The sequence below is a fragment of the Brevundimonas sp. CEF1 genome, from assembly GCF_051353055.1.
GTDB lineage: Bacteria > Pseudomonadota > Alphaproteobacteria > Caulobacterales > Caulobacteraceae > Brevundimonas.
In genome coordinates, this window is the sequence record NZ_CP195593.1 from 1166425 (window position 1) to 1222402 (window position 55978).

At 66.1% G+C, this 55978-nt stretch carries 51 protein-coding genes and 1 pseudogene (2 of these 52 running past the window's edge); 21 read left to right on the top strand and 31 right to left on the bottom strand.

The window, feature by feature from the left end:
* From ACR9FL_RS06090 to ACR9FL_RS06110, 5 genes are all read left to right on the top strand, one after another.
* Positions 1-10, top strand: partial view of an MAPEG family protein gene (locus ACR9FL_RS06090; protein WP_436357708.1) — the final stretch only. It extends 383 nt beyond the left edge of the window; only the last 10 of its 393 coding nucleotides appear in the window; the start codon falls outside the window, past its left edge; its stop codon occupies positions 8-10.
* Positions 11-22: 12 nt separating this feature from the next.
* Positions 23-1453 carry an RsmB/NOP family class I SAM-dependent RNA methyltransferase gene (locus ACR9FL_RS06095; protein WP_436357709.1) on the top strand — a complete coding sequence of 477 codons (1431 nt, stop codon included), beginning with the start codon at positions 23-25 and terminating at the stop codon, positions 1451-1453.
* The gene (locus ACR9FL_RS06100; RefSeq protein ID WP_436357710.1) at positions 1450-2184 is read left to right on the top strand and encodes a 5'-methylthioadenosine/S-adenosylhomocysteine nucleosidase; all 735 of its coding nucleotides are present in this window, start codon (positions 1450-1452) and stop codon (positions 2182-2184) included. The genes ACR9FL_RS06095 and ACR9FL_RS06100 overlap by 4 nt, the downstream gene beginning before the upstream one ends.
* Complete coding sequence (gene guaA, locus ACR9FL_RS06105; RefSeq protein WP_436357711.1) at positions 2181-3743, top strand: glutamine-hydrolyzing GMP synthase; 1563 nt, start codon at positions 2181-2183, stop codon at positions 3741-3743. Before ACR9FL_RS06100 ends, guaA begins: the two co-directional genes overlap by 4 nt.
* 111 nt (positions 3744-3854) lie before the next feature.
* A complete protein-coding gene (locus tag ACR9FL_RS06110; protein WP_001120888.1) occupies positions 3855-5348 on the top strand; it encodes an IS91-like element ISCR2 family transposase in 1494 nt (497 codons plus the stop codon).
* Between the two features lie 235 nt (positions 5349-5583).
* Here ACR9FL_RS06110 and ACR9FL_RS06115 read toward each other — a convergent pair.
* Positions 5584-5826: pseudogene (locus ACR9FL_RS06115) on the bottom strand (phosphoglucosamine mutase); the annotation flags it as partial.
* A gap of 86 nt (positions 5827-5912) precedes the next feature.
* Positions 5913-6728 carry a sulfonamide-resistant dihydropteroate synthase Sul2 gene (sul2, locus tag ACR9FL_RS06120; protein ID WP_001043260.1) on the bottom strand — a complete coding sequence of 272 codons (816 nt, stop codon included), beginning with the start codon at positions 6726-6728 and terminating at the stop codon, positions 5913-5915.
* A gap of 637 nt (positions 6729-7365) precedes the next feature.
* Between sul2 and ACR9FL_RS06125 the strand changes: the two genes are divergently transcribed.
* Complete coding sequence (locus ACR9FL_RS06125; RefSeq protein WP_436357712.1) at positions 7366-9555, top strand: TonB-dependent receptor; 2190 nt, start codon at positions 7366-7368, stop codon at positions 9553-9555.
* 199 nt (positions 9556-9754) lie between these two features.
* Here the strand turns inward: ACR9FL_RS06125 and ACR9FL_RS06130 are convergent, their stop codons facing one another.
* The 3 genes from ACR9FL_RS06130 to ACR9FL_RS06140 are packed head-to-tail and all read right to left on the bottom strand — an operon-like array spanning position 9755 to position 12929.
* Positions 9755-10732 (bottom strand): aldo/keto reductase, encoded by a 978-nt coding sequence (locus ACR9FL_RS06130; protein ID WP_436357713.1) that lies wholly within the window; start codon positions 10730-10732, stop codon positions 9755-9757.
* Positions 10733-10743: 11 nt separating this feature from the next.
* Positions 10744-11904 (bottom strand): aldo/keto reductase, encoded by a 1161-nt coding sequence (locus ACR9FL_RS06135; RefSeq protein WP_436357714.1) that lies wholly within the window; start codon positions 11902-11904, stop codon positions 10744-10746.
* 26 nt (positions 11905-11930) lie between these two features.
* The gene (locus ACR9FL_RS06140) at positions 11931-12929 is read right to left on the bottom strand and encodes an aldo/keto reductase (RefSeq protein WP_436358125.1); all 999 of its coding nucleotides are present in this window, start codon (positions 12927-12929) and stop codon (positions 11931-11933) included.
* Positions 12930-13042: 113 nt separating this feature from the next.
* Here ACR9FL_RS06140 and ACR9FL_RS06145 point away from each other — a divergent pair, with 113 nt between their 5' ends.
* On the top strand, positions 13043-13939 hold the full coding sequence (locus tag ACR9FL_RS06145) for a LysR family transcriptional regulator (protein WP_436357715.1): 897 nt from the start codon (positions 13043-13045) through the stop codon (positions 13937-13939).
* Between the two features lie 8 nt (positions 13940-13947).
* Here ACR9FL_RS06145 and ACR9FL_RS06150 read toward each other — a convergent pair whose 3' ends face one another.
* The 7 genes from ACR9FL_RS06150 to ACR9FL_RS06180 form a co-directional block, all read right to left on the bottom strand.
* Positions 13948-14088 (bottom strand): hypothetical protein, encoded by a 141-nt coding sequence (locus ACR9FL_RS06150; RefSeq protein WP_296171947.1) that lies wholly within the window; start codon positions 14086-14088, stop codon positions 13948-13950.
* A gap of 36 nt (positions 14089-14124) precedes the next feature.
* Positions 14125-14748 (bottom strand): carboxymuconolactone decarboxylase family protein, encoded by a 624-nt coding sequence (locus ACR9FL_RS06155; protein ID WP_436357716.1) that lies wholly within the window; start codon positions 14746-14748, stop codon positions 14125-14127.
* An 8-nt stretch (positions 14749-14756) separates the two neighbouring features.
* Positions 14757-15842, bottom strand: coding sequence for an alpha/beta hydrolase (locus ACR9FL_RS06160; protein WP_436357717.1), 1086 nt, complete (start codon positions 15840-15842; stop codon positions 14757-14759).
* A 199-nt stretch (positions 15843-16041) separates the two neighbouring features.
* Positions 16042-16818, bottom strand: coding sequence for an SDR family NAD(P)-dependent oxidoreductase (locus ACR9FL_RS06165; protein ID WP_436357718.1), 777 nt, complete (start codon positions 16816-16818; stop codon positions 16042-16044).
* A 60-nt stretch (positions 16819-16878) separates the two neighbouring features.
* Positions 16879-17919, bottom strand: a complete 1041-nt coding sequence (locus ACR9FL_RS06170; protein ID WP_436357719.1) for an NADP-dependent oxidoreductase — start codon at positions 17917-17919, stop codon at positions 16879-16881.
* Between the two features lie 74 nt (positions 17920-17993).
* Positions 17994-18389 (bottom strand): hypothetical protein, encoded by a 396-nt coding sequence (locus ACR9FL_RS06175; protein WP_436357720.1) that lies wholly within the window; start codon positions 18387-18389, stop codon positions 17994-17996.
* Between the two features lie 59 nt (positions 18390-18448).
* Positions 18449-18937 carry a DUF1269 domain-containing protein gene (locus ACR9FL_RS06180; protein WP_436357721.1) on the bottom strand — a complete coding sequence of 163 codons (489 nt, stop codon included), beginning with the start codon at positions 18935-18937 and terminating at the stop codon, positions 18449-18451.
* 120 nt (positions 18938-19057) lie between these two features.
* On the opposite strand from ACR9FL_RS06180, the gene ACR9FL_RS06185 reads away from it, so the two are divergent.
* Entirely contained in the window at positions 19058-19960 is a 903-nt protein-coding gene (locus ACR9FL_RS06185; protein ID WP_436357722.1) for a LysR family transcriptional regulator, read from the top strand.
* 86 nt (positions 19961-20046) lie between these two features.
* Here the strand turns inward: ACR9FL_RS06185 and ACR9FL_RS06190 are convergent, their stop codons facing one another.
* The 4 genes from ACR9FL_RS06190 to ACR9FL_RS06205 are packed head-to-tail and all read right to left on the bottom strand — an operon-like array spanning position 20047 to position 24587.
* Positions 20047-21207: an ABC transporter permease gene (locus ACR9FL_RS06190; protein ID WP_436357723.1), complete on the bottom strand. Its 1161-nt coding sequence runs from the start codon at positions 21205-21207 to the stop codon at positions 20047-20049.
* Complete coding sequence (locus ACR9FL_RS06195; protein WP_436357724.1) at positions 21204-22139, bottom strand: ABC transporter ATP-binding protein; 936 nt, start codon at positions 22137-22139, stop codon at positions 21204-21206. The genes ACR9FL_RS06190 and ACR9FL_RS06195 overlap by 4 nt, the downstream gene beginning before the upstream one ends.
* An 11-nt stretch (positions 22140-22150) precedes the next feature.
* Positions 22151-23164, bottom strand: a complete 1014-nt coding sequence (locus ACR9FL_RS06200; protein ID WP_436357725.1) for an HlyD family secretion protein — start codon at positions 23162-23164, stop codon at positions 22151-22153.
* Positions 23148-24587, bottom strand: coding sequence for an efflux transporter outer membrane subunit (locus ACR9FL_RS06205; RefSeq protein ID WP_436357726.1), 1440 nt, complete (start codon positions 24585-24587; stop codon positions 23148-23150). Before ACR9FL_RS06205 ends, ACR9FL_RS06200 begins: the two co-directional genes overlap by 17 nt.
* 138 nt (positions 24588-24725) lie before the next feature.
* Here ACR9FL_RS06205 and ACR9FL_RS06210 point away from each other — a divergent pair, with 138 nt between their 5' ends.
* Entirely contained in the window at positions 24726-25412 is a 687-nt protein-coding gene (locus ACR9FL_RS06210; protein ID WP_436357727.1) for a TetR/AcrR family transcriptional regulator, read from the top strand.
* A 137-nt stretch (positions 25413-25549) separates the two neighbouring features.
* On the opposite strand, the gene ACR9FL_RS06215 is transcribed toward ACR9FL_RS06210, so the two are convergent.
* The 6 genes from ACR9FL_RS06215 to ACR9FL_RS06240 all read right to left on the bottom strand — a co-directional run bounded on the left by ACR9FL_RS06215 (position 25550) and on the right by ACR9FL_RS06240 (position 31643).
* Positions 25550-26539, bottom strand: a complete 990-nt coding sequence (locus ACR9FL_RS06215) for an AraC family transcriptional regulator ligand-binding domain-containing protein (RefSeq protein WP_436357728.1) — start codon at positions 26537-26539, stop codon at positions 25550-25552.
* Between the two features lie 2 nt (positions 26540-26541).
* Positions 26542-27306, bottom strand: coding sequence for an SDR family NAD(P)-dependent oxidoreductase (locus tag ACR9FL_RS06220; protein WP_436357729.1), 765 nt, complete (start codon positions 27304-27306; stop codon positions 26542-26544).
* 459 nt (positions 27307-27765) lie between these two features.
* Entirely contained in the window at positions 27766-28824 is a 1059-nt protein-coding gene (locus ACR9FL_RS06225) for an NAD(P)-dependent alcohol dehydrogenase (RefSeq protein ID WP_436357730.1), read from the bottom strand.
* Between the two features lie 31 nt (positions 28825-28855).
* Positions 28856-29350 carry a (R)-mandelonitrile lyase gene (locus ACR9FL_RS06230; RefSeq protein ID WP_436357731.1) on the bottom strand — a complete coding sequence of 165 codons (495 nt, stop codon included), beginning with the start codon at positions 29348-29350 and terminating at the stop codon, positions 28856-28858.
* Complete coding sequence (locus ACR9FL_RS06235) at positions 29347-30429, bottom strand: alpha/beta hydrolase (RefSeq protein ID WP_436357732.1); 1083 nt, start codon at positions 30427-30429, stop codon at positions 29347-29349. The genes ACR9FL_RS06230 and ACR9FL_RS06235 overlap by 4 nt, the downstream gene beginning before the upstream one ends.
* Before the next feature lie 23 nt (positions 30430-30452).
* Complete coding sequence (locus ACR9FL_RS06240; RefSeq protein WP_436357733.1) at positions 30453-31643, bottom strand: MFS transporter; 1191 nt, start codon at positions 31641-31643, stop codon at positions 30453-30455.
* A gap of 104 nt (positions 31644-31747) precedes the next feature.
* Between ACR9FL_RS06240 and ACR9FL_RS06245 the strand changes: the two genes are divergently transcribed.
* On the top strand, positions 31748-32644 hold the full coding sequence (locus ACR9FL_RS06245) for a LysR family transcriptional regulator (protein WP_436357734.1): 897 nt from the start codon (positions 31748-31750) through the stop codon (positions 32642-32644).
* Positions 32645-32678: 34 nt separating this feature from the next.
* Here ACR9FL_RS06245 and ACR9FL_RS06250 read toward each other — a convergent pair whose 3' ends face one another.
* Complete coding sequence (locus ACR9FL_RS06250; protein ID WP_436357735.1) at positions 32679-33359, bottom strand: SDR family NAD(P)-dependent oxidoreductase; 681 nt, start codon at positions 33357-33359, stop codon at positions 32679-32681.
* 159 nt (positions 33360-33518) lie between these two features.
* On the opposite strand from ACR9FL_RS06250, the gene ACR9FL_RS06255 reads away from it, so the two are divergent.
* Positions 33519-34283 carry an IclR family transcriptional regulator gene (locus ACR9FL_RS06255; protein ID WP_436357736.1) on the top strand — a complete coding sequence of 255 codons (765 nt, stop codon included), beginning with the start codon at positions 33519-33521 and terminating at the stop codon, positions 34281-34283.
* Between the two features lie 4 nt (positions 34284-34287).
* Here ACR9FL_RS06255 and ACR9FL_RS06260 read toward each other — a convergent pair whose 3' ends face one another.
* Positions 34288-35475, bottom strand: coding sequence for an NAD(P)/FAD-dependent oxidoreductase (locus ACR9FL_RS06260; protein ID WP_436357737.1), 1188 nt, complete (start codon positions 35473-35475; stop codon positions 34288-34290).
* A gap of 124 nt (positions 35476-35599) precedes the next feature.
* On the opposite strand from ACR9FL_RS06260, the gene ACR9FL_RS06265 reads away from it, so the two are divergent.
* From ACR9FL_RS06265 to ACR9FL_RS06300, 8 genes are all read left to right on the top strand, one after another.
* The gene (locus tag ACR9FL_RS06265; RefSeq protein ID WP_296171931.1) at positions 35600-36850 is read left to right on the top strand and encodes an aromatic ring-hydroxylating dioxygenase subunit alpha; all 1251 of its coding nucleotides are present in this window, start codon (positions 35600-35602) and stop codon (positions 36848-36850) included.
* Positions 36851-36852: 2 nt separating this feature from the next.
* Positions 36853-37326, top strand: coding sequence for an aromatic-ring-hydroxylating dioxygenase subunit beta (locus ACR9FL_RS06270; protein ID WP_436357738.1), 474 nt, complete (start codon positions 36853-36855; stop codon positions 37324-37326).
* Positions 37323-37652: a non-heme iron oxygenase ferredoxin subunit gene (locus ACR9FL_RS06275; RefSeq protein ID WP_178826366.1), complete on the top strand. Its 330-nt coding sequence runs from the start codon at positions 37323-37325 to the stop codon at positions 37650-37652. Before ACR9FL_RS06270 ends, ACR9FL_RS06275 begins: the two co-directional genes overlap by 4 nt.
* Before the next feature lies 1 nt (position 37653).
* The gene (gtdA, locus tag ACR9FL_RS06280) at positions 37654-38709 is read left to right on the top strand and encodes a gentisate 1,2-dioxygenase (protein WP_436357739.1); all 1056 of its coding nucleotides are present in this window, start codon (positions 37654-37656) and stop codon (positions 38707-38709) included.
* A complete protein-coding gene (locus tag ACR9FL_RS06285; RefSeq protein WP_436357740.1) occupies positions 38706-39401 on the top strand; it encodes a fumarylacetoacetate hydrolase family protein in 696 nt (231 codons plus the stop codon). Before gtdA ends, ACR9FL_RS06285 begins: the two co-directional genes overlap by 4 nt.
* A gap of 73 nt (positions 39402-39474) precedes the next feature.
* Positions 39475-40809, top strand: coding sequence for an MFS transporter (locus ACR9FL_RS06290; protein WP_436357741.1), 1335 nt, complete (start codon positions 39475-39477; stop codon positions 40807-40809).
* Between the two features lie 4 nt (positions 40810-40813).
* Complete coding sequence (maiA, locus tag ACR9FL_RS06295) at positions 40814-41443, top strand: maleylacetoacetate isomerase (protein WP_436357742.1); 630 nt, start codon at positions 40814-40816, stop codon at positions 41441-41443.
* Between the two features lie 55 nt (positions 41444-41498).
* Positions 41499-42950, top strand: a complete 1452-nt coding sequence (locus tag ACR9FL_RS06300; RefSeq protein ID WP_436357743.1) for an alginate export family protein — start codon at positions 41499-41501, stop codon at positions 42948-42950.
* A gap of 55 nt (positions 42951-43005) precedes the next feature.
* Here ACR9FL_RS06300 and ACR9FL_RS06305 read toward each other — a convergent pair whose 3' ends face one another.
* The gene (locus ACR9FL_RS06305) at positions 43006-45438 is read right to left on the bottom strand and encodes a TonB-dependent receptor (protein ID WP_436357744.1); all 2433 of its coding nucleotides are present in this window, start codon (positions 45436-45438) and stop codon (positions 43006-43008) included.
* 142 nt (positions 45439-45580) lie between these two features.
* On the opposite strand from ACR9FL_RS06305, the gene ACR9FL_RS06310 reads away from it, so the two are divergent.
* Positions 45581-46237: a TetR/AcrR family transcriptional regulator gene (locus ACR9FL_RS06310; RefSeq protein ID WP_436357745.1), complete on the top strand. Its 657-nt coding sequence runs from the start codon at positions 45581-45583 to the stop codon at positions 46235-46237.
* 157 nt (positions 46238-46394) lie between these two features.
* Here ACR9FL_RS06310 and ACR9FL_RS06315 read toward each other — a convergent pair whose 3' ends face one another.
* The 6 genes from ACR9FL_RS06315 to ACR9FL_RS06340 form a co-directional block, all read right to left on the bottom strand.
* Positions 46395-47798 (bottom strand): aldehyde dehydrogenase family protein, encoded by a 1404-nt coding sequence (locus tag ACR9FL_RS06315; RefSeq protein ID WP_436357746.1) that lies wholly within the window; start codon positions 47796-47798, stop codon positions 46395-46397.
* Positions 47789-48937, bottom strand: coding sequence for an SO2930 family diheme c-type cytochrome (locus ACR9FL_RS06320; protein ID WP_436357747.1), 1149 nt, complete (start codon positions 48935-48937; stop codon positions 47789-47791). The genes ACR9FL_RS06315 and ACR9FL_RS06320 overlap by 10 nt, the downstream gene beginning before the upstream one ends.
* A gap of 9 nt (positions 48938-48946) precedes the next feature.
* On the bottom strand, positions 48947-50185 hold the full coding sequence (locus ACR9FL_RS06325) for a parallel beta-helix domain-containing protein (RefSeq protein ID WP_296171915.1): 1239 nt from the start codon (positions 50183-50185) through the stop codon (positions 48947-48949).
* 119 nt (positions 50186-50304) lie between these two features.
* Positions 50305-51474: an N-acetylglucosamine-6-phosphate deacetylase gene (gene nagA / locus ACR9FL_RS06330; protein ID WP_436357748.1), complete on the bottom strand. Its 1170-nt coding sequence runs from the start codon at positions 51472-51474 to the stop codon at positions 50305-50307.
* Positions 51474-52505 carry an SIS domain-containing protein gene (locus tag ACR9FL_RS06335; protein ID WP_436357749.1) on the bottom strand — a complete coding sequence of 344 codons (1032 nt, stop codon included), beginning with the start codon at positions 52503-52505 and terminating at the stop codon, positions 51474-51476. The genes nagA and ACR9FL_RS06335 overlap by 1 nt, the downstream gene beginning before the upstream one ends.
* On the bottom strand, positions 52505-53296 hold the full coding sequence (locus ACR9FL_RS06340; protein ID WP_436357750.1) for a GntR family transcriptional regulator: 792 nt from the start codon (positions 53294-53296) through the stop codon (positions 52505-52507). The genes ACR9FL_RS06335 and ACR9FL_RS06340 overlap by 1 nt, the downstream gene beginning before the upstream one ends.
* A 200-nt stretch (positions 53297-53496) precedes the next feature.
* On the opposite strand from ACR9FL_RS06340, the gene ACR9FL_RS06345 reads away from it, so the two are divergent.
* Positions 53497-55978, top strand: the 5' portion of a protein-coding gene (locus tag ACR9FL_RS06345; protein ID WP_436357751.1) for a TonB-dependent receptor. It continues 257 nt past the right edge of the window; only the first 2482 of its 2739 coding nucleotides appear in the window; its start codon is at positions 53497-53499; its stop codon lies beyond the right edge, outside the window.

Below are 55978 nucleotides of genomic sequence, written 5' to 3' on the forward strand. Positions count from 1 at the left end.
TTTCATCTGATCCGAGACCCGATTGACCCCAGCAGCCCGCCTCGCCGCCGCCGCCTCCGTCCTCGACAGCATCGCCCACAGCCGCCAGCCGGCCGAGGTGGTGCTGAAGGCCTGGGGCGCCGCCAACCGCTATGCGGGGTCCAAGGATCGTCGCGCCATCGCCGACCGCGTCTACAAGGTCATCCGGGCGCGCGGCCGTCTGGTCTGGGCCATGGGCGGGCGTGAGGACGGTCGCGCCCTGGTCATCGGCTCGCTGTCGCTGATCGACGGCCTGTCGCTGGATGAGATCGACCTGCTGCACTCGGGCGACGGCTATGGCCCGCGTCCGCTGTCCAAGCAGGAGCGCGGCCGCATCACCTCGGCGCCGGGCGAGCTGCCGGGCTGGGTCGCCGCCGGCCTGCCTGAGTTCGTGGTCGAGGACTTCAAGACCACCTTCGGTGACCGCTGGACCGAGGAGGCCCACGAACTGATGGCGCCGCGCGCGCCCATCGACCTGCGCGTCAACCTCGCGAAAACGACCGTCGCCGGCGTCGAGGCCGAACTGGTGGAGGCCGGTCTGTCGCCCGAGCGCACGCCCTGGTCGGCTGCGGGCCTGCGCCTGTCGGCCGAGCCGCCGCCGAACGTCCAGGCGCTGGAGGCCTTCAAACAGGGCCATATCGAAATCCAGGACGAAGGCAGTCAGGTCGCCTGCTGGCTGACGGGCGTTCAGCCCGGCATGACGGTCGTTGATTACTGCGCCGGCGGCGGCGGCAAGACCCTGGGGCTGGCTATGCTGGGCCAGCCGGTCGCTAGCAAGGCCGCCGTGGCCGAGGCGCCCGCCGCCCCGGTCGCCGTCTGGTCGCCGGTCGGCGGGGACGGGCAGGGGGCCGTGGTTCAGCCCAAGCCCAAGGCCAAGCCGGTCGCTGAGATGGGCATCCGCCTGTTCGCCTATGACGTGGTGCAGAAGCGTCTGGACAACATCCGTCCGCGCCTGAGCCGCGCCGGGGTGTCGGCTGACCTGCGTCTGCTGGGTCAGAACGGCGGCGGGGTCGAGGATCTGGTGCGTCAGGCCGACGTGGTTCTGGTCGACGCGCCGTGCAGCGGCTCGGGCACCTGGCGTCGTCGCCCCGAGGACGCCTGGCGTCTGAAGCCCGCCGAGGTCGAGCGCCTGCACGCCCTGCAGGTTCAGATCCTGGGCCGGGCCGCCGAACTGGTGAAGCCGGGCGGGCGCCTGGTCTTCGTCACCTGCTCCATGCTGCGCGGCGAGAACGAGGCCACAGCCGACGCCTTTGAGGAAAACCACCCCGCCTTCGACCCGGTCCCGGTGGCCGAGGCCCTGAAGGCCGCCAACCTGACCGACGCGGCGCGCGAGCGTCTGGGCCAACAGACCGAGGGCGGTCATCGCCTGCGCCTGTCGCCCGCCTCGACCGGCACCGACGGCTTCTTCGCCGCCGTCTATGAGCGGACGGCATGAGCGACGGGCGATCCGAAGACATCTACGGTCTGACGGTCCTGCCCGTCATGGCGGCGCCGGCTGAGTATGGCGCCGCCCTCCAGGCGCGGATCACGCCGCTGATGACCGGCATCGGCCCGGTCGAGGCGGCCATCGCCCTGACGGCGGCCCTGACGCGGCTGGAGGCTGATGACGCCCTGCCGGACCTGATCGTGTCCCTGGGCTCGTGCGGGTCGCGCGACCTGGACCACGCGGCGGTCTATCAGGCGTCGTCCGTTTCCTATCGCGACATGGACGCCAGCCCGCTGGGGTTCGAGAAGGGCAAGACGCCTCTGCTCGACCTGCCCGCCATCCTGCCTCTGCCTTGCCCCATCCCCGGCGTGCCGACCGCGACCCTGTCGACCGGCGCTAATGTGGTTTCAGGCGCCGCCTATGACGCCATCGACGCCGAGATGGTGGACATGGAGACCTTCGCCCTGCTGCGCGTCGCCCAGACCTTCGGCGTGCCGCTGGTCGCGCTTCGCGGCGTCAGCGACGGCAAGAGCGAGCTGTCGAAACTGGAAGACTGGACCGCCTATCTGCATCAGGTCGACGCCAATCTGGCCGAGGCCTGGGATCGTCTGGCCGAGGTGCTGACGACGCGGGGCCTGGCCGCCTTGGCCGACGTGCCCGCCTCGCGACTTGATCCCGACGTCTTCACCCGTCAAGAACCCGCCCCATCAACGCCCGCTTCGGATTCTGAGCCCTCATGACCGCGCCCCACACGCATGAAGCCGTGCTGATCGTCGATTTCGGCAGTCAGGTGACCCAACTGATCGCGCGCCGCCTGCGCGAAGCCGGCGTCTATTGCGAGATCCATCCGTTCAACAAGGCGGGCGAGGCGCTGAAGGCGGTCGCGCCCAAGGCCATCATCCTGTCGGGCGGCCCCAACTCCACGACCGACGCCGACAGCCCCAAGGCTGACCACGCCCTGTTCGAGGCCGGCGTGCCGGTGCTGGGCATCTGCTATGGCGAACAGACCATCTGCGCCGAGCTGGGCGGCAAGGTCGAGAGCGGCCACCATCGCGAGTTCGGCCGCGCCGAGATCGTCATCACCCGCGAGAGCCCGCTGTTCGCCGGCATCGGCGCCGTCGATCACCGCGAGACGGTGTGGATGAGCCACGGCGACCGCGTCACCGCCATCCCCGAAGGCTTCCACGTCATCGCCACCTCGGAAGGCGCGCCCTATGCCGCCATCGCCAATGAGGAGCGCAAGATCTACGGCGTGCAGTTCCACCCGGAGGTGATGCACACCCCGCGCGGCGCCGTGATCCTGAAGAACTTCACCCACGGCATCGCCGGCCTGACCGGCGACTGGACCATGGCCGCCTATCGCGACGAGCAGATCGCCAAGATCCGCGAGCAGGTCGGCTCGGCCAAGGTGGTCTGCGGCCTGTCGGGCGGGGTGGACAGCTCCGTCGCCGCCGTCCTGATCCACGAAGCCATCGGCGATCAGCTGACCTGCGTCTTCGTGGACACCGGCCTGCTGCGTAAGGACGAGGCGACCCAGGTCACGACCCTCTTCCGTGAGCACTACAACATTCCGCTGGTGCACGTTGATGCGTCGAAGGAATTTCTCGGCGAGCTGGCCGGGATTTCGGACCCGGAGACCAAGCGCAAGACCATCGGCCGCGTCTTTATCGAGATCTTCGACCGCGAGGCCGCCAAGATCGAAGGCGCCGAGTTCCTGGCGCAAGGCACCCTCTATCCTGACGTGATCGAGAGCGTCTCGGCCACGGGTGGACCCTCGGCGGTGATCAAGAGCCACCACAATGTCGGCGGCCTGCCGGACTTCATGAAGCTGAAGCTGGTCGAGCCGCTGCGCGAACTATTCAAGGACGAGGTCCGCGCCCTGGGCCGCGAACTGGGTCTGACCGACGCCTTCGTCGGACGCCACCCCTTCCCGGGGCCGGGCCTGGCCATCCGCATCCCCGGCGAGATCACGCCGGAAGCGGTCGCCACGCTTCAGGACGCCGACGCCATCTACCTTGAGGAAATCCGCAAGGCGGGTCTGTACGACGACATCTGGCAAGCCTTCGCCGTCCTGCTGCCGGTCAAGACGGTCGGCGTCATGGGCGACGCCCGGACCTATGAAAAGGTCCTGGCTCTGCGCGCCGTCAGCTCTACCGACGGCATGACCGCCGACTTCTACCAGTTCCCCTGGGACGTCCTGGCCAAGACGGCCACGCGCATCATCAACGAGGTCCGCGGCGTCAACCGCGTCGTCTACGACGTCACCTCCAAGCCCCCCGGCACCATCGAGTGGGAGTGACGGGCACTGGCTGGCAATGTCTAGCAACGGCAGGCATTTCGGCTGAGGGTAAAAGAACTTTCCGCTAAGCGATAGACTGTATGTAAACACAGTATTGCAAGGACGCGGAACATGCCTCATGTGGCGGCCAGGACGGCCAGCCGGGATCGGGATACTGGTCGTTACCAGAGCCACCGACCCGAGCAAACCCTTCTCTATCAGATCGTTGACGAGTATTACCCGGCATTCGCTGCGCTTATGGCAGAGCAGGGAAAGGAATTGCCGGGCTATGTGCAACGGGAATTTGAAGAATTTCTCCAATGCGGGCGGCTGGAGCATGGCTTTCTACGGGTTCGCTGCGAGTCTTGCCACGCCGAGCACCTGGTCGCTTTCAGCTGTAAGCGTCGCGGTTTCTGCCCGAGCTGTGGGGCGCGGCGGATGGCCGAAAGTGCCGCCTTGCTGGTTGATGAAGTACTGCCTGAACAACCCATGCGTCAGTGGGTGTTGAGCTTCCCGTTTCAGCTGCGTTTCCTGTTTGCCAGCCGGCCCGAGATCATGGGGTGGGTGCTGGGCATCGTTTACCGCGTCATTGCCACGCACCTGGTCAAGAAAGCGGGCCATACCCACCAAGTGGCCAAGACGGGCGCGGTCACCCTGATCCAGCGTTTTGGATCGGCGCTCAATCTGAATGTTCACTTCCACATGCTGTTTCTCGACGGTGTGTATGTCGAGCAATCCCACGGCTCAGCGCGTTTCCGCTGGGTCAAGGCGCCGACCAGCCCAGAGCTCACCCAGCTGACGCACACCATCGCCCACCGGGTGGGTCGCTATCTGGAACGGCAAGGCCTGCTGGAACGGGATGTCGAAAACAGCTATCTGGCCTCGGATGCGGTGGATGACGACCCGATGACACCCCTGCTGGGGCACTCGATCACTTACCGTATCGCTGTCGGTTCACAGGCGGGGCGAAAGGTGTTCACTTTGCAAACTCTGCCGACCAGTGGTGATCCGTTCGGTGACGGGATTGGCAAGGTAGCCGGGTCCAGCCTGCACGCCGGCGTGGCGGCCAGGGCCGATGAACGCAAGAAGCTCGAACGGCTGTGCCGGTACATCAGCCGCCCGGCGGTATCCGAGAAGCGGCTGTCGTTAACACGAGGCGGCAACGTGCGCTACCAGCTCAAGACGCCGTACCGGGACGGCACCACGCACGTCATTTTCGAACCATTGGATTTCATTGCAAGGCTGGCCGCCCTGGTACCGAAGCCCAGAGTCAACCTAACCCGCTTCCACGGGGTGTTCGCACCCAACAGTCGGCACCGGGCGTTGGTCACGCCGGCAAAACGGGGCAGGGGCAACAAGGTCAGGGTGGCTGATGAACCGGCAACACCAGCACAACGGCGAGCGTCGATGACATGGGCGCAACGGCTCAAGCGTGTTTTCAATATCGACATCGAGACCTGCAGCGGCTGCGGCGGCGCCATGAAAGTCATCGCCTGCATTGAAGACCCTATAGTGATCAAGCAGATCCTTGATCACCTGAAGCACAAAGCCGAAACCAGCGGGACCAGGGCGTTACCCGAAAGCCGGGCGCCACCGGCTGAGCTGCTCCTGGGTCTGTTTGACTGACGAGCCTGAAGGCCAACGATACCAATCAAAATGCTGCGTTCACAGCGCCGCGGCAGGGATCCGCCGTGCTGGTTGTCGGAAAAGGAGCCGCTAGTGGGAAAGAGGAGGGTAAATTTTCAGCGTTGCTGGCTCCCCGTCAGCCGGATTGGGTTGCATCGCAGGGGTGTCGAAAGAGTCAACTGCGGTCCAAAGCTGTTGGACTTGGGTGAAAAGGGCGTTTATTCTTCCTATACGTTGTCGGCAGCGGGCCAAAAAGGAATACGTCCATGCCCATCGAGGTGAAACCGGCTGTGAGCGCGGGTTCAAGCATATAGCCCGACAGGCGCGTATCCTTGCCGATCACGACACGATGGCGGTGGTCACCGCGACGAAAGACACGGCCAGCCGCCATGCCGACGCGCAAGGCGGTTTCCGCCGTCATCGCGCCTTCGTTGGCTTTGCCACGAATACCGTCTGTGCCGAAATATTTGCGCACCATAAGGTCGATTATCCTGTCGTCGGGTCGCCCTCAAAGGGGACATGCCTGCTGAACCGCGAATATAGAGAAATATCCCGAATGTGCAGTTAACGAATTCTTGCGGTTTCTTTCAGCGCCGCCAATACCGCCAGCCCGTCGCGCAAGGGGCGCGGCTCGTGTGTGCGGATGAAGTCAGCTCCACCTGCGGCGGCGGCAAGCTCTGCAGCGAGTGTCGCGGCCCCGACATCCCCCGGACCACGGCCTGTGAGCGCGCGCAGAAAGGATTTGCGCGAAACAGACAGAAGCACCGGCAAATCGAAGCGCAGCCGCAATTCATCGAACCGCGCCAGCACCGAGAGCGAGGTTTCGGGAGCAGCCCCCAGAAAAAACCCCATGCCGGGATCAAGGACAAGGCGGTTGCGTTTGATACCGGCACCCGTCAGCGCCGCGATGCGCGCGTCAAAGAACGCCGCAATGTGATCCATGATGTCGCCAGCGGGTGCCTCGCGCCGATCTGCCTGCCCGTCTTGCACCGAATGCATAACGACGAGTTTGGCAGATGATTTCGCCAATTGCGGATAGAACGCAGCGTCTGGAAAACCGCGAATATCATTGAGATAGGCCACACCACGCGACAAGGCATAGGCTTGCGTCGCGGGTTGATAACTGTCGAGCGAGACGGGAATGCCATCTGCCTTGAGCGCGTCCAGCACCGGCGCGATACGCGCGATTTCTGTGTCGGACGAAACAGGCGCGGCGTCGGGATTGCTGGATGCCGGACCGAGGTCGATCACATCTGCCCCCTCGGCCATCAGCTTACGCGCCTGCGCAATGGCTGCGTCTGGCGCCAGATACCGGCCTCCATCGGAGAAACTGTCCGAGGTTATGTTGACGATGCCGAAAATGATGAGCGATTTATTCATGGGGGCTTCTATAATAATAATAATCGAGCATGAGTCTCATACGGATGCTCGGGTCGAAAGGGAATCCCCAGGCGAGTAACCTGTTTGCGGTGATCCATTAGCTGCAGGAGCAGAAGAGCATACATCTGGAAGCAAAGCCAGGAAAGCGGCCTATGGAGCTGTGCGGCAGCGCTCAGTAGGCAATTTTTCAAAATATTGTTAAGCCTTTTCTGAGCATGGTATTTTTCATGGTATTACCAATTAGCAGGAAAATAAGCCATTGAATATAAAAGATAAAAATGTCTTGTTTACAATAGAGTGGGAGTGAGGGCAAGCATATCGTTTCGGCCTCTGGCGAGGGGCTTTCATTGATGACGGAGAGACTTTAGCGGTCGGGTTTGGCGAGTGTGATCCCGCAGATCTGCGGTAGTAGATCTATGGAGGCGGCAGGGGGGCGGTTGCCTCGATGCGGGTCATTCTGAAGGTCTGTTCCTGACTCGAAGCGGATATTCGAAAGAACCGCTCGCCATTATCAGCCTGGCCCTTGCGCCCGAGCCTTCGCGTGGTCCCGGCCGCCATCTCTGTGAGCGTTGCTAGTTGCAAGCGCCTCGCAATCTCTTCAAGGTGCGGCGGTTGTTTGCTGTCACCTCTGAGCGCCATGTCCCGTCTGCTGTCGTCATCCGCCCTGTTCACCCTCGGCGCTGTTCTTCTTGCGCCCTGTGCCGCCAACGCCCAGACGACGTCTGCGGGAACAGAGCCGCCGACGACGGCGGTGGGGGAAATCGTCGTCACGGCGCGTCGATCCGTGGACGGCCTGGTGGCCCCCAGTCACCAGATCACGCGGCTGGACCGAGAGACGATCGAGGCGGGGCGGGCGGTCTCCGACACCCTGTCGGGCGTTCTGGCCAAGGTCGTGCCGGGGCTGGCCGATTCCAGTCGGACGATCACGGACTATGGCCAGACATTGCGGGGGCGGGGCGCGCTCATCCTGGTGGACGGGGTGCCCTACAACACCAATCGCGACAGTTCACGAAACCTGATCAGCGTGGATCCGGCCAACGTCCAGCAGGTCGAGGTTCTTCGCGGCGGCAGCGCCCTTTATGGCAGCGGCGCCACCGGGGGGATCATCTCGATCAACACCCGCCCTGCCGGCGGCCCGCTGCGCGCTGAAACCATCATCACCGGCGTCAGTTCTTTGTCGCATCCGTCATCGGACGGTCTGGGCGGCCGCATCCAGCAGTTTGTCTCGGGCAGCAGCCAGGGCTTCGACTTCGCCGTGAACGGCGGCTGGCAGCATATCGGGGCGGGCTTTGACGGCAACGGCGATCGGCGGGCGCCGGAACCCAGCCAGGGCGATCTGTTCGACAGCGAGGTCTGGAGCCTTGGCGGAAAGCTGGGACGGCGCATCGGCGATGACGGCTACCTTCAGGCGGCGCTGAACTGGTATCGGGCTGAGCAGGACAGCGACTACGCCGCTGACCCCGCCGTGGGCCAACTGCCGGCCGGCGCCGCCATCGCGCGACCGCTGAAAGGACTGGTCCTGGCCGAACAGAACCAGGTCCGCAGCACCGTCGCCACCCTGGCCTATCGGGATCGCGACCTGTGGGGCAGCGATGTCAGCGTCCTAGGCTATTACCGCGACCTGTTCACCCGCTTCACGCCGTTCGACGCGCGCGGCGTGGCGACGCGCGGACGCAATGTCGACCAGGTCTTCCAGAACAGCGAGGTCGCCGGCGCGCGCCTGACCATCAACACGCCCCTGGCAGAGCGCACCGCCCTGACCTGGGGCGGGGATGTGAACCGCGAGGTCAGCGACATGCCGCTCGATGTGTTCGATCCGGCCGCCTATGACGCCAGCGGCGGGCTGGTGTTCAACCGCCAGCGTACCCTGATCTACATGCCGGAGTTGACCACCCGGACCGAAGGCGTCTTCGCCCAACTGCAGCACCGCCTGACCAATCGCATCGGCGTGGAGGCAGGCGTCCGCTATGACCGGGCCAAGGCCTCGTTCGACAGCTTCACCCCTCTGTCCCAGTCTCAGGCGACTACGCCTTACGTCGTTCAGGGCGGCACGATCGATTTTGACGCCTGGACCTTCAACGCCGGGGCGACATGGGAGGTCATCGACGGCCACGAGTTCTACGCCAGCTTCTCTCAGGGCTTCCAACTGCCGGACATCGGCCTGCAATTGCGCAACGCGGGCGTCGGGTTCAGCATCGACAATTCCGACCTCGAGCCGGTCAAGATCGATAGCTATGAGGCGGGCTGGCGCGGACGGTTCGATCGCCTGACGACGTCGATCGCGGCCTTCCGTACGACGTCCGATCTGGGCGACGTCCAGAGCTTCAACAACGGCCTGATCTTGTTGCGGACCGCCGAGCGCATCAACGGCGTCGAGGCGACGATCGACTTCGGTCTGCCGCAGGACGTCTGGCGCTTCGGCGGCGCGGCCACCTATCTCAGCGGGCACGAGAAGGCGGCGACCGCCGTTCAGTCGCGGGACATGACGGGCTATCGCATCCCGCCCCTAAAGGTGACGGCCTATGCCGAATACGCGCCGGGCGGCGCCTGGGACCTGCGCGTGCAGGCCCTGCATTCGGCTGAACACGACTATCGCCTCAACGGCGTGGCCAGCTTCGGCCGTCGCGAGGTCAAGGCCTATACGGTGGTCGATCTGATCGGCCGCTATCGCCTGTCGGATCGCGACCAGGTGACCGTCGGCGTCGAGAACCTGCTGAATGCCCAGTATCTGCCGGTCTACAGCCAGCTTCTGCGCAGCAACACCAACACCAGCCGGGTTCCCGCCAACGGCGCCACCCTCAGCCTGTCCCTGAAACGCGTCTGGTGACCCGCGGCGGTAGGTCCGCCAAGTGGCAGGGCCTGCACTGCTGGCGCAGTGCCGTCCCTTGCCGTGCGGCGAGAAAAGCGGCCATTTACGCCTCGAGCGATAACTGGGATCACCTGCGACACACTGGTGTCGACGAATACGCGTTGGCCAGACTTGAGCAGGCCCGGCCAACGCTGTTCGATTTTAGCCTGGGACTCGCTCAGCGGCCGACGCGGGCCTGGAGGTGGGAGGGGTAGCGGGCGCCCTGGACCTCGATGGCGGCGAGGGCGGTTTCGATCCGTTCCAGGTCGATGGGCGTCAGTTCGATCTGGGCGGCGCCCAGGTTCTCGTCCAGGCGCGACAGCTTGGTCGTGCCGGGGATCGGCGCGATCCAGGGCTTGCGGGCCAGAAGCCAGGCGATGGCGATCTGGGCGCGGGTGGTGTCCTTTTCGGCGGCGATGCCGCCCAGGCGGTCGACCAGGGCCTGGTTGGCCTTGCGCGCCTCGCTGCTGAAGCGAGGGACCACGTTGCGGAAGTCCTTGGGATCGAAGGTCGTCGTCTCGTCGATGGCGCCGGTCAGGAAACCCTTGCCGAGCGGGCTGAACGGCACGAAGCCGATGTCGAGTTCCTCCAAGGTCGGCAGGACTTCCTTTTCCGGCTCGCGCCACCACAGCGAGTATTCGCTCTGCAGGGCGGCGACCGGCTGGACCGCGTGGGCGCGGCGGATGGTGTCGGCGCCGGCTTCGGACAGGCCGAAATGCTTCACCTTGCCAGCGGCGATCAGGTCCTTGACGGCGCCCGCCACCTCCTCGATCGGCACGTTCGGATCGACGCGGTGCTGGTAGAAGAGGTCGATACGATCCGTCCGCAGCCGCTTCAGGGCGGCGTCGGCGACGGCGCGGATACGCTCAGGGCGGCTGTCGGGCGCGCGGGTGGAATCACCCTCCTCGAACCCGAACTTGGTGGCGAGAACCACCTGGTCGCGGAAGGGCTGGACCGCTTCGCCAAGCAGGGCCTCGTTGGTGAAGGGGCCGTAGCATTCGGCCGTGTCGAAGAAGGTGACGCCCTTGTCGAAGGCGGCCCGGATGAGTTCGATGCCGTCCGCCGTCGAGACGCCGGACCCGTAGCCAAAGCTCAGGCCCATGCAGCCCAGGCCGATGGCGGAGACTTCCAGTCCGCCGAGATTGCGTTTCTGCATTGTGGTTCCTCTCAGGAAAGGGGGCGGGGCGGGGCTTCCACGCCGGAGTAGGCGAGGACGGCGTCGGGCAGGCGCGCGCCCTGGACCTGGATCGCGGCGACGGCGGCGTTCAGTTCGCCCCGTTCAGCTGGTGTGAAGCGGATCGCCGCCGCCCCGGCGTTCTCGACCATGTGCGCCATCTGGGTCGTGCCGGGGATGGGCACGATCCAGGGCTTCTGGGCCATCAGCCAGGCCAGGGAAATCTGACCGGGCGTGGCGTCCTTGCGAACGGCCCAGGTCTTCAGCAGTTCGACGATGGCGAGGTTGTGCATCAGGGCCTCGCCGGCGAAGCGGCTTTCGGCGCCGCGAATGTCGCCGGGGGCGAAGCGCGTCGCCGCGTCGATGGCGCCTGTCGTGAAGCCGACGCCGAGCGGGCTCCAGGGCACGAAGCCGACGCCCAGTTCCTCGCACAGGCCCAGCACCCATTCCTCAGGCCCGCGCCACAGCATGGAATACTCGTTCTGGACCGCCGTGACGGGCAGTTCGGCGTGGGCGCGGCGCAGGGTGTTCGGCCCCATTTCGCTGAGGCCCCAGTGCAGGACCTTGCCCTGGGCCATCAGGTCCTTCACCGCTCCGGCGACGTCCTCGATCGGCACCTGCGGATCGACGCGGTGCTGATAGAGCAGGTCGATGCGGTCGGTGCGAAGGCGTTTCAACATGCCCTCGACCGCCAGCCTGATATGCTCTGGTCGGCTGTTGAGGCCGGGGCCGCGCCGGCCGGTCTCCAGGTCGATGTTCCAGCCGAACTTGGAGGTGATGACGACCTGATCGCGGATCGGGGCGACGCCTTCGCCCAGAATGCGTTCGACCTCATGCGGGCCATAGGCCTCGGCCGCGTCGAAGAAGGTGACGCCGTGATCATGCGCCGCGCGGATGATGTTGATCATCTCGGGGCGGTAGGGGACTGTGGTTTGGTAGGTTCGGCTCATGTTCTGCACGCCGAGACCGACGGCTGAGACCTCAAGGTTTCCGAGCCGACGACGGCCGGGTGCGACGCTGCTGTTCGCGTGAGAGGCCTGCGCAGAGGCGCCGGCTTGCGCGGTCCTAGGCAGGGCGGCGATGGCGGGGGCGGACAGGCCCATGCCCAGAATGGCGCGGCGGCCGATGTCGGGATGGGCGGGGGAGTGCGGCATGACGGTTCTCCGGTCGGGGGCGAGCATCAGCGGTGGGTCTGGGCGAGCACGGCGGCCGGCAGGCGATCGCCCTGGACGACGATCCTGGAGGCGGCGTCCTCGATGAGGGCCAGATCGTCGGGGGTCAGTTCGACGGCGGCCGCGCCGAGATTTTCTTCGAGGCGATGCAGCTTGGTTGTGCCGGGGATGGGGACGATCCAGGGCTTCTGGGACAGCAGCCAGGCCAGGGCGATCTGCGCCGGCGTGGCGTCCTTGGCGGCGGCGATCTGCTTCAGCAGGTCCACCAGGGCCATGTTGGCGGCGCGCGCTTCGGCGGCGAAGCGAGGCGACACGGAGCGGAAATCGGTCGGCGCCAGTTCGGTCGTCGTGTCGATCTTGCCGGTCAGGAAGCCCGCGCCCAGAGGGCTGAAGGGCACGAAGCCGATGCCGAGTTCCTCGCAGGCCGCCAGGATGCCGTTGGTCTCCACGTCGCGGGTCCACAGCGAGTATTCGCTTTGCAACGCGGCGACGGGTTGAACCGCATGGGCGCGACGCAGGGACGCCACGCTGGGTTCGGACAGGCCGAAATGCTTCACCTTGCCCGCCTCGATCAGGTCCTTCACCGCGCCGGCGACGTCCTCCATCGGCACGGCGGGATCGACGCGGTGTTGATAGAGCAGGTCGATATGATCGGTGCGCAGGCGCTTGAGCATGGCGTCGACGACGGCGCGGATATGGTCGGGACGGCTGTTCAATCCGCCCGTGCGCGCGCCGGTTTCGAGGCTCATGTCAAAGCCGAACTTGGTGGCGATGACGACCTGGTCGCGGAAGGGCTCGACCGCTTCGCCGAGAAGTTCCTCGTTGGAGAAGGGGCCATAGGCTTCGGCCGTGTCGAACAGGGTCACGCCCCGCTCGAAGGCGTCGCGGATGACCTGGAGGGCCTCAGGCTTGGGCAGTGGCGCGCCATAGGCGCTGGTCAGGCCCATGCAGCCATAGCCCAGGGCTGAGACTTCGAGGCCGGACCGGCCCAGCATTCGCATCTGCATCATCGTTTCCTTTCGACTGCCCAGCGGGCCTTGGCTCGACGATGAAGTTAGGGCGGAAGACGGACTGCGATTAGACGCTATAATCGACATTACCTGAGAAGGTGGGCTAATGAATGTCGAACGAGAACTTCAACACCCTCGCGGCCTTCGCGGTTGTCGCGCGCGAGCGCAGCTTCACGCGGGCGGCGGCGCAGTTGGGGGTTTCCCAGTCGGCGCTGAGCCAGACCGTCAAGGCGCTTGAGGCCCGGCTGGGGCTGCGGCTTCTGAGCCGCACCACACGGAGCGTGGCGCCGACTGAGGCGGGCGAACGTCTGTTGCGCACGCTGGCCCCCCGGTTCGAGGAGATCGAACACGAACTGGCGGCCTTGAGCGCCCTGCGTGAAAAGCCCGCCGGCACGATCCGCATCACGGCGGGCGAACACGCGGCGATGACGGTGCTGCAGGCCGGTCTGTCGCGCTTCCTGCCTGACTATCCCGACATCAAGGTTGAGATCATCGTCGACTACGGCCTGACCGACATCGTCGCCGAAGGCTATGACGCAGGCGTCCGTCTGGGCGAACAGGTCGCCAAGGACATGATCGCGGTGCGGATCGGCCCCGCTATGCGCATGGCCGTCGTGGGGTCGCCCGCCTATTTCGCGACCCGCCCTGCGCCCAAGAGCCCCCAGGACCTGACCCAGCACAACTGCATCAATTTCCGCTTGCCGACCTATGGCGGGCTTTTTCCCTGGGAGTTCGAGAAGGACGGTCGCGAGATCAAGGTGAGGGTCGAGGGCCAACTGGTGTTCAACAACATGGGTCTGCGGCTGGATTCGGCTCTCGCCGGACTGGGTCTCGCCTACATGCCGGAAGATCACGCCCGTGATCATGTGGCCGCAGGTCGACTGGTCCGGGTGCTTGAGGACTGGTGTGCGCCATTCCCCGGCTATCATCTCTACTACCCCAGCCGCCGCCACGCTTCGCCGGCCTTCGCGGTGATGGCGGAGGCCTTGCGGTATCGAGGGGCGTAGAACCGGCGTCAGTCTGGATACTGGTCCAGCGACAGCTTCTCCATCCATTCCACCGACTGTCCGTCCTGGGCTTCGGCGATGGCGATATGCGTCATGCCCTCGTTCGGGCTTGCGCCATGCCAGTGTTTGACGCCGGGAGGAATCCACACGACGTCGCCGGGGCGGATCGCCTGGATTGGCCCGTCTCATTGCTGGACCAGGCCTGACCCGGCAGTCACGAGCAGGGTCTGGTCCAGTGGGTGAGCGTGCCAGGCCGTGTGGGCGCCAGCGTCGAAGACGACGGTCGCGCGGCCGATCCGGGCCGGCGCCGCACGCTGAAACCGGCCCTCGACCCTCACGCGGCCGGTGAAGCTGTCGCTGGAGCCTATCGAGGCCGGCTCTGCCCCCGCCTGTAGGATGGTGATGTCCTGGGCTGAAGTCGCGCCGGCTTCGCCGAAGACGTCGCGAGCGACCGAAACCGCCGTGATCGCGTTGGGCCAGCCCGCATAGAAGGCGAGTTGCGTGATCGTCTCCGCCAACTCCTCCTCGGTGACGCCGTTCTGACGCGCCAGCCGGATATGGGATCGAAGCTGGTCGGGACGGTTCAAGGCGATGAGGGCGGCGACCGTGATCAGGCTGCGGTCGCGCTTGGCCAAGCCAGGGCGCTCCCAGACATCGCCAAGAAGGACGTCGTCGGTAAGTTCAGCCAGCTTGGGCGCGATGTCGCCCATCAACTGCCGGGCGCGCGACGGCGGAGCACCGGTCGCGGACGCCTGCTGGGCCTGGGCGGGGGCCGCCATGGCGCACAGCGTCAACATCAGCGCAGTCATGGGCGCCTTCATCGGGCGCCTTCCGAGGCTGCAGGCGACGGCAGGGTGCGGCCGAAGAACGGGGTCAATTCGGCCATGGCGGCGTCCACATACGCGGCAACCCAGTAGGTCTCGATGTGGGTGGCCCCGTCGATCGTGACCAGTGCCTTGTCGCTGGTTCCGGCAGCCTGAGCGAAGGTGTCCTGGGTCATATAGAGGCTGTCGGCCTTGCTGCCCGCGATCATCAGCAGCGGCTGGTCGATCAACTCGATCTGATCCGTGGCGTCGAAGCGCATCAGGTCGAGCAGGCTGCTCATGGTGTATCGGAAGGTCGATCCCGGGTGGGCATGGGTCTTCCAGTAGTAGTCGTAGCCCTGCCGATAGAGGTCGAAGGGAAGGGCGGCGATCTGTTCGTCGGTCAGACCGGCGTCGCCAGCGTAGAGGACATCTCCGCCCGCCGCTTCCTGGGCGCGGGCGGCCGAGGCTTGGCGCAGACGCGTCTGAATGCTGCTGAGTTGTGAGTCCGCATAACCGTTGCGGCGAACCCGGCCCGAGTTGAACATGCTCAGGGTTGCGACGGACCTGAAGCGCTTGTCGGTTTGCGCCGCCGCCAAGGCGTAGCCGCCGCCGCCGCAGATGCCGAACAGCCCGAGACGCTCGGCATCGACGCCCGGAAAGCCGGCGATGAAGTCCGCCATGCCGTGGATGTCCTCGATGCGGTTTGCAGGTTTGTCGACATTGCGCGGCTCGCCGCCGCTACCGCCCTGATAGGCGGCGTCGGCGGTGATGGTGATGTAGCCCTGCTCGGCCAGACGCTGGGCGTACAGGCCGGCGACCTGCTCCTTCACCCCGCCATTGGGGTGCGCGACGACGATAGCGGGGTATCGTCGGGTCGGATCGTAGTTCGCCGGGGTGTAGACATTGGCGACGATCTCCAGGCCGTTCAGCGGATAGGTCACGCGGTGGATATTGACCTCGCCAGGCAGGTTGGCGGTGATCGCGCCCTCATAGGCCAGGGTGAAGGGATTCAGCCGATAGTCCGCTGCCCCGGCTTCGCCCACGGCGAAACCTGAAATCGTCACGGCCAGAACGGCCGCCAAGGTCATCTGCTTCATCTGGTGGGCCTCTCATTGGAACCAGCGACGCCGGTTGGAAGCCTGCCGCCCGGCAAGAAGCCGAAGGCGTTCAGCGACCGGCGTGCCGGTGGATGCGTCCCAGACTAGGTAATCCCTCGCCGATTTTTCGATTAGATGTCGGTATCGGCAAACGCCTATTACTGTGGCTAATGAGTGTGCCCTTCTGAGGCGTCAGGCGTCAGCCGGCCGCCAGTGCGACGAAGCTGGGTTGTCCATTGGAGGCGCTGAGGCCGCCGTCGATCGGCAGGATCACGCCGTTGATGAAGCCCGCCCGCGTGTTGTCCGCGAGGAAGGCCACGGCGTGCGCGACTTCTTCGGGTTCCACCAGGCGGCCCATAGGAATGCGCGCAGCGAAGGCTTCGGCGGCCTTTGCATTGCCCGCCATTGGGGCGGCCAGGCGAGTGTTGGCAGCGGCTGGAGCGACGGCGTTGACGCGAACGCCTTCGATGCCGAGGTCAAGCGCCATGCCCTGCGTCATCAAGGACACCGCGCCCTTCGAGGCGTTGTAGCCATACATGCCCCAATCGCCGCGCATGCCGGATACCGAGGACATGTTGACGATATTGCCTCTGGACTTGCGAAGTTCGGGCAAGGCGGCGAGCGAGACATTGCGCACGCCGCCGACATTGACCGCCATCATTCGATTGAAGTCATCTTCGCGCAGCGTGTCGGCTGTGCCTGGGTTGACCACGCCAGCGTTGTTCACGACCACATCGATCTGGCCGAATTTTGCAACGGCTTCGGTGATGATGCGGTCGGCGTCTGCGCGAACCGAGACGTCGGCGACCACGACCAGGCTGCGCTCCGGGCCGATCAGGGCGGCGACTTCGTCCAGGTTCGACTGGATCCGGCCGTTCAGGACGACATTGTAGCCGTCTTCGGCGAGGCGGAGGGCGATGGCGCGGCCTAGGCCGGTGCCGCCGCCCGTGACGATGGCCGTTCGGTTGAGGGTCATTTCGGGGTGCTCTCTTGAATTCTGATCAAGACAAATAGGTCGAGGCCGTCTCGGGGCGGGTCAAGCGGTCAGGCGAATGACCTTCTTGCCCATGCTGGCGCCACTAAGAACGTCACGAAGCCCTTGAGGCGCGGCGTCCAGACCTTCGCTGATGTCTTCGAGGTAGGTCACTTCGCCGGCCTCAAGCCAGGGCATGACCTCCGCGAAGAACTCAGGCCACAGGTGCAGGTAGTCGCCCACCAGGAAGCCTTGGACCAGAACGCGATACTGCTGGAAGCGCGCCATGGTGACGTCGGTGCGGTCGGCGACTCCCTCGGTCGGTTGGTCGGGGTGGTTGTAGGTGACGATGTTGCCGCAAAGAGGAATCCGCGCCTTCTGGTTCAGCAGCGGAACCACGGCGTGGAAGACCCGACCTCCGACATTCTCGAAATAGATGTCGATGCCGTCCGGCACGGCGGCCTTGAGCTGGTTTTCAAAGTCCGGCGCACGGTGGTCCAGACAGACGTCGAAGCCCAGTTGCTCGACGGCGATACGGCATTTCTCAGGGCCGCCCGCCACGCCGACCACGCGCAAGCCCATGCGTTTGGCGAACTGGCCCACCGCTGAACCCACCGGGCCGAGGGCCGCCGCGACGACCAGGGTTTCGCCCGGCTGGGGCTTGCCGATTTCGCGCAAGCCCGCCCAGGCCGTCAGTCCCGGCATGCCCAGAATCCCGAGCGCCCAGGACTTGTGGCGCATCTCGGGATCAAGCTTGAACGTGTTGCTCCCATCGGAAAGGGCGAAGTCCTGCCATCCGCTATAGGTCAGAACCCAGTCGCCGGCGGCATAACCGTCGAGCCGAGATTCCAGGACTTCGGCCACACAAGCGCCGACCATGACGCCGCCGAGGGGGATGGGGTCGATGTAGGAATCCCGATCGCTCATCATGCCGCGCATATAGGGGTCGAGCGACAGGTAGTGGTTGCGGACGAGCATCTGGCCGTCGCCTGGCGTGGGAATCTGCGTTTCCTCCAGGCGCATGGTGCTGTCATCGGGGATGCCGACCGGGCGGGCGTTCAGCACGATCCGACGGTTGTTCTTCCGGGGGTCAGAAAGGGGCATGGGGCAATCCTTTTGTCTCGATGGTCGAGGTGATGCGGAGGGCGGCGACGTTGGCGTCGGCGTGGGGCGGGGCGTCAGCGCCAGAAGGCCCGCTGCGCCGAGAGCGAGAGCCGACGCGCACCGGCCAGGAAGACGACCCCCATGGCGAGATCGACGAGGCTCATCAGGAAGCCGGTAAGCAGGATTTCTTCCTGTCGCCAGGACAGGAACATCAGGGCGCTGAAGGTGATCTTGCTGATGCCGAAGATCGTCAGCACGCCGAGGTTGAGGCTGCTGGCCCGCGCCTGCCAAAGCCCGACGAAGCCGAACAGCAGAATATTGGCGGCGATGAAGCCGGTGTAGAGCATAGGAACATCTGTCGGCAGTCCGGCTAGGGCGCCGAAGCGGGCGGGCATCAGAAAGGTGAAGAAACCCATCAGATTGTAGGCTGCCGTGAAGTACAACGTATTGCGGACAGTGTTCTCGGTCATGGTCGATCTCGAAGGGAGCAGAAAAATGGGCGGAAGACGGCGATCGCGGTCTTGCTGGTTCATGCCGCGCGCAAGGCGTGCCTGAGGCCTTCCTCGTCTTGCCGAGAAAGCGCTGTGGTGAGGACTTCACATCGCATCCGGCAATGCTTCAGGATATTCAGGACCATGTCGAAGGCGATGTCGGGCGCCAAGATGAAGAGCATTGCTGCGGCGGAACGGAAACGCGTTGCGACACGGCGGACAAAGCGGCTGTCGATGCCGTGGCCGGCAAGGCGGCCGGATGTCCGGCTATCGGCGTCGGACCCTGGGGCGCCCATCGGGTCGGCAAGAAGCAGGCGCACGACGGCGCCCCACCAGCAGGTTCCGGCGGCGACTTCGCTTTCCGCCTGCATCGAAAGGTGCAGTTCCGGCTCGCCCGTCGTCTGCTTGGTCACGACGACAATGTCGGCCTCGGGCCACAGGCATGGCTCCTGTGCAGCCAGGATATCGGCGCGCAACGAAAAGGCGGCTTGAGCTTCCTTCAGACTGATGGCGACGAGCTTCGACATGGGATTCTTGCTTTTTCGGAACAGCGCAATGGCCGCTGTGAAGCAAGCAATGCCCGACACTCGGGCCCAAGGTCGAATGATTGTAGTTGGGATCTCTCATAAAATAATTTATGATTTGTCATGTCGATCCTCCATCTCCGCAGTTTCGTCGAAGTCTATCGGCAGGGTTCCGTAAGCAAGGCTGCGGAGGAGTTGGGCCTGACTCAGCCTGCCGTTTCGGGCCATATCGCCAGCCTTGAAGCCCAGATCGAGCGCAAGCTGTTCATCAGACACGCGCGCGGTGTGAAGCCCACGGTCATCGCCGATGAACTGGCGGCCCGATCGTCAGGGGCCATCGACACGGCAGAGAATGTGCTGGCCGAGTTCCGGGCGCGTTCGATGAAGATGTCGGGCACCATCCATCTGAGCGGCCCCTCTGACATCCTGTCTGATCTCGTGGTCGATCGGCTGAAGGCGCTGACCGCCAGGAACCTGTCGATTCAGCTGCATCCGGCGCTCGGCCCCGAGATCATCACCACGCTTGTCGAGGGGCGATCGGACTTCGCCTTCGCCCTTCAGCCGCCGGTCGATGCGCGGCTGGAAGCTGCCTCCTATGGCCTCGAGGAACTGCTTCTTGTGGCGGAGCCGGGACTGGCGCAGGACCTGAGCAACAGCGCCGATCTGGGGGCAGCCATGACGACGAATGGCTTTCTGTCCTATGACCTGGAGCGCTACCTTTTGCGTATGTGGGTCGCTCACAACGGCCTTGCCATCGGCAACGCCGAAGAGGTGGTGACCACGCCGGACCTGCGAGCCCTGCGCAACTTCGTCGTTCGGGGTTTTGGCTGGAGCGTCCTGCCGCGCTATCTCGTCGCGGCGGAACTCAGCGCAGGGTCGCTGGTGGCGGTTCCAGGACCCGTCGGCAACCCGTCCATCGAGTACTTCATCCTCTGGCTCAAGAGCGCCATGCGCAATCCGCGAACGGCGAGGGCGAAGGCCCTGCTCCTGCAATCGCGCGTAGAGGGCGCGCCGGCGAGCGAATAGTCGGACGCATAGCCTGCGACGTCACCTCGCGGCGGACTGACCGGCGGGTTCCGTCTAGCGCTTCGGCTTTTGCAAGCTTGAAACAGCTAGTCGAGCGTGCTGCGCGATCGCATCATGGTCAGGGTGGCCACGACGATCAGGAAGGCGCAGAGCGCCAGCAGGTCCGGTGACATGTCAGCGAGTTCCTGGCCCTTGAGCAGCGACCCGCGAATGACTCGGAGGAAATGGGTGATCGGCAGGGCTTCGCCGATGAAGCGCGCCCAGACGGGCAGGCCCTGAAAGGGGAACATGAAGCCTGAGAAAAAGAGCGACGGCATCATGTAGAACATTGAAATCTGCATGGCTTGCAACTGGCTTCTAACGACCGTCGAGATCAGATAGCCGAGCGCCAGGTTGCTGGTGATGAACAGGACGATTCCGACGACAAGGGCGAACCAGCCCGCCAGGGTCTGCGCCATGGGCACCGAGAACAGAAGGCGCGCGAGGAGCAGAACGATCGCGGTCTGGGCGATGCCGACGGCCACATAGGGCAGCAACTTTCCGATCATCACCTCGAAGGCCGTGGCGGGGGTGGAGAGCAGGCTTTCCATCGTGCCGCGTTCGACTTCGCGGGTGACGGCCATGGCGGTCATCATCACCAGGGTCATCGACAGGATGATCGCCAGCAGCCCTGGCACGATGTTGTAGGAGGTGATGCCTTCGGGATTGTAGAGCCGGTGGATCACGACCTCGAACGGCGCTGACGCCGGCGGTCGCGCGGCGGCGCCGCGCAGGTCCTGACGCAGAGCCTCCGTCGGGAGGGCGGCCACGGCGGCCGAGACCCCTCCGGCGGCGGTGGGATCGGTAGCGTCGACCTCGGCCAAGACCTGGGCCCGATCGCCCTTGAGCACGCGTTCGCTGAAATCTGCGGGGATAGTCAGGGCCAGAGAAATCTCGCCGCGTCGCATCAGTCGGTCCATCTCCGCCTCGGAGGTCGGCAGATGTTTGACGTCCACATAGGTCGAGCGTTCCAGGGTGGCGACTACGGCGTCGGCGAGTCGTCCGTGATCGTAGGAGATCACCGCCGCCGGCAAATGCCTTGGATCGGTGTTGATGGCGTAGCCGAACAGCAGCAACTGCATCAGCGGCATCACCAGGATCATGGCGTAGGTGATCCGGTCGCGTCGGAGTTGGGTGAACTCCTTGATCATCACAGCCGCGACGCGGGCCGGAGATATCCTGAGCAGAGACAGAAGCGCCCGTTTCATGCCGCGTACCGATCGTCGGCCTCGCGGCCCATCAACTGGATGAAGACGTCTTCCAGCGAGGGGCTGACCTCGTTCCACTCATAGGGCGAGTGACGATAGGGTTCTATCGCGGTGTCGAGCGCCGCCCGATCCACACCGCTGACATGGACCGCAGCGCCGAAGGCCGAGGCGCTGAGCACGCCCGGCTGATGCTCCAGCTTCGCCGCGACCCTCCCGATGTCAGGGCCCTGGCCGTTGAAGGTCACCAGACCGGAATTCGCTATGATCTCGGCGGCTGTGCCTCGCGCAATCAGTCGGCCGTTGAGGATATAGCCGATGTCATGGCAACGCTCAGCCTCGTCCATGTAGTGGGTCGAGACCAGGACGGTCAGACCGGCGGCGGCCAAGGCGTGGATCTCGTCCCAGAATTCGCGTCGGGCCTTGGGATCGACCCCGGCTGTGGGCTCGTCGAGCAGGAGCAGCTTCGGTCCGTGCAGCGTCGCCGCGGCGAGCGCCAGCCGCTGTTTCCATCCGCCCGACAGCGCAGAGGCCAACTGTTTGCGGCGGTCGTACAGGCCCAGTCGCTTCAGCGCTTGTTCGACACGTTGCCTTCGGTCACCGAGCCCATAGACCCGCGCGATGAAGGCCAGGTTCTCCTCGATCGTCATGTCCTCGTAGAGCGAGAACCGCTGGGTCATATAGCCGGTCTGCCGCTTGATCGCGTCGGTTTCGGTGCGGAAATCGAGGCCGAGCACCTCGCCTTCGCCGCTGTCCGGGGTCAGCAGACCGCACAGCAGCCGCAACGTCGTTGTCTTACCCGCCCCATTGGGGCCCAGGAAGCCGGTGATCCGGCCTTCATCGACGCGGATCGACACGTCGCGCACCACATGCTTGTCGCCGAAGCTCTTGTTCAGGCCCTGAACGTCGATGGCGGCAGGCGGCTGATCGGTCATCGGGCCCTCGCTCATCGCCGGGACAGGTCGGTCGCCTCGCCGGCGACATCCATCGGCTGGCCAGGGATCAGGGCGCGCGGGTTGGCGGGGACGGCTTCTACGAGAAAGACCAGCTTCTGGCGCGCATCGAGGCTGTAAATGATCGGGGGGGTGAACTCAGGTCGGGTGGCGACGAAATCGACCACGGCGCTCATGCCGTCCGGGCAGCCGTCACAGGCGATGGCGACGCGGCGGCCCGGTTGGAAGGCGTGCACCGCTCCTTGCGGCACATAGAAGCGCACCTTGACCTCGCCGTCAGGGATGATGGAGACGATAGGGGCATTGGCGGCGACGCTTTCGCCAGCCCGATACATCACGTCCTCGACGCGGCCGGTCTGGGGCGCGACGGGCGAGAGGTCGTTCAGTTGACGCTCCGAAGACGTGAGGCCGGATCGCGACTGCTGGACCTGAGCCCGAGCCGCCGAGATGGCGGCCGTGGCCGAAGCGACCTGGGTCGCGGCCGCGTCGCGCTTGCGCTGGGCGGCGCGCAGGGCGGCCTGGGCCTGATCGATGTCCAACTGGGCGACTGAGCCCGGTTTGTCGGCATGGGAGGAGGTCAGTCGGACGACCTGGGCGCGGGCGCGGTCGACTTCAGCCTCAGCGGTGGCCACATCGGCGCGGGCGCGGGCCAGATCGGCCTCATGCTGCTGAACCCGGGCCAGGTCGGCGCTGATTTGGGCTCTCGCCTGATCGGCCTCGGCGGCGCGGACTGTGGGGTCGATACGGAAGAGCGGCGTACCCGCCTCGACCCGCTGCCCACGCTGCACGCTGATCGCAGCCAGAGTCCCGCTGACCGGCGAGGCCATGTAAACGTCCTGGCTGACGACATAGCCGGTGAACAGCTCCGCGTCGCGCCGCTCCTGGCGGCCGAAGAACCACCAGATCATGACGGCGATCAGGACGACGGCCAAGCCCGCGATGATCAGGCGGGGCAGGCGCGATGGCGTGGCCGGCGGTGTGGAGGGGGCTTTAGCGGTTTGCGGCATCAATGCCTTCTCCGAAAAGGGCGACGCGACGTTCGTCCCAGCCCCCGCCGAGCGCCTTGTAGATGGCGATCATATCCTGGGCCGCTGCGGCCTGAGCTTGGGCGACGGCGTCCTCGACGGAGGCGGCGGCCTTGCGGGCGTCAAGCACCTCGTCTAGCGCCACGACGCCACTGCGGTACCGCGCCTGGCTGGTGTCGGCCGCATCGCGGGCCGCTGCGGCTGCGGCCTGAAGCTGCGTCACCCGCCGCCGGTCGGCGTCGAGACGGCGCAAGGCCTCCTCGACCTCTCGCAGCGCGGTTTGGATCGTCGAACGATAGGCCAACTCGGCTTCCTCGGCCTGGGCGCGGCGCAGATCGACGGTCGCGCGCCGCGCGCCGCCATCGACCAGCGGCAGACTCAGGCGTCCCGCACCGTTGGCGACCAGGCTGTCGCTTTCCAGCAGGGTGGACAACTCGCGCGAGGCCAGCTGGAGCACGCCTGTCAGGCTGAGCTTGGGATACAGGTCGGCCGTCGCCACCCCGATGTCAGCGCTGGCGGCGGCCGCCCTGCGCTCTGCGGCGCGAAGGTCCGGTCGACGTTGCAGCAGTTCCGATGGCAGGCCGGCGGGTACAGGGACGAGCATCGGGTAGGCGGTCGAAGTCTCGGCCAGTTCGGCTTCGAGTGCGCCCGGATGCAGCCCCAGCAGCGTCTCCAGCGCAAGCCGGCGGGTATCCCTTTGGGCGGCCAGTTCGGTGCGCGCGGCGATCAGTTGTTCCTTCGACACGGTCTGGCGGCTTTGGTCTAGGGTGGAGGACAGGCCGTTGCGGACGCGCGCCGCGACGGTCTCGCCATGTTCCTGCTCAGCGGCGATCTGAAGGTCGCTAAGCATCAGACGTCGTTGCAGGGCCCGATACTGGAAATAGCTGTTGGCGACCTCGGCTGCGAGCCGCACCTGGACGTCGCGGGCGGACCAGACGGCGGCCTCGATGCGCGCGATGGCGGCCTGTTCTGCGCGCTGCTGGCCTCCGAACAGGTCCAGCTCCCAGGATGCATCGAAACCGATCTGGTAGTTGGCAAACCCTTCGCCGGGCAGGCCGATGCCGCCTGCGGTCTCTCCGCCCGTGCTTCCTCCGCCGAGGCCTGAGAGGGCCGAGGGCAGGGCATTGTCGCTGAGCTGATTATAGCCCGCCTGCGCGCTGGCGTTCAGTGTCGGGCCAGCGCCGCCCCGGACGACCGCTTCCTGTGCCCGCGCCTGCCGAATTCGAGCCTCTGACTGGGCCAGGTCGAGGTTGCCGGTCAAGGCGCGTGCGATCAATCCGTCGAGCTGGGAGTCGCCGAACGCGCTCCACCATTCGCCTATCGGACCGGCCGCCTCGCTCGCCGCCGCATAGCGGAACGCCGATGGCGCGGCCGCCGGCTCAGGCGCGTAGTTCGGCCCGGCCACGCAGCCGCCGAGCGTCGTCAGGATGATCAGACTCGTGGGTGGACCCTTCATGGGGGTGAGTATCGTCAATTAATGACCAGCGGGTCAATAATTATTTTGATCCCTTGGTTATGGGCGCGTCGGCAGCGATAATGCCGCATGAGTCCTGATCCGAAATCCAGCGATACCCCGAGCATCGCCGCCAAAGGCGGTTCAAAGTCATCGGCTCGTCGACGCCGCAAGGAGGCGCGACCCGGTGAGATTATCGAGGCCGCGATCAAGGTGTTTGCAGAGAGCGGATTCGCCGCTACCCGCATGGAGGAGGTCGCTAGACGCGCTGGGGTCTCCAAAGCCACGGTCTTCGTCTATTTTCCGACGAAGGAAGATCTCTTCCGAGGTGCGGCGCGCACTATTCTGGAAGCCAACATTGAACGGCTCCGCGAGGTCACGGCGCCGCCGGATGTGCCGATCGAGACGTTCGTCTCGGCCCTGCTTCAGCAGGCGGCGGTTATGGCTTCCGAAGACAGGCTTCCAGCTCTGTTGAGATTGCTGACGACGGAAGCGGCCGCGTTTCCGGACCTCACTCAGGTGTGGTACGATGAGGTTTTTTCCAAGGTCCTGGCCTTGATCGTCGCCGCGATTGAAAGGGCGCAGGCGCGCGGGGAGATCAGGCCCTGTGATCCCCGTCTCTTGGGATTTTCAATCATGGGACCAATGCTGGCGGGTCTATTCTTCCGGCAGACTTTTGCTGGCACGACGGCGGTCATGCCCGACCTTGCGGCGTTGGCCGAACAGCACGCGAAGGTTGTGCTGGATGGGCTGTCCCTACACCAAGGCGAGGGTTGAGAAGGGGCTCCTCGCAACGTCCTCTCATCGGCCGTTCGGCTAAGTCAGCAACTGGCGCTTTGCGGCGTCATTCAGGCAGAGCCCTACGGAGCTCGTCTTATGGACCTCAAAGGCAGCCCCGGAAAAGACGCTGCCGATCAGCGACCGAACGCCATTGCTTCGCGCCACTCCGACGGCGTCCGGCTCTCCCATTTCTGGAAGGCCCGATAGAAGGAGCCCTGATCGTCGTAGCCCAACAGATAGGCGATCTCGGCGATGTCCAGCGAGGTGTCGCGCAGATGTTCCAGGGCCAGTTGATGTCGGGTCTGGGACAGCAGGGCCTGGAAACTGAGGCCTTCCTCACCCAGGCGTCGCTGCAGTGAGCGCTCGCTGATCGCCAGTTCGCGGGCGATGCCGCGCAGTTCGGGGCGACCTGCCGTCAGGGCGCGACGAATGAGCCATTTCACCTGCTGGGACAGGGAGGCCTGGGCGGCCTGGGCGTCCAGGTTTTGCGCCAGGGCGGCGTCCAGGATGGCGAGAAGCTCGCTGTTGTAGGATTTAAACGGTCGTTCGAGGTCGCGGGCGTCGATGATCAGTTGCTCGTGCGGCGCCCGCCAGACGACGGGGCAGCCGAAATAGGCCGCGACCTCGGCGTTGGGAGCGCGCCTCAGTTCCACCCGCAGCGGACGAAAGCCGGCGTCGGCGCCGGATCGAGCCAATTCCACCAGAGAGACGAGGGTGGCCTCGGCCAGGGAGACCGGCGGCGCCGTTCGGGCGTGAGGCCAGGCGGTCTCGACGATGCAAGCTTCGTCCTGTGTCGTGAGCGTCAGGGCCTCGGGCGCACATAGGGCCTTGAAGCGGGCCACGCGGCGCAGTGCGTCGCCGTAGTCCCTTGCATGATAGGCGACCAGAAAGGACGGCGGCAGGACCGATCCGTCCAGGGCCTGCGCCAGTCGCAGCCCGGCCTCGGGGCCGAGCAGGGCTTCGAGCGCGCGCCACAGGGCGAAGAACTGTTCGGTCGACACCGAGGCGTCGTCCCGCGCGACGCTGGCGGGCAGGCCCGCGCCGCGCAGGATCGCGGACCGCCCGATGTTCAGGCGATCCGCGCCGACCCAGAAGGCCGAGGGAATCTTGATGCGGTCGGGCATCATCACTTGGCCTGGAAGCCCCCGTCGATGCTGAGGATGTGGCCGGTCACGAAGCTGGCTTCATCGGACAGCAGCCAGGCGATGCCGTTGGCGATTTCTTCGGGGCGACCCAGGCGGTTCATCGGGTGCATGGCGCTGATGTTGGCCTCGTTATAGTTGTCGTCGCCGCCTTCCAACTGCTTGGCGATGATGTCGGTGCGGACCGCGCCGGGAGCCACGCCGTTGATCCGCACGCCCTGTGCGGCGTGATCCAGCGCGGCCGACTTGGTCAGACCGGCGACGGCGTGCTTGGTCGCCGAATAGGCGCCGGCCCACGGCATGCCGTTGAGGCCCGCGATCGAGGCCAGATTCACAATGGCGCCCTTGCCCTGCTTCAGCATCTGCCGAATTTCGTACTTCATGTCGAAGTAGAGGCCCAGGATGTTGGTGTCGATCATGGCGCGGAAGTTGTCGCTGTCGGAGCCTTCGATCGTCGCGGTCTCGTTGGAAATGCCCGCATTGTTGACCGCCATGTCCAGGCGACCGAACTCGGACACGATCTGGTCGATCATGGCTTCGGCCGCGGCTTCATCGGTGACGTCGTTGCGGATGAAGCGGGCCTGGGCGCCGTCCCTGGCGATGGATTGCAGCTCTTTGACCGCCGCGTCTCCGGCTTCCTGACGGCGACCGCTGATCACCACGGTGACGCCTTGTCCGATCAGCTTCCTGGCGGTCTCCAGGCCGATGCCGCTGGCGCCGCCGGTGATGAGTGCGACTTGATGGGTCATGGTCGTCTGTCCTTCCTTGTTGATGAGGTCAGGATAGGCAAACGCCGTCGGATCCATATGGCGTAACGCGCCAGGCTATTGGCGGTTCGCGCCGTTCTGTCGCGCAGAACCTGCTGGACAGACGTGGTCGGGCGCGGTCGCTAACGTCCTGTCGGACCGACTCGACCACCAGCGCCTTGATCCGGCGTCAGGCGGCTGGCAGGCCTATTTCGGGGCGCACCTGTCGGCCTCCACATGGCCGGATGCTGGTAGCCTGCGGAGGTGCTGATCCACGCAGCCGCCTGGCTCGGACATCGGGCGCAGACGGATCGCCCCTCTTTGCCCGATGACGACGGCGAGTTGCTGAGGGCGTTGCGCGCCGCAGATCTCGTATACTGGTTCGATCTCTATCGCATCGATCGGGAAGCCCTTTGGGAACGGCGAGAAATTGGGGAATCGTTCGATGAATCCCTCGTACGCCTATTCCGCCGCCAGGCTCGCGCTGTCTATGACGAAGCGATACTTCACGTCGCTGCGGGTCATGCGGGCATAGGCGTCCTCGATCTGCTGGATCGGGATCATCTCGATGTCGGCGACGATGCCGTGCTCGGCGCAGAAGTCGAGCATCTCCTGGGTTTCGGCGATGCCGCCGATCATCGAGCCGGCGATGGACTTGCGTCGGAAGATCAGCGAGGCGAACTGAGGCGAGGGGTGGTTGTGCTCCGGCACGCCGACCAGAACCAGGGCGCCGTCGCGGCGCAGCAGGCTGGTGTAGGCGTCCAGATCATGGCTGGCGGCGACCGTGTTGATGATCAGGTCGAAGCTGCCGCGATGCGCCTTCATTTCGTCGGCATTGCGCGAGACGACCACCTGATGGGCGCCCAGGGCCTTGGCGTCTGCGCGCTTGTTTTCCGAAGTGGTGAAGGCCACGACCTCGGCGCCCAGGGCGCGGGCCAGCTTGACCCCCATGTGACCCAGGCCGCCGATGCCGACCACGCCCACCTTCTTGCCGGGACCGGCGTTCCAGTGACGCAGCGGCGACCAGGTGGTGATCCCGGCGCACAACAGGGGGGCGACGGCGGCCAGTTGGCCCTCGGGGTGGCTGACCTTCACCACGAACTTGTCGCTGACGACGATGCGTTGCGAATAGCCGCCCAGGGTATGGCCAGGTGCGTCGGCCGTGGGGCCGTTGTAGGTGCCGACCATGCCCGTGCCTTCGCAGTATTGCTCAAGCCCTTCGTCGCAGGAGGCGCAGGCCTGGCAGCTGTCGACCATACAGCCGACCCCGACCAGATCGCCTTCCTTGAAGCGGCTGACGTGGGCGCCGACGGCGGAAACGCGACCGACGATCTCGTGACCCGGCACGCAGGGGTAGAGGGTCCCGGCCCATTCGCCGCGCACCGTGTGCAGGTCAGAGTGACAGACGCCGCAATAGGCGATCTCGATCTGGACGTCGTGGTCGCCGGGCGCGCGGCGGACGATGTCGAGCGCTTCGAGCGGCTTGTCGGCGGCGTGGGCGCCATAGGCTTTGACGGTCATGGTGTTTTCCTCGGAGACGCGGATGGCGGGGTCAGTCGGTCTGGGCGGGTGCAAGATATTCTGCGTCGGCCACATGTTCCATCCAGGTGACGGGCGTGCCGTTCAGGCTTTCCTGAATGGCGATGTGGCTCATGGCCTCGTGCGGTGTCGCGCCGTGCCAGTGCTTGTGCTCGGCGGGACACCACAGGATGTCGCCGGCGTGAAACTCCAGCTTTGGCCCGCCTTCGATCTGGGTCCAGCCCACGCCCTCGGTGACGATCAGGGTCTGGCCCAGCGGGTGGGTGTGCCAGGCCGTGCGTGCGCCGGGCTCGAACCGCACCAGGGCGCCGCTGACACGGGACGGCGCCTCGCGCTGGAACTGTCCGGTGATCGTGACGCGGCCGGTGAAGTAGTCGGCCGGTCCCTCGACCGTCTGCATGTCGGCCTTGCGGGTGATGTCCATGACGGGAAGGCCTTCCTGGGCGAGGACGGGTGGGGCGGCCACGGCGAATGCGGCGGCCAGGGCGGTGAGGGTGCGGCGGCTCATGACGACAATGCGCGACCGAAGAATTCGACCAGTCGATCGAACGGGATCACATCCATTCGGTCATAGAGATCGACGTGGCTGGCGCCGGGAATGATCATCAGTTCCTTGGGTTCGGCCGCCGCCGCATAGGCGGCCTCGCTGAAGTAGCGCGAATGGGCTTTCTCTCCGTGGATCAGCAACATCGGGCGCGGCGAGATCTCATGAATGTAGGTCAGTAGCGGCATGTTCATGAAGGACAGCGGGGTGGTCTGCGTCCAGGCATTGCCGGAGTTGACGGCGCGGGGATGGTAGCCGCGCGGCGTCATGTAGTAGTCGGCGTAGTCGACCATGAACTGCGGTTCGCCGCCTTGCAGCACATTATAGGGCGGCTGGTAGGCCGGGGTTCCAGCCGCTGCGTCTTCCCAGCGTTGGCGGCTCAACTGCTCCAGAGTCTGCGTGCGCTGTTCCGGCGTGACGCTGTCGTTGTAGCCCTTCGACATGACGCGGGTCATGTCATACATGGTCACAGCCACGACGGCTTTGACGCGCTTGTCCACGGCGGCGGCGTTCAGCGCCATGCCGCCCCAGCCGCAGATGCCGATCATGCCGATCCGCTCACGATCCACGGAAGGATGCAGGCCGAGGAAGTCGACCGCCGCGCTGAAGTCCTCGGTGTTGATGTCGGGCGAGGCGACGTTGCGCGGTTCGCCGCCGCTTTCGCCGGTGAAGGAGGGGTCGAAGGCCAAGGCCGCAAAGCCGCGCTCGGCCATGGTCTGGGCGTAGAGGCCCGAGGACTGCTCCTTCACCGCGCCAAACGGCCCGCTGACGACGAGCGCGGCCAGGGGACGGTCCGTGCGATCCTTGGGCAGATAGAGATCGCCGGCCAGGGTGAGGCCGTAGCGGTTCTTGAACGTGACCTTCTGATGGTCGACGTTCGGACTTTTCGGGAAGGTCTTGTCCCAGTCGTCGGTCATGGTCAGGGTGTCCTTGGTCCGGGCCTTGGCGGGATTGGCGATCCCGGCGGTCAGGGCGACGGCGCCCACGCCGGTCAGCTTCACCAGATCGCGACGGGCCGGATGGCGGGTGTCAGAGCGGGTCATGGTCATCTCCTCGTTTGTGTCGATCATTGGGGCTTCAGAAGCTTCTGGCCGTTGCCGACCAGGACGATGGCTGCGCCGGCCAGAACCACGCTGCCGATGAAGGTCGCCTGGATCAAAAAGCCGTCCAGCAGCCAGCCGCCGACTACGGCGCCCAGCAGGATGGAGGCCTGAATCGCCGCGACCATCAGACTGCCGGCGGCCTCTGGCGCGTCATCGACGTTCTGTGACATCCAGGTCATCCAGATCACCGACATGGCGGTGTTCATCGCGCCCCACAGCATCAGCAACAGACCCGCCGCGACCGGCGATGCGCCGAGGGCCAGAAGGCCCAGGGTGCAGGCGCCCATCACCAGGGCGGGCAGTTTCAGCAGCCGGGCCACGTCGCCTCTGACGAAACGCCCGGAGGCCCAGGTGCCGACGAAGCCCGCGCAACCCAGGGCCAGCAGCAGGAGCGACAGCAGGGTCACGTCCACGCCCGTCACCCGCTCCAGGAAGGGGCGCAGGTAGGTGAACATGGTGAAGGCCGAACCCCAGGACAGCATGGAGGCGATCAGACCCATCAGGAAATAGGGGCGCTTCAGCAGGCTGAACATGGCTCCGAAGGCCTGCTGCTGGCGGGCGGGCAGGGAGGGCAGGGCCACGACGTGCCAGATCAGGTTCAGCGCCACGATGGGCGTCAGCGCCCAGAAGACCTCGCGCCAGCCCAGCAGGCCGCCGAGGTAGCTGCCGGCGGGGGCAGCGAAGGCCGCCGCGATGGCCTGACCGCCGAACATCAGGGCCAGGGCGCGCGGCACTTCGTCCTTGGGAACGAGGCGCATGATGACGGCGGTCGCCAGGGCCCAGAAGCCGCCGACGCAGACGCCCAGCATGGCGCGGCCGATCATCAGCACGGCGAAGCTCGGCGCCGCCGCGACCAGGACCAGGGACAGCAGCATCAGGGCGGTCATGGCGACCAGGACCCATTTGCGGTTCAATCGTCCGGCCGAGGTCGTGACCAGCAGGCTGGCCCCGATGGCGAACAGGCCGCTGATCGAGATGGCCTGGCCCGTCTGGCCCTCAGTTGCGCCCAGGCCATGAGCCATCGGCGTCAGCAGGCTGACCGGCATGAACTCCGAGGCGATCAGCAGGGCCACGCACAGGGTCATGGACAGGACGGCGCCCCAGGCGGCGACGGGTTCGACATTCGTGTCGGCGGAGAGGGTGGCTTGGGTCATGGCCGGCGTTTTAGCGGCGGCGAGACAAAGCGATTAGGCGGCTCAATTGGCATGAACTAATCGACCAGATCGAATAATCTGGCGCTCCACGACGGGAGAGCGCCATGGAGCGGACCGACTTCAACCAACTGACCTGGTTCCAGGCGGTGGCCGAGGAGCGCAGCTTCACCAAGGCGGCGGCGCGACTGGGCGTGGCGCAGTCGACGCTCAGTCACGCCATCAAGCAGTTGGAGGCCCGCATGGGCATCCGCCTGCTGACCCGGACCACGCGCAACGTGGCCACCACGGTCGCGGGCGAGCGTCTGTTGCAGACCATTGGCCCGCGCATGACCGAGATCGAGGAAGAGATCGCCGCCCTGACGGCCTTTCGCGACACGCCGTCAGGCTCGATCCGGCTGACCCTGTCCGATCACGCCCTGGACACGGTGGTCTGGCCCAAGCTGAAGCCGGTGCTGGCCGCCTATCCCGATATCAGCGTCGAACTGCTGCTGGACAACACCTTCCGCAACATCGTCGAGGAGGGCTACGACGCCGGCGTCCGCCTCGGCGAAAGCGTCGAGAAGGACATGATCGCCGTCCGCATCGGGCCGGACTGGCGGCTGGTCGCCGTGGCCTCGCCCGACTACCTGGCGGCGCACGGACGGCCGCGGCACCCCCAGGATCTGGTGCGCCATCGCTGCATCAATACGCGCCAGGAAACCTCGGGCGGCCTCTACGCCTGGGAGTTCGAGAAGGACGGCAAGGAACTGCGGGTCAGGGTGAACGGCCAACTGACCTTCAACAACTCCTACGCCATGGTCGATGCGGCGGTCAGCGGCTTCGGCATCGCCTATGTGCCGGACAGCATGGTGGCGACGGCCGTCGCCTCGGGCGCGCTGGAGGTGGTCCTGGACGACTGGTCGCCGCCCTTCGAAGGCTATTTTCTCTACTACCCCAGTCGCCGCCAGAACCTGTTGGCCTTCCAGATCATCGTCGATGCCCTGCGGCATAGACGGGAATGATCCGGTGCTCCGGCGGCGGGCGCGCCCCCTCTCGCTAGACGCGTCCCTTGACCGGCAGGAGCGCACCGGTCACCGCCGAGGCGGCGTCGCTGGCCAGGAACAGCATCACCGTCGCCAGTTCCGCCGGCTGGACCCAGGTCGAGAAATCGGCGTCGGCCATGTCCGCGCGGTTGGCGGGGGTGTCGATGATGGAGGGCAGGACGGCGTTGACGGTCAGGGCGGTGGACTTGGTTTCCTCGGCCAGGGCTTCGGTCAGCTTGTGCACGCCGGCCTTGGACGCGGCATAGGCGCCAATGCCCGCGCCGGCCTGAAGCGCGCCCAGGGCGCCGACGTTGACGATGCGTCCGGCGTTCGACTTGGACAGATGGGGCAGGGCGGCGCGACAGGCGTTGAGCACGGTCACGAGATTCATCCGGTGCATCCGGTCCCAGCTTTCCAGCGGGCCCTCGGTCGTCTGCCAGACAAAGCCGCCGACGGCGTTGATCAGGCTGTCGATGCGGCCGAAACGCTGAACCACAGTCTCCACGGCGGCAAGGGCGGCGTCCGGGGCGGTCAGGTCGACGCCGCCGAGGCCCAGCCAGTCGTCGCCATCCGCACGCTCAACCGGGCCGAAGTCGATGGCGGCCACGGCGTCGCCGCGCGCCAGGGCGGCGTCCGCGACGGCCCGTCCGAGCACGCCCGAGGCGCCGGTGATGACTGTGACGCGCTGGCTCATTGGGGGCTCTCGTTCGATCGGTTGCTCAGCTTCGGGCGCGGCCATGCCGGGGTCAAGGCTCCGGGCGGCCGATCATTGAGGCGAGGCTGGTCATATCCAAACACGCCGCGCTGTGGCTAAACCGTGTATCTTGGCGTCCAGGATCAAGGCGGAGGCGGAATGAGCGAAGCAGGCGAGCGGCGTCAGGGTATTCAGTCCGTGGGCATCGGCCTACGCGTGCTGGAGGTGCTGGCGGCGCAGAACGGGGCGGCGGCGCTGGGCGCGATCGCCCAGGCGTCGGACCTGTCAGCGTCGCAGGCGCACCGCTATCTGGCCAGTCTGATCGCCGCCGGGATGGCGCGTCAGGATACGGCGACGGGGCGCTATGAGCTGGGTTCGGGCGCGCTGCGTCTGGGGCTGGCGGCTCTGTCGCGGATGGACAGTTTCCGCGAGGCGGCCATCGCCCTGACCGACTATGTCGCCGAGACGGGACGCACGGTGCAGATGGGCGCCCTGGGGCCGACCGGGCCGATCGTTGTGCGCTGGATCATGGGCACGCCCGCCATCTCGACCTCGCTGATGGTCGGCTCGCCCCTGCCGTTGCTCAGTTCGGCCACGGGGCATGTGTTTCTGGCCTTCCGGCCAGAGGCGGCGACGCGGCAGATGGTCGAGCGCGAGACCCAGCCGCAGTTTCAGCCGGTCGATGTCGAGGGTCTGCGCGCGCGGGTGCGGCGCGACGGCTATTCGGCCATCCGGGGTGATCTGATCCCCGGCCTGCGGGCGACCGCCGTGCCGATCTTCGACCTGCAGGGGGAGGCGGTCTTCACCGCCACCGTCCTGGCCACCGACGTGTTCAAGCCGCAATACGACGATCAGGCGCGCCAACGCCTGATTGAGGTCTGCGATCAGATCACGCTGGCGACGGGCGGGGTACGCCCGGCCTGACGGATCAGGCGGCGGCCTTGCGCAGATCGGTCGCCGGATCGGACGCCGTTTCCTCGACCAGCACCTTGCCCATCAGGCGGCGCGCCGTGGCGAAGTCGCGCGGCTGATCCAGACAGACGGCGCCGACCAGGACGCCGTCCCGCAGATAGAGACGCACCGCCTCGCCGCGCGACACGACCGCGTCGCCCGCTGCCGGATCACCGAGGATTTGCAGATTGTGGCCGCACTGGGCGGTCCAGAACCAGGGCGTCGGCTCGACTTCGGCGGGCTGGCCCAGAATGGCGAGGGCGGCGGCGCGGGCCGAGGTCTGGGCGTGGGCCCAGGTCTCCATGCGGGCGGCGGCGCCGTCGCGGACGCGGGCGGCCAGATCACCGACAACGAAGACGCGGTCATCGGCGGGGGAGCGGTAGTCGTCGCCGACCAGAACCCCGCCCGCCACCGGCAGGCCCGCCGCCTCGGCCATCTCGGTCGAGGGGATGATGCCGATGCCGACGACGATCAGGTCGGCCTCGGTGGTCGAGCCGTCGTCCAGCCGCGCCCGAACGGAGCCATCAGCGGCGTCTTCCAGCGATTGCAATGACCGGCCCAGCTTCACATCGATCCCGATGCGGGCGTGGGCGTCGGCCAGCCACTCGGCGGCCTCGGCCGGGACGTTGCGGCCCAGCAGGCGCTCGCCCGCTTCGATCACTGTGGCGGTCAGGCCCAGACCGCGCAGGGTCGAGGCCGCCTCCAACCCGATCACGCCGCCGCCGATCACCAGGGCGCGGGCGCCCGGCGTCGCCGAGGCCGCGATGGCGCGGGCGTCGTCGGCGGTGCGCAGATAGCGGACGGCGGGATGGTCGGGCAGGGGCAGGCGACGCACGCGGCCGCCCATGGCCAGGACCAGTGTGTCAAAGGCTTCGGCCGATCCGTCGGCCAGTCGAATCTCGCCCTTGTCGCGGTCGATGGCGACCGCTTCGGCGCCCAGTTTCAGGGTCACGTCCAACTCGGCCCAGCGTTCCGCGGGCGCGAGCCAGACCGGATCGGCCTCGGCGCCGGACAGATAGTCCTTGGACAGGCTTGGACGTTCGTAGGGGGGGTGCGCCTCGTCTCCGACAACTAGGATAGACCCCGAAAAACCCAGCTCACGCAAGGCGATAGCCGTCGCGCCGCCAGCGTGTCCAGCCCCCAGGATGAGGATGCGTTCAGCCATTTGTGATCTCCATTTGCCGTTGCACTAGATGCAACGCATTTGACATAGATCAAAAACCACGACACCAATGCGGTCAACGGCGACATGAGATCGCTGCTTCGAATTCTTTGTCCGGGAGCTTTCAGTGAACATCCCCGTACGCCCGCCGGAGGGCGAGAACAGCCGCGCGTGGCCGGCCGACGTCGACGCCGCCGTGCCCTACTGGGTCTATACGGACCCCGCGATCTACGCCGAGGAACTGCAGAAGATCTGGTACGGACCCCACTGGCTCTATGTCGGTCTGGAGTGCGAGCTGGCCGAGGTCGGCGACTGGAAGACGACGACCCTGGGCGAGAAGCCCTGCGTCATGGTCCGCTCGGGCGAGAACGAAATCTCGGTCGTCGAGAACCGCTGCGCCCACAAGGGCGTCAAGTTCTGCCAGACCCGCACCGGCCACTCCAAGGAGCTGATCTGCCCCTATCACCAGTGGTCATACGCCCTGAACGGCGATCTGCAGGGCGTGCCCTTCCGTCGCGGCGTCAAGCGCCAGGGGGGGATGCCGTCAGACTTCGATCCCAAGGATCACAGCCTGAACAAGCTGCGCGTCGAGGTGGTCAACGGCGTGGTCTGGGCGACCTTCTCGGACGAGACGCCGCCCTTCCGCGAATACCTCGGCGAGAAGTTCTGGAAGCACTACACCCGCGTCTATGACGGCCGGAAGCTGGAGGTTCTGGGCTACAACCGTCAGCACATTCCGGCCAACTGGAAGCAGATGCAGGAGAACATCAAGGACCCCTATCACGCGGGTCTGCTGCACGTGTTCTTCGCCACCTTCGGCCTGTTCCGCGCCGACCAGAAGTCCGCCGTCGATATCGACGACGAGGGCCGCCACGGCATCCTGATCTCGCGCAAGGGCGAGCAGGAAAAGACCGAGGCCATGGCCGACATCCGCAACTTCCAGGGCGATCTGGTGCTGGAAGACCCCCGCGTCATGGACGTGGTGCAGGAGTTCCCGGGCGAAGAGACCGTCGGGATGATCACCATCTTCCCCAGCGTGATCCTGCAACAGCAGGTCAACAGCCTGACCACGCGCCAGATCGTGCCCAAGGGGCCGGGCGGGTTCGACTTCCACTGGACCCACTGGTGCTATGCCGACGACACGCCGGAGATGCGCCTGCGCCGCACGCGTCAGGCCAATCTGTTCGGTCCGGCCGGCTTTGTCTCGGCTGACGACGGCGAGGTTCTGGAAATGACCCAGCAGGGCGCCGCCGGTTCGCCTGACGAGCACTTCATCCTGCAGATGGGTGGCCGCGAGATCGCGCCGACCGATCACCAGGTCACCGAGACCGCCGTGCGCGGGATGTATCGCTACTGGCGCAAGGTCATGGGCCTGTGAGCATGACCCGGACCATCGCCCGCGACGAGATCCGCGATCTCTATGACGCCTATTACGGGACGCTCGACGACGTCGATCTGCATGCCTGGCCCGACTTCTTCGCCGAGGACTGCCTCTATCGGGTGATCCCGCGCGAGAACTACGAGGCGGGTTATACGCTCAGCACCATGCAGGCCGAGAGCAGGGGCATGCTGAAGGATCGGGTGACCGGCCTGACGCGCACCCAGATGTATGCGCCGCGCTACTATCGCCGCTTCCCGACCGCGCCGCGCGTCGTGGCTCAGGACGAGACGGGCGTTCGTGTCCGCCACAACCTGCTGGTGGTGCAGACCCTGGTCGACAAGCAGTCGGACATCATCCTGTCCGCCGTCTGCCACGACCGCATCGTCCGTGACGGCGACCGGCTGCGCTTTGTCGAACGCGTCGTCGTCTTCGATTCCGAAATGATCCCCAACAGTCTGGTGTACCCCGCATGACCGAAGCCGCGACCCTGTCGTGGGTGGCGACTTTGCCGCCCTCGGCCCTTGAAGAACACGGCGTGGCCAAGGCCAGCGCCAATGGCCTGAGCGTCGCCCTCTATGTCGTGGACGGCGAGTATTTCGCCACCGCCGACCTGTGCACCCACGGTCAGGCCAGCCTGTCCGACGGCTTTCTGGACGGCGAGCTGATCGAATGCCCCCTGCATCAGGGCACCTTCAACGTGAAGACCGGAGCGCCGGTCGACGCGCCTTGCTCGGTCGCCGTGCGCAGCTTCCCGGTCAAGCTTCAGGACGGCCTGCTGCACGTCGGCATGGAGGGCTGAGATGAGCGAGGTCCTTTCCAACGACCAGCAGTCCCAGCTGAACGCCCTCTATGAGCAGATGGAGCCGGAAGGCCTCTATCCGCTGTGGGAGAAACTGTCGGCCCTGGTCCTGCCCCAGCCGGATTCCCCGGCCAAGGTGCACAAGTGGTCCTATGACAACGCCCGCGAATACCTGATGCGCGCCGGCGATCTGATCAGCGCCAAACAGGCCGAGCGCCGCGTGCTGATCCTGGAAAACCCCGGCCTGCCGGGCCATTCGGGCATCACGCCCAGCCTCTACGCCGGCCTGCAATTGATCCTGCCGGGCGAAATCGCACCGGCCCACCGCCATGCCCAGTGCGCCCTGCGCTTCGTCATGGAGGGCGGCGGCGCCTATACCTCGGTGGACGGTGAGAAGGCGGTGATGCAGCCCTTCGACCTGGTGCTGACGCCGGGCGGCCAGTGGCACGACCACGGCAACCCGACCGACACGCCGATGATCTGGCTGGACGGTCTGGACATCCCCACCGTCCGCCACTTCGACGCCAGCTTCGCCGAGGGCTATTCGGAAGACCAGTTCCCCGAACAGGCCCCGGCCGGCGACAGCCTGAACCGCTATGGCCGCAACATGCGTCCGCTGAAGGGCCACACGGCGGACCGGCGCCCGGCGCATCAGCCGCTGTTCCACTACCCCTACGCCGAGTGGCGTCCGGCGCTCGACGCCATGGCCGAGAGCGGCGCCGAGATCGACCCGCATCTGGGCCACGCGCTGGAGTTCATGAACCCGATCAACGGCGGGCCGATCATGGCCACCATTTCGGCCCATGTCCGCCTGCTGCCGGAAGGCTTTGAATCCAAACCGCGCCGCTCGACCGACGGCACCATCTTCGTGGTGGTCGAGGGGACCGGCGAGGCGGTGATTGAAGGCGAGACCATCGCCCTGAAGCCGCGCGATATCGTCGTCGTGCCGTCGTGGAAATCGGTCGCCTTCAAGGCGGCCAGCCGACTGGTTCTGTTCGGATACTCCGACAAGGCCTGTCAGGAAAAACTGAACCTCTACAAGGAAGAGAACGCATGAGCCTGCTGTTCCAACCGCAAGCGCCCGTGCTTGCCCCGACCAACACCGGGGACGAATTCCCGGTCCGCCGCATCTTCTGCGTCGGCCGCAACTACGCCGCCCACGCCCGCGAGATGGGCCGCGACCCGGACCGCGAGCCGCCCTTCTTCTTCACCGCCTGGGCCGAGACCGTGGTTCTGGACGGGACGACCATCGCCTATCCATCCAGGACCGAGAACTTCCACTACGAGGCCGAACTGGTCGTCGCCATCGGCAAGGGCGGCCGCGACATCGCCGTCGAAGACGCGCTGGACCACGTCTGGGGCTACGCCACCGGCCTGGACATGACGCGCCGCGATCTGCAGCTGGAAGCCCGCGCGCAAGGCCGTCCGTGGGACACCGGCAAGAACGTCGAGCAGTCGTCGCCGCTGGGCCTGATCCACAAGGCGGGCGAGGGCTTTGATCCCGAGAACGGCAAGATCGAGCTGACCGTCAATGGCGACGTCAAGCAGTCGGCGGACCTGGCTGACCTGATCTGGCCGGTGGCGGACATCGTCGCCTACCTGTCGGGTCTGTGGGAGATCCAGCCCGGCGACCTGATCTACACCGGCACCCCGGCCGGCGTCGGCGCGGTGGTCGAAGGCGACGCCATGACCGTGACCATCGACGGCCTGACCCCGCTCAACATCAAGGTCGGCCCGCCCGCCGCCTGATCCCTTTTCACACGCATCATCAACACACGGAGAGGCGCGCGGCAGACGCGCCCTCCGCAGGAGGACGACACATATGGCAGCCATGGGCGAAGGAGGCGGAAACGCCGTCATCGACCGGGCCAAATTCGGCCCGCTACAGTTCGGCGTCACGGCGCTGTGCTTCATCATCGCCATGCTCGACGGCTTCGACACCCAGTCGATCGCCTTCGTCGCGCCCAAGATCGCCGAGGACTGGGGTCTGGCCCCGTCGGCGTTCGGTCCGATCTTCGCCATCGGCCTTCTGGGCCTGACGGTCGGCGCCTTCACCCTGAGCCCGGCGGCGGACAAGTTCGGCCGCAAGACCATCATCCTGATCTCGACCTTCATCTTCGGCCTGTTCGCCCTGCTGACGGCCTTCTCGACCTCGATGAACGAGCTGCTGATCTATCGCTTCATCACAGGCGTCGGTCTGGGCGCCGCCATGCCCAACATCATCGCCCTGACCAGCGAATACGGCCCGGCCCGTCTGCGCGCGACCCTGGTGACGGTCATGTTCTGCGGCTTCCCGCTGGGCTCGACCATCGGCGGTCTGGTCTCGACCTGGCTGATCGCCACCTGGGATTGGCATTCGGTCTTCGTCGTCGGCGGCGTCCTGCCGCTGCTGCTGCTGCCGGTGCTCTATTTCATGCTGCCGGAATCGGTGCGCTTCCTGGTCGCCAAGGGCGCGCCGGAGCACAAGATCGCCCCTATCGTGAAGAAGATCGACGCCAATGCCTCGGTCAGCGAGTTCATCGCCGGCCTGAAGCACGAGCAGACCTCGGCGGCCAAGGGTTTCTCGGTCTTCCAGCTGTTCCGTGAAGGCCGCACGCCGGTGACCCTGCTGCTGTGGGTCGCCTTCTTCATGAACCTGCTGGTCATGTACTTCCTGGTGAACTGGCTGCCGACCCTGCTGAAGGGCGCCGGTCTGCCGCTCAGCATGGCCATCCTGTCGACCGCCACCCTGAACATGGGCGGCGTCGTCGGCGCCATCGTCCTGGGCCGGATGATCGACAAGATCAGCCCCTATGTCGTCCTGGGTTCGGCCTACGCCGCCTCGGCCGCCTTCATCGCCCTGCTGGCCTTCGGCGGCACCAATCTGACGGTCCTGCTGGTCGGCGCGGCCCTGTCCGGCTTCGGCGTCGTCGGCGCCCAGATCGGCTGCAACGCCCTGACGGCGGCGGTCTATCCGACCGCCATCCGCGCCACGGGCGTGGGCTGGGCCCTGGGTGTCGGCCGCATCGGCGCCATCGTCGGCCCGCTGGTCGGCGGCGTGCTGTTGGCCGCCGGATGGAGCCCGCAGAACCTGATCCTGCTCGCTGTCATCCCCGCCGTGATCGCCTCGATCGCGGTCTTCACCCTCGGCGGCGTGCGCCGTCGCGCCGGAGTCTGACCCCATGATCCTGCACGGTTATTTCCGCTCCACGGCCTCCTGGCGGGTTCGTATCGCCCTGGGTCTCAAGGGACTGGAGGCCGTGCAGGTCATCCACCACCTGCGCAAGGGCGAGCAGCGGGCGCCGGAGTATCTGGCGCTCAACCCGCAGGGCCTGTTGCCGTCCTTCGTCACCGACGACGGCGCGGTTCTGACCCAGTCGCTGGCCATCATCGAATACCTCGACGAGACCTCGCCCGAGCCGTCGCTGCTGCCCGCCGACCCGGTGGGACGCGCCAAGGTTCGGGCTGTGGCTCAGGCCGTCGCCTGCGACATCCACCCGGTGCAGAACCTCAAGGTGCTGCAACGCCTGCGCGACCTCGGACTGTCGGAGGAACAGGTTCAGGCCTGGGCCGCGACGGTCATCGAGGAGGGCCTCGACGCGGTCGACAAGCTGCTGGCCGACCAGCCGGGTCCCTTCGCTTTCGGCGACGCCCCAAGCCTGGCCGACCTCTGCATCGTGCCGCAGCTGGGCAACGCCCGCCGCTTTGGCGTCGAGGTGCGCTGGCCGCGCCTGCTGGCCATTGAAGCGGCCTGTCTCGAACTGCCCGCCTTCCAGAACGCCGTCCCGGGCCGACAGCCCGACGCCGAATAATTATCCCAATCGAACCGAGCGCGGAGCCAACCGCGCCCTTTCCCGGAGGAAATCCATGAGTATCGCTGCTGCGGCCGCCGCCGCATTGCTTTCGCACGCTCCCATGCCCGCCGACGTCGAGGCGCCGATCCAGACCGCGCCCGCTGTGGTTCCGGCCGCCGCACCTGCTCCGGCGCCCGCCGCGCCTCCGCCTTTCAAGCTTATCAATCACGACGAGAGCTACGCCTACCTGGCCGACCCGGCCAAGCGCACCTCGACCTGGTCGAAGTTCAAATATGTGCCGGTCGGCGGCGAGGGCGGGCCCGTCTGGGCCAGCTTCGGCGGCGAGCTGCGTTTCCGCGCAGAGCACCGCGACAACGAGCGCTTCGGTCGCGGAGCTCAGGACACCGGTGGCGACTTCCAGACCCGCGCCCGCCTGTGGGGCGAACTGAACCTCGGCTCGTCCCTGCGCGCCTTCGTCGATGTGCAGGACGCCCGCACCTCGGGTCTCGCCAGCGGCGAGCCGGTGATCGAGGAAAACCGCACCGACCTGCATCAGGCCTTCCTTGAGGCGAAGACTGGCGTGGGCGGCGGCACGTTGCGCGTCCGCGCGGGCCGTCAGGAGTTCGGCCAGGGCGGGTTCCGCCTGTTCGACATGCGCGAGGGCGCCAATGCCCGCGTGGCTCTGGACATGGTCCGGGTCCTGTATGACAGCCCGACCGGCTGGAGCGGCGGCGCCTTCGCCGGCTACGCCCTGCGCGAAGGCAAGGCCTCGTGGGACGACGCCACCAACTTCGACTACCGCCTCTACGGCGCGACCGCAGCCAAGACTCTGGGGCGGGGGGCGACGGCGCCGAAGCTGGAGCTGCTCTACGCCAACACCGACCGTCTGGTCACGCCGTTCGACGGTCAGGTCGCGGGCCGCGACGACCGCGACACCCTGTCGGTGCGCCTGTCGGGCAAGGTCGCGCCCTGGGACTATGAGGTCGAGGCGGTGAAGCAGTGGGGATCGTTCCGCGATCTCGATATCGACGCCTGGTTCTTCTCCGCCGTCGGCGGCCGCACCTTCTCGGGCGTGAAGTGGTCGCCGCGCGTGGCTGTGCGTCTCGACGTGGGCTCGGGTGACAAGGACCCCAACGACGGCAAGCTGAACAGCTTCAACCCCCTGTTCCCGCAACCGGCGGCGCTGCGCACCGATCTGGGCTTCGCCAACATGGTGCTGCTGCAGCCCGAGGTGACGGTGCGCCCGACGCCGAAACTGACCCTGGGCGCCAACACCGCCGGCCTGTGGCGTCAGAGCAAGGACGACGGCCTCTACGCCCTGTCCGGCATGGTGCTGCGCGGCGCCAATGAGGGCCAGTCGTCTTACGTCGGATGGCGCACGGGCGTCTTCGCCCGCTACGCCCTGACGCCCTATGTCTCCCTGATGGGGGTGGCGAACTACACCAGGGCCGGCGACTTCCTGAAGGAAACCGGCACGGCCGAGGACCAGTCCTACCTCGGAACCTTCCTGACCTTCCGCTTCTAAGCGGTAAACGTCGTCCGGGACTGCGCCGTCCGACGCAGTCCCGGACGACCTCTGCTCAGTAGGTGTAGGTCAGGTCCACGCCCCACATCCGCGGCTCGGTCAGGCCCACGAAGGGCGTGCCCAGCGTCGTGGCGGTGATGTTGTTGACCCCGGTCACATATTGATTGTCGAACAGGTTGTTGACGTAGACCCCAACCTGATAGCGCGCGTTGGCATTGCGCCAGTAGAGGCGGACGTCGGTTCGATTCTGGGCCTCGGACGGGTCGAACCAGGGGGTCTGAAGGCATGAGCCCTGGCCGGTCGAGGTGGTGTTGCAGCGACCTTCGCCGCGATAGGCGTGGATCACCTGCATGTCGAGCGAGCCTGCGGCGCCCAAGTCGTGGCGATAGGAAGCGCCCGCCGACGCCGACCACAGGGGCTCGCCCGTGGGCTGCCCGGCCAGGTCGCCGTCGTCGGTCATCTTCCGGTTGTAGGTCGCGTCGATGTACTGGGCGTTGGCGAACAGGTTCAGCCCGTCCAGGGGCTCCACATCCAGTTGCATGTCGACACCCCAGGCCGTGTCGTCGCTGGTCTCGACCAGGTATTGCGGCACGCTGGAGCCCGTCGGGACGACCAGCCGGATCGACTGCTTGCCGTCATAGTCGTACTGGAAGGCCGAGATGTTGAGGCGGGCCTTGGCGCCGAGGTCGCTCTTCAGCCCGATCTCGAAATTCTGGACGTCTTCGTTGTCGAAGCGCGAGGCGACCTCGACGCTGTTGAAGCCGCCGGCCTTGTAGCCCTTGGCGTAGGAGAAGAAGACCATCGCGCTGTCGGTCAGGTGGTAGTCGGCGACGAAGCGCGGGCTGACGTCCGACCATGAATCCGACAGCTTGCAGGTCACGCCTTCCTGGACCGTGACGCCGTTTTCGCACGGCACGCCGGCCAGGGCGGACAGGTCGAAGACATAGTCGGCGTGCAGATAGCCGAGGGCCGGACCCATGTTGTCGCTGAGCACGAAGTTGATCGTCGGATCGTTGAGCACGGCGTCTAGTTCGGGCGCGACCCGGCGACCGTTCAGCCACTGGAACGATTTCTTGTCGTGGGTGTAGCGAAGACCGAACGTCAGGTTCAGCCGGTCGGTAGCGGTCCAGATCACGTCGGCGAAGACGGCGGTCGCGTCGAAGTCGCCCTCATTGATCATGTCTTCCTGCCAGCTATGCCCCAGGGTGCTGGCGGGAATGCCCGCCATGCCCAGGATCATGTCGGCCAGCGAGAACAGCGGGGCGCCGGCCGCATTGGTCAGGATGGTGTTGATGGTGTCGGTGGTGGCGTAGGTGTCGCTGCGCTGTTCGGCGTGTTCCGAATAATAGCTGGCGCCGGCGATCCAGTTGAAGGCGCCGCTTTCACCGGCGAGGCGGAATTCCTGATACCAGGAGCGGTTTTTTTCCCGGTTGTTGGTGTCGAAATACAGGTCCGGGCGGTTTGTGCCGTCCTCGTCCTCGCGGTTCTCGGTGGTGAAACGCCGGACCGAGGTCAGGGAGGTGAAATCAATATCGCCAAAGGCGTGGGTGATGGTCAGAACGCCCTCGTCGAGGCGGCGCGTCTCGTGGTTGTCGATGACGTCGTTGAGGACGTGCTGGTCGAACGGGTTGGTGTAGTCCGCAGGATCGGGCGGGAAGGCGGGCAGGCCCGGCGTCGCCGGGATGGGTGCGACGCCGATCGCCGGGCGGGCGTCCTGATCGATTTCATCGTGCGACCAGCTCAGGATCGCCTGGGTCCGGGGCGTGACGTCCCAGCGCAGCGCGGCGCGCGCCGCCCAGTTGTTTTCACGGTCATAGTCCTCTCCGGTGGCGCTATCGATCAGCCAGCCGTCGCGACGGTTCGACAGGGCGTTGACCCTCAGGGCCAGGACGTCATTGATCGGGACGTTGATCAGGCCCTCGAGGCGTTGCTTGTCGTATTCGCCTAGGCGCAGGCCCAGCTTCGCCTCGAAGTCGTCACTCGGCTTGTTGGTCGTGATGGAGACAGCGCCCGCTGCGCTGTTGCGGCCGAACAGGGTGCCCTGCGGCCCCTTCAAGACCTCGACCCGCGCCACGTCGCTGAAGGCCAGCAGGGCCGCGCCCGACCGGGCCGCATAGACGCCATCGACATAGACGCCGACGGCCGGGTCGGTGCCGACGCCGAAGTCCGAGGTCGCGACGCCGCGAATGCTGTAGCGGGCCTGGGTCGGGCTGGTGTTCGAGACCGACAGACCGGGCACGAAGGCGGCCATGTCGCCCATGTCGTCGGCCGCCAGGGCCTCCAGCGTCTTGGCGGAGATGACGTTGACCGTGATCGGCACCTCCTGAAGGCTCTGTTCGCGCCTTTGCGCGGTCACGATGACGTCGTCGAGGGATGTCGCGCCCTGCGCCGTCGCGTCCTGCGCCCAGGTCAGCCCCGGCACAGCCAGAGCGGCAGCGGCCACGCCGGCGGCCAGCATCGCCCTGCGGCGGAATTCCATCTTGGTCATAGTGGCCCTCCCAAACCCCTGTTCCCTCGACATACGAAACAGAATAATATTCCGTTTGACAAGGGGCTGTGCGCCTATGCGCCCTTGCAGGGGCGTCAGGTCGTGTTAGACGGCCTATGGAACCCGATGAGAGGACAACCCAGTGGCCCCGCGCACGCCGCAAGAGACCACCACCACGCTGGCCCGGACTTTGGAGCGGCGCACGGCGCCGATGCAGCAACGCGCGCGCGACCGGATCGACAGCGTTCTGGCGGCGACCGAACGCCTTCTGGCCACCACCTCCGTCGACACCATCACCACCAGCACGATCGCCGCCGAGGCCGATGTGCCGGTCAGCTCGATCTATCGCTATTTCCCGAACGTCTTCGCCATCTACAAGGAGCTGTTCGAGACCCTGGTGTCGCAGATCCACGGCCGCATCGCCGAGATTCTGGAGAGCCCGCAATACACATCGTGGCGCGAGCGCCATCTGGAGGTGATGCTGGTCCTGCGAAAGACCTTGAACGAGGACCCGGCCTATCGGCCGTTGTTCCACCTGATGCTGACGACGCGTGAGCTGCGGATCGTCAAGGAACACGCCAATGCGCAGATCGCGGCCTATCTGGCGGCGCGCTGGGAGAAGGGGCTCGACGGCTTTCACGGCAGCGCGCCTCTGGCGGTCGCGCGCATGGCCACTGAAATCTTCACCTCGTTTGAAACCTTGACCAGTGGCGAGGCTCAGTCGGAATGGACCGACAGCCTGTTCGCCGAGGCCACGCTGGCGCTGGAGCGCTACCTCTCGCTCTATTTGGAAGACTGAGAGTTCATTCCATTCGTCATTCTCGGGCTTGTCCCGAGAATCCATAAACACGACGCTTGAAAGCAAGGCTCGCCGGGCGCCGGGTCACGCTTGAGTCTCTGGATCCTCGGGACAAGCCCGGGGATGACGGCCTGGGATCAGGGGCCTGAACGCGGCCTCAGGCCATGCGTCGCAGAAGCGCCAGCTTGCCCTTGGTGAAGGGCGGATAGCGGATGCTGGCGTCCAGGGCGAAGCTGCGCCTCAGCACGGCGCGGCGGTGGCTGAAGGTCTCGAAACTGAACCGTCCGTGATAGGCGCCCATGCCGCTGGCCCCGACGCCGCCGAAGGGCAGGTTGGGGTTGGCCATGAAGACCACGACATCGTTGATCGTCGCCGAACCTGATCGGGTCGAGCCGATGATCCGGTCGGCGGTCGCCTTGTTCCGGGTGAAGGCATAGAGGGCCAGGGCCGGGGATCGGGCGTTGATGGCGGCCAGCGCCTCATCCAGTGTCTCGTAGGGCAGGACCGGCAAGATGGGACCGAAGATCTCTTCGGCCAGCACCGGGGCGTCGGGGGCGACCTCGGTCAGGATGGTCGGCGCCACATAGCAGGCGTCGACATCGGCCCGACCGCCGGTGACGGCGCGACCGTCAGCCAGCAGGGCCTGCAGCCGCGCGGCGTGGCGCGGGTTGATGATGCGTCCGTAGTCCGCGCTCGACTTCGGGTCGGACCCGAACATGACCGTCACTTCGTGCTTCAACGCCTCCAGCAGCCGGGCCTCGACCGAGGCGGCGACATAGACGTGATCCGGCGCCACGCAGATCTGACCGGCGTTGAGGAAACGGCCCCAGACGATGCGCCGGGCCGCCACCGCCAGATCGGCGGTCTCGTCGACGATGCAGGGGTTCTGACCGCCCAGTTCCAGCACGACGGGCGTCAGGTGCTTGGCCGCCGCCGTCATCACGACCCGCCCGACCCGTTCGCCGCCGGTGTAGAAGATCAGGTCGAACCTCTGGGCCAGCAGGGCGGTCGAGACGTCCGCATCGCCCTCGACGACCATAAAGGCGCGCGGGTCCAGGTAACGCTCCACCAGCCGCTTCAGCAGGGCCGACGACTGAGCCGCCATTTCCGAGGGCTTGATGACGGCGCAGTTGCCCGCGGCGATGGCCCCGACCAGCGGCCCCAGCACCAGTTGGAAGGGATAGTTCCACGCCCCGATGATCAGGGTCACGCCGTAGGGCGCGGCCTCGATGAAACTCTTGCCGGGCTGGATGGCCAGCGGCGACGCGGCCCGTTGCGGTCGCGCCCAGCGGCGCAGATGCTTGCGCGCATGGGACGCTTCCTTGCGGGTGAAGTCGATCTCGGCCGTGCAGGCCTCGCCGAACGGCTTGCCCAGGTCGCCCTTCAGGGCCTCGGCGATCTCGGCCTCGTTCTCGACCATCATCTGTTCGAGCGCGGCCAACTGACCCTGACGCCAGGTCAGATCACGCGTCAGGCCGTTGTCGAAGGCGGCGCGCAGGCTCTGGACGACCGCAGCGACATCCTGGCCGGGGCCGGGGGCAGGGGGCGTCTCTACCGACATGAACCCTCCATTGAATCGATCCAGAAGCGGACGAGGGCCACGCCCTCGGCGTGGGCGGTCGAACGACCGATCTCGGGCATCATCACGGCGGGGTTGGTTGACGCCATGCGATAGGGGATGATCGAGGCCTTGGCGTCACCCGGCACGACGTCGAAGCGAAGATTGCCGGTGCCCGGCCCGGCGGCGACCGGCAGCTTGCAGATGCCGGAGGCACGTGAGACCGGCGTGGCGGCGTTCAGATACAGACCCGAGGTGTCGGCAGGTCCCTCGGGGTTGTGGCAATGGCCGCAGTTGACGTCGAGATAGGCTCGCGCCCGCGCTTCGAGCGAGGCGCCTGCGTCGGTCCACGCCACATCCGCCGGCGCCGCCTTGGGATCATTGAGGCCGCGCAGATAGCCCAGGGTGGTCAGGCGGCTCAGTTGGTTCTCCGTCCCGTCCGCATAGGCGAAGTCGCGGTTCAGCAACCTGGGCTTGGGGCCGATGGGCTGGATGACGCGCGTGGCCACATTGGTCGCATGGCAGGCGGAGCACTGGGTCACGTTCGGCACGATGTAAGAGAAGGCCTGATCCTTGCCGTCCTGACGCACCAGCGTCAGCGGGACTACGGCGCCGATGCGGTGCAGGACCGCCTCGGTCTGGGCCTCGTTCCACAGATAGGTCAAGGCGGCCCATCCCTCGGGGCGATGGATCAGCAGTCGGGTCTCGACCATGCGGACCTGTTTCAGCTTCAGCCCTTCGCCGTGGTGGATCAGGGCCTGGTCGGCCTGTTGCATCACCCGACCGCCGCGTCCGGTCTGATAGAAGAAGGTCTTGGTGATGACCGTCCCGACCGGGAAGGACAGTTCGTCATCGCCGGGCTTGTAGTCCGCCGCCGCGCCCGGAGGCATCCAGATCGTCCGCAGCTTCTGCGCATAGTCGGTGAACAGCGGCGTCGTCAGATCATAGGGCGTGACGCGTTGGCCCAGGACCAGGGCGTCGCCCGACACCTGAACCATGCCCCAGTCTTTCAGGAGCTTGGGGTTCTCGGTGGCGAAATAGGTCGGATCGACCAGGGGCTGCGGGGGCGGCGACGGCCGGGTGCAGGCCGCCGCCCCGGCGACCAGCGCCAGGCAAAGGGTGAGCAGACGAAACCGGGTCATGAGGCCGCGTCAGGCTCCTGGCAGGACGACGGCCGAGAGACGCGGCAGGGTGCATTTGTGCGGCGTCATGTCGGTGTTCGGATTGGCGTACTTGTTCGGCCCGTCCACGTTCAGCACGCCCGCCTCGCCGTTGTCGATGCAGATGCGCAGGGCGGCAGGCAGTTGGCCGTTCACCAGGCGCTTGGGATTGACGTAGCCGTCCCAGAGGATGTCGGGGAAGCGGCCGGTGGGGCCGAACTTGGCGATGCGCAGGGCCTGGAATTCCATGCCGTCGGGCGCGTTGCCGCCGCCGCTGAAGCGGTTGTCCTTGATCAGGATACCCTCAGGATAGGGGTCGAAATCGGCGCTCATGGCGCTGTCGGAATAGCCGGCTGAGAACAGGGCTGAGATGATGATGTTGCCGGTCTTGTTGTCGGCGATCTCGTTGTCGAAGATCTCGACCTGATCGTTGGAGTTGACGATCACGCCCGTGCCCGCCGGGACGCTGGCGACCGGGGTGCCGGCGTGGCCGAAGTTGCGCGTGTTGTTGGCGACGGCGCGGTTGTTGAAGACGCGGGTCCGGTAGCCTGCCTGCTGCAGCTGGGGCATGTTGAAGACCAGAATGCCGCCGGTGTTGTTGGTGGCCAGGTTTTCATAGACGTCGGCGTCGATGCAGTTCTCGATCTCGATCCCGGCGACGTTGAATTCGGCCCGGTTGCGGCGAACCACGACGTTCCTGGACTGGCCGACATAGATGCCGGCGTCGGACGCGCCGATCGCCACGCTGTCCTCGATCAGGACGTTCTTCGTCTGCACCGGATAGATGCCGTAGGCGCCGTTTTCGGTCTTGGGGCCCTGGGTCCACTCCGTGCGGATGCGGCGCACGATGATGTTCTCGCCCTCGTTGATCTTCAGGGCGTCGCCCTTGGTGTCTTCGAGCGCCAGATCCTCGATGGTGAAGTTGCTGGCGTTGACCAGCAGACCCTGGGCGCCCGCCGCCTGATTGCGGAAGTTCAGGATGGTCTTGTCCATGCCCTGACCGCGAATGGTCACGCCGTCGACGGCCAGGGTCAGGCTGGTGTCGATGGTGAAGACGCCCGCCGGGATTTCGATGACCGTGCCGGGCTTGGCGTCGATCAGCTTCTCCATCAGCTCGTTCTGGTAGGTGGTGTTGGCCTTGGAGAGGTCGGTGCCCTTGTCGGCCGGCTTCGACCCGCAGGCCCCCAGCGCCAGCACCAGCGCGACCGGCAGCCATGTACGCATCTTCATGATGTCCCCCTCCAGAATCCTGTTCATCCCTAGCCCGGCAGGAGGTTTTCATATGGCTCGCCTTCTCGCAAGACGAAAATGAAACTGTTTCTGTTTTTGCCGCGAGCCTCTGTCTGATGTCAGGGGGTGGGGGCGGGGACGCCGTCGATCCAGCTTTCGACGACGGCGAGGTCGTTGTTCAGGATTAGCAGGTCGGCGGCATAGCCCGGCGCAATCTGGCCGCGCTGGCGTTCCAGTCCCAGGAAGGCGGCGGGCGCGGCCGAGGCCATCATGACGGCGGTGGCCAGGTCCAGCCCCAGCAGGTCGCGGGTGTTGCGGACGGCGGCGGCCATGTCGAGGTCCGACCCCGCCAGTACGCCGCGCTCGTCCAGGCAGGCGCCGTCCTTCACCGAGATGCGGCGACCTTGCAGATAGAAGTGCTCGTCTCCGTCGCCCAGGTGGGGGGCGTTGACGCTGGGCATGGCGTCGGTGACCAGCATGAAGCGGTCGGCCGGTCGGCAGCGCAGGGCCAGCTTCAGCACCACCGGATCGACATGGTGGCCGTCGACGATGATTCCGGCCCAGGCGCTGACGTTCTCCAGCGCCGCGCCGACCACGCCTGGTTCGCGGCTGGCCAGTGGCGACATGGCGTTGAACAGGTGGGTGAAGCCGGTCACGCCTGCATCCAGCGCCGCCCTGCTCGTGGCGTAGTCCGCGTCTGTATGGCCCGCCGCGACCACGGCGCCGCCCTGGACCAGGGCCGCGATCCTGTCGGGCGTGGTCATTTCCGGGGCGAGGGTGATCAGGGTGCGGCCCGTCTTCATCCGCGTCAGCAGTCGCACGGCCTCGTCGTCCAGGGTGCGGAACTTGGTCGGGTCGTGGATGCCCTTGCGCGCGATGTTGAGGAAGGGGCCTTCGATGTGGATGCCCAGCACGCCGGGCACGCCCTCAAGCATGGCCTGTTCGACGGCGTCGATGGCGCGGTCGATCACCGCCAGGTCGTCGCTGATCAGAGTCGGCAGGAAGCCGGTGGTGCCGAAGCGCCGATGCGCGGCGCCGATGCGGGTGATGGTCTCGACCGTGGGCGCATCGTTGAACAGGACGCCGCCGCCGCCGTTGACCTGGGTGTCGATATAGCCGGGGACCAGGAGGTCGCCGTTCAGATCGCGGCTCTCAGCCTCGGGAAAGGCGATGCGCAGAACAGAGGTCGGGGCCGCGGCGACGATGCGGCCGTCGTCCACGACCACGGCGAGATCGTCATGAAAGGCGTCACTGACCAGAACACGCCCGTTGTGCAGCAGGGTGGGCATTAAACGGTCTCGGTCACCTTGTTGAGATAGGGCGGGCGGTCGGGGTCAAAGCCTCGCGCCGTCGAAAGCGTGGCGGCCAGACGATAGAAGCTCTGGATCTGCAGGATCGGTTCCAGCCAGGGGTGGCTGGACGTCGTCGGCAGGGCCGTGACGCCGGGTGCGGTCGTGGCGCCGGCGAAGAAGACCTGGGCTCCGCGTCGGGCGAAGTCGGCGGCCAGGTCCTCGGCGTCGTCGCGCGTCGCGTCTGACTGGGGCAACAGCAAGACAGGAAATCCGGTCTTGACCAGGGCCATGGGGCCGTGGCGGACCTCGGCGGTCGAGAAGGCCTCGGCGTGCAGGCCGCAGGTCTCCTTGAGTTTTAGCGCCGCCTCGCGGGCCACGCCGAAGCCGACGCCGCGTCCGACCACATAGAGGCTGCTTGCCTGGGTCAGGGCGGGCAGGGCGGCGGACCAGTCCTGCTTCCAGGCGGCGTCCAGCAGATCGGGCAGGCGGTTGAGGGCTGCGGACAGGTCGGCGTCGCCGCTCCATTCGGCTGTCAGATGGGCGATGGCGCTGAGGCTGGCGATGAAGCTCTTGGTCGCGGCGACCGACAGTTCGGGACCGGCCCGCAGCGGAATGGTCAGGTCGGCCACCTGGCTGAGTGGCGATCCCTCGACATTGACCAGGGCGATGACGAAGGCGCCGCCCGCGCGGGCTCCTGCGGCGGCGGCGACCAGATCGGGGCTCTTGCCCGATTGGGACACGGCCAGGCAGAGGCCGTCCGGCACATGCGGCTTGCGGCCATAGACTGAGCTGACGGCCAGGGGCATGGGGCTGGTCAAAACCCCGACCTCGGTCTCGATCAGATAGCGAGCGAAGACCCCGGCGTTGTCCGAGCTGCCACGACCGCAGATCAGGGCGGCGCTCGGCGGATGCATCCGCAGGCACTTGGCGGCCTGGGCCACGACCCCGGCGTTGGCAGTCAGTTGGGCGGCGACGATGCGGCCGGCGTCAGCGGCCTCGGCGAACATCAGCGTGTCTTCGGCGCGCATCAGGCGGGTCCGTCGTTCAGTTCGGCGACGAAGTCGTAGGCGTCGCCGCGATAATAGGACTGGGTCACTTCCACCGGCTCGCCGTTATGGAAGGCGCGGCGCTCGATCAGCAGGCCGGGCGCGCCGGGGGCTATGCCCAGAAGCTCGCATTGCTCGGCGCTGAACAAGACGGCGCGCAGGCGTTGCAGGGCGCGATTGGGCCTATGCCCGCTGACCGACAGCGCCTGATAGAGCGAGGTGGACACCGCCTCGACGCCCGACAGGCAGGAGGCCGGAACCGTCGAATACTCCAGCGCCATCGGCGCGCCGTCGGCATAGCGGATACGGTGGAAGCGATAGACAGGGGCGCCGGGGCTGAGGCCCAAGGTCAGGGATTCTTCGGGCGTCACCGTGCCCTCGCTGCGGCTCAGCCAGGAACTTGTGGCCTTGCGGCCGCGCGCCGCCATGTCTTCTGAAAAGGAGGTCAGCTTGGAGAAGCTCTTTTCGACGCGGGCGGCGACGAAGGTGCCGGCGCCCTGGCGTCGTGTCAGCAGGCCCTCGGCCACCAGGCCGTCGAAGGCCTTGCGGATCGTGATTCGCGACACTGACAGCTCGTTGGCCAGGTCCCGTTCGGGCGGCAGGGCGTCGTCGGGCTTCAGCGTGCGGCGCTCGATGGCCTGGCGCACAGCCTGTTGCAGCTGTTGATACAGGGGCGCGGGCCTCTGGGCGTCCAGCGATCCTATGGCTTCAAGAAACGGCACGGCGTCCTCCCCCAGAGTGCATCCCAACCACCACATCTGAACCCATGTCATGCAACCAATCAAGGACCAATATGCAGAAAGTTTAGGCCCAATGTGAAATTTGGTCTTGCGGGATGCGACGCTTTGGTGAAACTCTGCCCTCAATTCCCATGTTCTCTCGATCTAGTCGAAAGAGGGGCGGGCCTTATTGGTCTTGAATTGGGTATGTCGGACCTGCGGGGGCAGGTCTTCTGGAGGGGAGATCCAGCGCCATGAGTATCCGTCACGCCTTGCTTGCCGGTTCAGTCAGCGCCCTGGCGCTGGTCGCCGGCGCCGCCGCCGCCCAGGACGCGCCGACCACCACGGTCGATGAAGTCGTCGTCACGGGCATCCGCGCCTCGTTGCAACAGTCGATCACGACCAAGCGCAACGCCAACGCCATTATCGACGTCGTCACCGCCGAGGATGTGGGCAAGTTCCCCAGCTCGAACGTGGCCGAAGCCATCACCATCATTCCCGGCGTCACCGTCGACCGCGCCTTCGGCCAGGGCGAGAAGGTCTCTATCCTGGGCACGGACCCGGCGCTGAACCGCACTCTGCTGAACGGCCAGACGGTCGCCTCGGCGGACTGGTTCATCCTCGATCAGCCGGGCCGGACCTTCAACTACGCCCTGCTGGCCCCGCAGATTGTCGGCAAGGTCGAGGTCTACAAGTCGCCGGAGGCCCGCATCGACGAGGGCTCGATCGGCGGCACGGTCGATGTTTCGACCCGTCGACCGCTGGACCTGGGTCGTCACACCCTCTCGGGCGCCGTGACCTATCTCTACAATGATCGCTCCGAGAGCGGCGACGCGCAGTTGTCGGTGCTGGGCGGTTGGCGCAACGAGGATCGCACCTTCGGCGTCCTGGTCTCGGCTCAGCGCGCCTCCGACGATCTGCGTCGCGACGGCATGGAGGCCTATGGCACCATCCCGGCCAGTTATTACGCCGGCGGCAACGCCGAGAACCCGGGCGGCAACTCCATCGCCAACGGCAACTGCGTCGGGACCTGCGCCTCGACCCTGCTGGCCAACCCGAACGCCAAGGGATTGAACGCCTTCGGCACTCACTTCTTCGAGCAGGGACGCGAGCGCAACAGCTACACCGTCGCCGCCCAATGGCGTCCGAACGACAGTCTGGATCTGAACTTCGACTGGCTGCGCATCGACGCTACCTACGACAACATCAACCAGGCCCTCTTCGCCTTCCAGGGCAATACCTGGAACAGCCTGGGCGCCCTGACGGACCTGCAGGTCGATGACGGCGTCATCACCAAGGCCTCCTTCAAGAACGCGCTGAGCGTGCTGGATATCCAGTATCGCGAGGCGGCCATGACCTCGGACAGCTACCACTTCGACGGCAAGTACACGGGCAATGGCTGGGACCTGTCGGGCGACATCGGCTACACCAAGGCGGACGGCGGCACCCAGCGCCAGCTGTTCGGCGAGTTCTTGAACTGGGCCGATTATACGGTGGACTTCACCGGCGCGCCGGGTTCGCCCGGCGTCCTGACCTACGCCAACGGCAATGTCCTGAACGACGCGTCGAAATTCTCGTTCGACGGCGGCTGGGGGGCGGGCGATCCGTCCGTCGGCCCGACCGGCTACAACGCGGGCTGGGGCGGCAACATCGTCTCCAAGCCGACGATGGATGAGGAAACCTACGCCCAGGCCGATCTCGGCTTCGATCGCGACGGCTTCTTCAGCCGCTTCCAGTTCGGTTACAAGTATCGCAAGCACGAGACCGACCAGAAGATGTCGGGCGTGACGGTCCAGATCTACGGCGCGCCGGACAGCGCCGGCATGTTCAGCCCCAGCCGCGTGCCGGGGAACTATCTGGACGGCTTCGACGGCGTGAACGACCAGATGAAGGGCCGCTTCCGCATCGATGGAAAGGCGCTGGCCGACTATATCGAGGCGGGCGAATACCTGCGTCCCTGGCAGGCCAAGCCGGTCCCGACCGTCTTCGGCAACGCCGAGTTCACGGCCCAGAACTGGAACGTCCAGGAGACGATCAACGCCCTCTATGGCCAGGCGGACTTTGAGAACGACCGCGTGCGCGGCAACATAGGCCTGCGCTACGTCCGCACCGAGTCGGAAAGCGGCGGCTATGTCTGCGTCAATCAGACGGCGACCGGTTGCGGCGTCACGGCGGCGGATTGGGAATGGAGCGTCCGGAGCAAGGAATACGACGACTTCCTGCCCAGCCTGAACCTCGCCATCAACGCCTCGGATGACCTCATCATCCGACTGGCGGCGGCCAAGGTCATCTCGCGTCCCAACTATGCGGACATGTCCAACTACTTCTGGCTGTCGGATCAGATCCTGACCGGCGGCGGCGGCAACCCGGACCTGGACCCCTACAAGTCGACCAATCTGAACGCCGCGGCGGAATGGTATTTCGCCCCTGACGCCATCCTGTCGGGCGAGATCTTCTACAAGAAGATCGACAACTACATCCTGCAGAAGACCGCGCCGGAAGAGCACTTCAACCAGGCCCAGAACGCCGTCACCACCTATCAGATCAGCCGTCCGACCAATGCCGGTTCGGCCGACCTGAAGGGCGCGACCTTCGCCTATCAGCAGAACTACGCCTATGGCCTGGGTCTGCTGGCCAACTACACCTATGTCGACGGCAGCGCCGACAACGGCCAGGACCTGCCCTTCAACTCGAAGCATCAGGTCAACATCAGCCCCTTCTTTGAGGCCGGCGCCT

Excerpts from the sequence above, each read along its gene's own strand:
- ACR9FL_RS06100 (WP_436357710.1), top strand. The coding sequence starts at position 1,450 with ATGAGCGACGGGCGATCCGAAGACATCTACGGTCTGACGGTCCTGCCC.
- guaA (WP_436357711.1), top strand. The coding sequence starts at position 2,181 with ATGACCGCGCCCCACACGCATGAAGCCGTGCTGATCGTCGATTTCGGC.
- ACR9FL_RS06110 (WP_001120888.1), top strand. The coding sequence starts at position 3,855 with ATGCCTCATGTGGCGGCCAGGACGGCCAGCCGGGATCGGGATACTGGT.
- sul2 (WP_001043260.1), bottom strand. The coding sequence starts at position 6,728 with ATGAATAAATCGCTCATCATTTTCGGCATCGTCAACATAACCTCGGAC.
- ACR9FL_RS06125 (WP_436357712.1), top strand. The coding sequence starts at position 7,366 with ATGTCCCGTCTGCTGTCGTCATCCGCCCTGTTCACCCTCGGCGCTGTT.
- ACR9FL_RS06130 (WP_436357713.1), bottom strand. The coding sequence starts at position 10,732 with ATGCAGAAACGCAATCTCGGCGGACTGGAAGTCTCCGCCATCGGCCTG.
- ACR9FL_RS06135 (WP_436357714.1), bottom strand. The coding sequence starts at position 11,904 with ATGCCGCACTCCCCCGCCCATCCCGACATCGGCCGCCGCGCCATTCTG.
- ACR9FL_RS06140 (WP_436358125.1), bottom strand. The coding sequence starts at position 12,929 with ATGCAGATGCGAATGCTGGGCCGGTCCGGCCTCGAAGTCTCAGCCCTG.
- ACR9FL_RS06145 (WP_436357715.1), top strand. The coding sequence starts at position 13,043 with ATGTCGAACGAGAACTTCAACACCCTCGCGGCCTTCGCGGTTGTCGCG.
- ACR9FL_RS06155 (WP_436357716.1), bottom strand. The coding sequence starts at position 14,748 with ATGACTGCGCTGATGTTGACGCTGTGCGCCATGGCGGCCCCCGCCCAG.
- ACR9FL_RS06160 (WP_436357717.1), bottom strand. The coding sequence starts at position 15,842 with ATGAAGCAGATGACCTTGGCGGCCGTTCTGGCCGTGACGATTTCAGGT.
- ACR9FL_RS06165 (WP_436357718.1), bottom strand. The coding sequence starts at position 16,818 with ATGACCCTCAACCGAACGGCCATCGTCACGGGCGGCGGCACCGGCCTA.
- ACR9FL_RS06170 (WP_436357719.1), bottom strand. The coding sequence starts at position 17,919 with ATGCCCCTTTCTGACCCCCGGAAGAACAACCGTCGGATCGTGCTGAAC.
- ACR9FL_RS06175 (WP_436357720.1), bottom strand. The coding sequence starts at position 18,389 with ATGACCGAGAACACTGTCCGCAATACGTTGTACTTCACGGCAGCCTAC.
- ACR9FL_RS06180 (WP_436357721.1), bottom strand. The coding sequence starts at position 18,937 with ATGTCGAAGCTCGTCGCCATCAGTCTGAAGGAAGCTCAAGCCGCCTTT.
- ACR9FL_RS06185 (WP_436357722.1), top strand. The coding sequence starts at position 19,058 with ATGTCGATCCTCCATCTCCGCAGTTTCGTCGAAGTCTATCGGCAGGGT.
- ACR9FL_RS06190 (WP_436357723.1), bottom strand. The coding sequence starts at position 21,207 with ATGAAACGGGCGCTTCTGTCTCTGCTCAGGATATCTCCGGCCCGCGTC.
- ACR9FL_RS06195 (WP_436357724.1), bottom strand. The coding sequence starts at position 22,139 with ATGACCGATCAGCCGCCTGCCGCCATCGACGTTCAGGGCCTGAACAAG.
- ACR9FL_RS06200 (WP_436357725.1), bottom strand. The coding sequence starts at position 23,164 with ATGCCGCAAACCGCTAAAGCCCCCTCCACACCGCCGGCCACGCCATCG.
- ACR9FL_RS06210 (WP_436357727.1), top strand. The coding sequence starts at position 24,726 with ATGAGTCCTGATCCGAAATCCAGCGATACCCCGAGCATCGCCGCCAAA.
- ACR9FL_RS06215 (WP_436357728.1), bottom strand. The coding sequence starts at position 26,539 with ATGCCCGACCGCATCAAGATTCCCTCGGCCTTCTGGGTCGGCGCGGAT.
- ACR9FL_RS06220 (WP_436357729.1), bottom strand. The coding sequence starts at position 27,306 with ATGACCCATCAAGTCGCACTCATCACCGGCGGCGCCAGCGGCATCGGC.
- ACR9FL_RS06225 (WP_436357730.1), bottom strand. The coding sequence starts at position 28,824 with ATGACCGTCAAAGCCTATGGCGCCCACGCCGCCGACAAGCCGCTCGAA.
- ACR9FL_RS06230 (WP_436357731.1), bottom strand. The coding sequence starts at position 29,350 with ATGAGCCGCCGCACCCTCACCGCCCTGGCCGCCGCATTCGCCGTGGCC.
- ACR9FL_RS06235 (WP_436357732.1), bottom strand. The coding sequence starts at position 30,429 with ATGACCCGCTCTGACACCCGCCATCCGGCCCGTCGCGATCTGGTGAAG.
- ACR9FL_RS06240 (WP_436357733.1), bottom strand. The coding sequence starts at position 31,643 with ATGACCCAAGCCACCCTCTCCGCCGACACGAATGTCGAACCCGTCGCC.
- ACR9FL_RS06245 (WP_436357734.1), top strand. The coding sequence starts at position 31,748 with ATGGAGCGGACCGACTTCAACCAACTGACCTGGTTCCAGGCGGTGGCC.
- ACR9FL_RS06250 (WP_436357735.1), bottom strand. The coding sequence starts at position 33,359 with ATGAGCCAGCGCGTCACAGTCATCACCGGCGCCTCGGGCGTGCTCGGA.
- ACR9FL_RS06255 (WP_436357736.1), top strand. The coding sequence starts at position 33,519 with ATGAGCGAAGCAGGCGAGCGGCGTCAGGGTATTCAGTCCGTGGGCATC.
- ACR9FL_RS06260 (WP_436357737.1), bottom strand. The coding sequence starts at position 35,475 with ATGGCTGAACGCATCCTCATCCTGGGGGCTGGACACGCTGGCGGCGCG.
- ACR9FL_RS06270 (WP_436357738.1), top strand. The coding sequence starts at position 36,853 with ATGACCCGGACCATCGCCCGCGACGAGATCCGCGATCTCTATGACGCC.
- ACR9FL_RS06275 (WP_178826366.1), top strand. The coding sequence starts at position 37,323 with ATGACCGAAGCCGCGACCCTGTCGTGGGTGGCGACTTTGCCGCCCTCG.
- gtdA (WP_436357739.1), top strand. The coding sequence starts at position 37,654 with ATGAGCGAGGTCCTTTCCAACGACCAGCAGTCCCAGCTGAACGCCCTC.
- ACR9FL_RS06285 (WP_436357740.1), top strand. The coding sequence starts at position 38,706 with ATGAGCCTGCTGTTCCAACCGCAAGCGCCCGTGCTTGCCCCGACCAAC.
- ACR9FL_RS06290 (WP_436357741.1), top strand. The coding sequence starts at position 39,475 with ATGGCAGCCATGGGCGAAGGAGGCGGAAACGCCGTCATCGACCGGGCC.
- maiA (WP_436357742.1), top strand. The coding sequence starts at position 40,814 with ATGATCCTGCACGGTTATTTCCGCTCCACGGCCTCCTGGCGGGTTCGT.
- ACR9FL_RS06300 (WP_436357743.1), top strand. The coding sequence starts at position 41,499 with ATGAGTATCGCTGCTGCGGCCGCCGCCGCATTGCTTTCGCACGCTCCC.
- ACR9FL_RS06305 (WP_436357744.1), bottom strand. The coding sequence starts at position 45,438 with ATGACCAAGATGGAATTCCGCCGCAGGGCGATGCTGGCCGCCGGCGTG.
- ACR9FL_RS06315 (WP_436357746.1), bottom strand. The coding sequence starts at position 47,798 with ATGTCGGTAGAGACGCCCCCTGCCCCCGGCCCCGGCCAGGATGTCGCT.
- ACR9FL_RS06320 (WP_436357747.1), bottom strand. The coding sequence starts at position 48,937 with ATGACCCGGTTTCGTCTGCTCACCCTTTGCCTGGCGCTGGTCGCCGGG.
- ACR9FL_RS06325 (WP_296171915.1), bottom strand. The coding sequence starts at position 50,185 with ATGAAGATGCGTACATGGCTGCCGGTCGCGCTGGTGCTGGCGCTGGGG.
- nagA (WP_436357748.1), bottom strand. The coding sequence starts at position 51,474 with ATGCCCACCCTGCTGCACAACGGGCGTGTTCTGGTCAGTGACGCCTTT.
- ACR9FL_RS06335 (WP_436357749.1), bottom strand. The coding sequence starts at position 52,505 with ATGCGCGCCGAAGACACGCTGATGTTCGCCGAGGCCGCTGACGCCGGC.
- ACR9FL_RS06340 (WP_436357750.1), bottom strand. The coding sequence starts at position 53,296 with ATGACATGGGTTCAGATGTGGTGGTTGGGATGCACTCTGGGGGAGGAC.